General features: G+C 70.8%; 49 protein-coding genes and 4 pseudogenes (1 of these 53 cut by a window edge). 19 read left to right on the plus strand and 34 right to left on the minus strand.

Annotated elements, in window-relative coordinates; all coding sequences use genetic code 11:
- Positions 1–979 precede the first annotated feature (979 nt).
- Together ABT063_RS21195 and ABT063_RS21200 are read right to left on the minus strand one after the other, a co-directional pair.
- Positions 980–2299, minus strand: a complete 1320-nt coding sequence (locus ABT063_RS21195) for a cytochrome P450 (RefSeq protein ID WP_351058909.1) — start codon at positions 2297–2299, stop codon at positions 980–982.
- Between the two features lie 68 nt (positions 2300–2367).
- Positions 2368–3717 carry a glutamine synthetase family protein gene (locus ABT063_RS21200; RefSeq protein WP_351058910.1) on the minus strand — a complete coding sequence of 450 codons (1350 nt, stop codon included), beginning with the start codon at positions 3715–3717 and terminating at the stop codon, positions 2368–2370.
- Positions 3718–4043: 326 nt separating this feature from the next.
- Here ABT063_RS21200 and ABT063_RS21205 point away from each other — a divergent pair, with 326 nt between their 5' ends.
- From ABT063_RS21205 to ABT063_RS21240, 8 genes are all read left to right on the plus strand, one after another.
- Complete coding sequence (locus ABT063_RS21205) at positions 4044–4232, plus strand: ferredoxin (RefSeq protein WP_351058911.1); 189 nt, start codon at positions 4044–4046, stop codon at positions 4230–4232.
- 5 nt (positions 4233–4237) lie between these two features.
- Positions 4238–5446, plus strand: a complete 1209-nt coding sequence (locus tag ABT063_RS21210; protein WP_351058912.1) for an NAD(P)/FAD-dependent oxidoreductase — start codon at positions 4238–4240, stop codon at positions 5444–5446.
- A 12-nt stretch (positions 5447–5458) separates the two neighbouring features.
- On the plus strand, positions 5459–6271 hold the full coding sequence (locus tag ABT063_RS21215; protein ID WP_351058913.1) for an acetoacetate decarboxylase family protein: 813 nt from the start codon (positions 5459–5461) through the stop codon (positions 6269–6271).
- 122 nt (positions 6272–6393) lie between these two features.
- Positions 6394–7878 (plus strand): aldehyde dehydrogenase, encoded by a 1485-nt coding sequence (locus ABT063_RS21220; RefSeq protein ID WP_351058914.1) that lies wholly within the window; start codon positions 6394–6396, stop codon positions 7876–7878.
- Positions 7871–8815, plus strand: coding sequence for a 3,4-dihydroxyphenylacetate 2,3-dioxygenase (locus tag ABT063_RS21225; RefSeq protein WP_351058915.1), 945 nt, complete (start codon positions 7871–7873; stop codon positions 8813–8815). The genes ABT063_RS21220 and ABT063_RS21225 overlap by 8 nt, the downstream gene beginning before the upstream one ends.
- A 21-nt stretch (positions 8816–8836) precedes the next feature.
- Positions 8837–9682 (plus strand): fumarylacetoacetate hydrolase family protein, encoded by an 846-nt coding sequence (locus ABT063_RS21230; protein WP_351058916.1) that lies wholly within the window; start codon positions 8837–8839, stop codon positions 9680–9682.
- A gap of 98 nt (positions 9683–9780) precedes the next feature.
- Positions 9781–10419: a TetR/AcrR family transcriptional regulator gene (locus tag ABT063_RS21235; RefSeq protein WP_351058917.1), complete on the plus strand. Its 639-nt coding sequence runs from the start codon at positions 9781–9783 to the stop codon at positions 10417–10419.
- 162 nt (positions 10420–10581) lie between these two features.
- Positions 10582–12039, plus strand: a complete 1458-nt coding sequence (locus ABT063_RS21240) for an APC family permease (RefSeq protein ID WP_351058918.1) — start codon at positions 10582–10584, stop codon at positions 12037–12039.
- 135 nt (positions 12040–12174) lie between these two features.
- Here the strand turns inward: ABT063_RS21240 and ABT063_RS21245 are convergent, their stop codons facing one another.
- Positions 12175–12879 (minus strand): type 1 glutamine amidotransferase, encoded by a 705-nt coding sequence (locus ABT063_RS21245; RefSeq protein WP_351058919.1) that lies wholly within the window; start codon positions 12877–12879, stop codon positions 12175–12177.
- Positions 12880–12993: 114 nt separating this feature from the next.
- Here ABT063_RS21245 and ABT063_RS21250 point away from each other — a divergent pair, with 114 nt between their 5' ends.
- Together ABT063_RS21250 and ABT063_RS21255 are read left to right on the plus strand one after the other, a co-directional pair.
- Entirely contained in the window at positions 12994–14484 is a 1491-nt protein-coding gene (locus tag ABT063_RS21250) for an aldehyde dehydrogenase (protein ID WP_351058920.1), read from the plus strand.
- Positions 14481–15194 (plus strand): gamma-glutamyl-gamma-aminobutyrate hydrolase family protein, encoded by a 714-nt coding sequence (locus ABT063_RS21255; RefSeq protein ID WP_351058921.1) that lies wholly within the window; start codon positions 14481–14483, stop codon positions 15192–15194. Before ABT063_RS21250 ends, ABT063_RS21255 begins: the two co-directional genes overlap by 4 nt.
- A gap of 131 nt (positions 15195–15325) precedes the next feature.
- Here the strand turns inward: ABT063_RS21255 and ABT063_RS21260 are convergent, their stop codons facing one another.
- From ABT063_RS21260 to ABT063_RS21285, 6 genes are all read right to left on the minus strand, one after another.
- Positions 15326–15898, minus strand: a complete 573-nt coding sequence (locus ABT063_RS21260) for a MarR family winged helix-turn-helix transcriptional regulator (protein WP_351058922.1) — start codon at positions 15896–15898, stop codon at positions 15326–15328.
- Positions 15899–16072: 174 nt separating this feature from the next.
- Positions 16073–17014, minus strand: a complete 942-nt coding sequence (locus ABT063_RS21265) for an LLM class flavin-dependent oxidoreductase (protein ID WP_351058923.1) — start codon at positions 17012–17014, stop codon at positions 16073–16075.
- Between the two features lie 133 nt (positions 17015–17147).
- Positions 17148–18872, minus strand: a complete 1725-nt coding sequence (locus ABT063_RS21270; RefSeq protein WP_502990855.1) for an amidohydrolase — start codon at positions 18870–18872, stop codon at positions 17148–17150.
- Entirely contained in the window at positions 18869–19867 is a 999-nt protein-coding gene (locus ABT063_RS21275; RefSeq protein WP_351058925.1) for an ABC transporter permease, read from the minus strand. Before ABT063_RS21275 ends, ABT063_RS21270 begins: the two co-directional genes overlap by 4 nt.
- Positions 19864–21549, minus strand: a complete 1686-nt coding sequence (locus ABT063_RS21280) for a sugar ABC transporter ATP-binding protein (RefSeq protein ID WP_351058926.1) — start codon at positions 21547–21549, stop codon at positions 19864–19866. Before ABT063_RS21280 ends, ABT063_RS21275 begins: the two co-directional genes overlap by 4 nt.
- A gap of 9 nt (positions 21550–21558) precedes the next feature.
- Positions 21559–22593 carry a sugar ABC transporter substrate-binding protein gene (locus tag ABT063_RS21285; RefSeq protein WP_351058927.1) on the minus strand — a complete coding sequence of 345 codons (1035 nt, stop codon included), beginning with the start codon at positions 22591–22593 and terminating at the stop codon, positions 21559–21561.
- 239 nt (positions 22594–22832) lie between these two features.
- On the opposite strand from ABT063_RS21285, the gene ABT063_RS21290 reads away from it, so the two are divergent.
- Positions 22833–23966: a helix-turn-helix transcriptional regulator gene (locus tag ABT063_RS21290; protein WP_351058928.1), complete on the plus strand. Its 1134-nt coding sequence runs from the start codon at positions 22833–22835 to the stop codon at positions 23964–23966.
- Positions 23967–23975: 9 nt separating this feature from the next.
- On the opposite strand, the pseudogene ABT063_RS52225 reads toward ABT063_RS21290, so the two are convergent.
- The 13 genes and pseudogenes from ABT063_RS52225 to ABT063_RS21355 all read right to left on the minus strand — a co-directional run.
- A pseudogene (locus tag ABT063_RS52225) lies at positions 23976–24101 on the minus strand (acyl-CoA dehydrogenase family protein); the annotation flags it as partial.
- 66 nt (positions 24102–24167) lie between these two features.
- Positions 24168–24326, minus strand: a pseudogene (locus tag ABT063_RS21295) (short-chain dehydrogenase); the annotation flags it as partial.
- A gap of 298 nt (positions 24327–24624) precedes the next feature.
- Positions 24625–25743 (minus strand): Mrp/NBP35 family ATP-binding protein, encoded by a 1119-nt coding sequence (locus tag ABT063_RS21300; protein WP_351059049.1) that lies wholly within the window; start codon positions 25741–25743, stop codon positions 24625–24627.
- A gap of 95 nt (positions 25744–25838) precedes the next feature.
- The gene (locus ABT063_RS21305) at positions 25839–26906 is read right to left on the minus strand and encodes a 2-oxoacid:ferredoxin oxidoreductase subunit beta (protein WP_351058929.1); all 1068 of its coding nucleotides are present in this window, start codon (positions 26904–26906) and stop codon (positions 25839–25841) included.
- Positions 26903–28798: a 2-oxoacid:acceptor oxidoreductase subunit alpha gene (locus tag ABT063_RS21310; protein ID WP_351058931.1), complete on the minus strand. Its 1896-nt coding sequence runs from the start codon at positions 28796–28798 to the stop codon at positions 26903–26905. Before ABT063_RS21310 ends, ABT063_RS21305 begins: the two co-directional genes overlap by 4 nt.
- On the minus strand, positions 28795–29133 hold the full coding sequence (gene fdxA, locus ABT063_RS21315; protein ID WP_351058933.1) for a ferredoxin: 339 nt from the start codon (positions 29131–29133) through the stop codon (positions 28795–28797). The genes ABT063_RS21310 and fdxA overlap by 4 nt, the downstream gene beginning before the upstream one ends.
- 60 nt (positions 29134–29193) lie before the next feature.
- Entirely contained in the window at positions 29194–29967 is a 774-nt protein-coding gene (locus tag ABT063_RS21320; RefSeq protein ID WP_351058934.1) for an ABC transporter ATP-binding protein, read from the minus strand.
- Positions 29964–30863, minus strand: a complete 900-nt coding sequence (locus ABT063_RS21325; RefSeq protein WP_351058935.1) for an ABC transporter permease — start codon at positions 30861–30863, stop codon at positions 29964–29966. Before ABT063_RS21325 ends, ABT063_RS21320 begins: the two co-directional genes overlap by 4 nt.
- 95 nt (positions 30864–30958) lie before the next feature.
- The gene (locus ABT063_RS21330) at positions 30959–32425 is read right to left on the minus strand and encodes an ABC transporter substrate-binding protein (RefSeq protein WP_351058936.1); all 1467 of its coding nucleotides are present in this window, start codon (positions 32423–32425) and stop codon (positions 30959–30961) included.
- Between the two features lie 12 nt (positions 32426–32437).
- Positions 32438–32665 (minus strand): 4Fe-4S dicluster domain-containing protein, encoded by a 228-nt coding sequence (locus tag ABT063_RS21335; protein ID WP_053748154.1) that lies wholly within the window; start codon positions 32663–32665, stop codon positions 32438–32440.
- 12 nt (positions 32666–32677) lie between these two features.
- Positions 32678–35424: pseudogene (locus ABT063_RS52230) on the minus strand (fumarate reductase/succinate dehydrogenase flavoprotein subunit).
- A 5-nt stretch (positions 35425–35429) separates the two neighbouring features.
- A complete protein-coding gene (locus ABT063_RS21350; protein WP_351058939.1) occupies positions 35430–36215 on the minus strand; it encodes a GntR family transcriptional regulator in 786 nt (261 codons plus the stop codon).
- 213 nt (positions 36216–36428) lie between these two features.
- Entirely contained in the window at positions 36429–37460 is a 1032-nt protein-coding gene (locus tag ABT063_RS21355) for a LysR family transcriptional regulator (RefSeq protein WP_351058940.1), read from the minus strand.
- Positions 37461–37566: 106 nt separating this feature from the next.
- Between ABT063_RS21355 and ABT063_RS21360 the strand changes: the two genes are divergently transcribed.
- Complete coding sequence (locus ABT063_RS21360; protein ID WP_351058941.1) at positions 37567–38661, plus strand: YeiH family protein; 1095 nt, start codon at positions 37567–37569, stop codon at positions 38659–38661.
- A gap of 378 nt (positions 38662–39039) precedes the next feature.
- Here ABT063_RS21360 and ABT063_RS21365 read toward each other — a convergent pair whose 3' ends face one another.
- The 5 genes and pseudogenes from ABT063_RS21365 to ABT063_RS21385 all read right to left on the minus strand — a co-directional run.
- A complete protein-coding gene (locus tag ABT063_RS21365; protein WP_351059059.1) occupies positions 39040–39387 on the minus strand; it encodes a hypothetical protein in 348 nt (115 codons plus the stop codon).
- Positions 39288–39578: an AMP-binding protein gene (locus tag ABT063_RS21370; RefSeq protein WP_351058942.1), complete on the minus strand. Its 291-nt coding sequence runs from the start codon at positions 39576–39578 to the stop codon at positions 39288–39290. Before ABT063_RS21370 ends, ABT063_RS21365 begins: the two co-directional genes overlap by 100 nt.
- A gap of 21 nt (positions 39579–39599) precedes the next feature.
- Complete coding sequence (locus tag ABT063_RS21375; protein ID WP_351058943.1) at positions 39600–41273, minus strand: CocE/NonD family hydrolase; 1674 nt, start codon at positions 41271–41273, stop codon at positions 39600–39602.
- Between the two features lie 523 nt (positions 41274–41796).
- Positions 41797–42675, minus strand: a complete 879-nt coding sequence (locus ABT063_RS21380) for an alpha/beta fold hydrolase (RefSeq protein ID WP_351058944.1) — start codon at positions 42673–42675, stop codon at positions 41797–41799.
- A gap of 106 nt (positions 42676–42781) precedes the next feature.
- Positions 42782–43006: pseudogene (locus ABT063_RS21385) on the minus strand (short-chain dehydrogenase); the annotation flags it as partial.
- A gap of 137 nt (positions 43007–43143) precedes the next feature.
- On the opposite strand from ABT063_RS21385, the gene ABT063_RS21390 reads away from it, so the two are divergent.
- Entirely contained in the window at positions 43144–44532 is a 1389-nt protein-coding gene (locus ABT063_RS21390) for an MFS transporter (protein WP_351058945.1), read from the plus strand.
- Positions 44533–44571: 39 nt separating this feature from the next.
- Here the strand turns inward: ABT063_RS21390 and ABT063_RS21395 are convergent, their stop codons facing one another.
- From ABT063_RS21395 to lnt, 4 genes are all read right to left on the minus strand, one after another.
- On the minus strand, positions 44572–46551 hold the full coding sequence (locus ABT063_RS21395; RefSeq protein ID WP_351058946.1) for a helix-turn-helix domain-containing protein: 1980 nt from the start codon (positions 46549–46551) through the stop codon (positions 44572–44574).
- A 76-nt stretch (positions 46552–46627) separates the two neighbouring features.
- A complete protein-coding gene (locus ABT063_RS21400; RefSeq protein WP_351058947.1) occupies positions 46628–47428 on the minus strand; it encodes a 3-hydroxybutyrate dehydrogenase in 801 nt (266 codons plus the stop codon).
- Between the two features lie 55 nt (positions 47429–47483).
- Complete coding sequence (locus tag ABT063_RS21405; RefSeq protein WP_351058948.1) at positions 47484–47963, minus strand: NUDIX hydrolase; 480 nt, start codon at positions 47961–47963, stop codon at positions 47484–47486.
- Positions 47964–48030: 67 nt separating this feature from the next.
- On the minus strand, positions 48031–49641 hold the full coding sequence (gene lnt, locus ABT063_RS21410; RefSeq protein ID WP_351058949.1) for an apolipoprotein N-acyltransferase: 1611 nt from the start codon (positions 49639–49641) through the stop codon (positions 48031–48033).
- A 243-nt stretch (positions 49642–49884) separates the two neighbouring features.
- Here lnt and ABT063_RS21415 point away from each other — a divergent pair, with 243 nt between their 5' ends.
- On the plus strand, positions 49885–50952 hold the full coding sequence (locus ABT063_RS21415; protein WP_351058950.1) for an O-antigen ligase family protein: 1068 nt from the start codon (positions 49885–49887) through the stop codon (positions 50950–50952).
- Positions 50953–50963: 11 nt separating this feature from the next.
- On the opposite strand, the gene ABT063_RS21420 is transcribed toward ABT063_RS21415, so the two are convergent.
- Together ABT063_RS21420 and ABT063_RS21425 are read right to left on the minus strand one after the other, a co-directional pair.
- Complete coding sequence (locus ABT063_RS21420; RefSeq protein ID WP_351058951.1) at positions 50964–51500, minus strand: hypothetical protein; 537 nt, start codon at positions 51498–51500, stop codon at positions 50964–50966.
- A gap of 140 nt (positions 51501–51640) precedes the next feature.
- Entirely contained in the window at positions 51641–52426 is a 786-nt protein-coding gene (locus ABT063_RS21425; RefSeq protein ID WP_351058952.1) for a glutamate racemase, read from the minus strand.
- A 57-nt stretch (positions 52427–52483) separates the two neighbouring features.
- On the opposite strand from ABT063_RS21425, the gene ABT063_RS21430 reads away from it, so the two are divergent.
- Entirely contained in the window at positions 52484–53662 is a 1179-nt protein-coding gene (locus ABT063_RS21430; protein WP_351058953.1) for a glycosyltransferase, read from the plus strand.
- Between the two features lie 4 nt (positions 53663–53666).
- On the opposite strand, the gene ABT063_RS21435 is transcribed toward ABT063_RS21430, so the two are convergent.
- Positions 53667–54887 (minus strand): TerD family protein, encoded by a 1221-nt coding sequence (locus ABT063_RS21435; RefSeq protein WP_351058954.1) that lies wholly within the window; start codon positions 54885–54887, stop codon positions 53667–53669.
- 299 nt (positions 54888–55186) lie between these two features.
- Here ABT063_RS21435 and ABT063_RS21440 point away from each other — a divergent pair, with 299 nt between their 5' ends.
- The 4 genes from ABT063_RS21440 to ABT063_RS21455 form a co-directional block, all read left to right on the plus strand.
- Positions 55187–55624 (plus strand): DUF6643 family protein, encoded by a 438-nt coding sequence (locus tag ABT063_RS21440; RefSeq protein WP_351058955.1) that lies wholly within the window; start codon positions 55187–55189, stop codon positions 55622–55624.
- Positions 55625–55667: 43 nt separating this feature from the next.
- Positions 55668–56567 carry an MOSC domain-containing protein gene (locus tag ABT063_RS21445; protein ID WP_351058956.1) on the plus strand — a complete coding sequence of 300 codons (900 nt, stop codon included), beginning with the start codon at positions 55668–55670 and terminating at the stop codon, positions 56565–56567.
- Positions 56568–56680: 113 nt separating this feature from the next.
- Positions 56681–57286 (plus strand): Rv1733c family protein, encoded by a 606-nt coding sequence (locus tag ABT063_RS21450; RefSeq protein WP_351058957.1) that lies wholly within the window; start codon positions 56681–56683, stop codon positions 57284–57286.
- A 153-nt stretch (positions 57287–57439) separates the two neighbouring features.
- Positions 57440–57481, plus strand: partial view of a right-handed parallel beta-helix repeat-containing protein gene (locus tag ABT063_RS21455; RefSeq protein ID WP_351059050.1) — the 5' end (the start) only. The gene runs 2397 nt beyond the window's last position; 42 of the gene's 2439 nt are visible here — the first part of the coding sequence; the start codon lies at positions 57440–57442; its stop codon lies beyond the right edge, outside the window.

The raw sequence follows: 57481 nt of genomic DNA on the forward strand, positions 1-57481 counted from the left end.
GCATCGGCCCAGCACCGTCGCCAGAGAAGATCTCCTCGTGGTGGGACAGGTTCACCAAGATCTGCTCCCACGCGTCGAATACGGCGGCCCCACTGTAACGGCCCGGCCCAACACCCAGACGTGACCCGGCCGTTTGACTGTCGCCACCCTGTCCGCCGATGTCTCCGACGGCCACCTCGTGCCAGGGAACGCACACCCGGACGCCGCCTGACTGCCATAGTCAAATAACAGTTGCATGCCCGACCGGGAGACCGAGTGAAGCATGTTCCCGAGCCGCAGATGGATCCCGCCCGCCCTGACTGCGAGGGCCACGGACGGGCTCGCAGTCCCCGCACCAACGGGGCGGCGGCCGGCTGGGCCGGGGAGTAGCCGGCGATACCCAGGCCGCCCCCAAAGCGCAGCGCATGGTCAGGACGCCATCGGCCTCAGTCATCAGAGGTCCGCCTGCGCGGGAAGCGGAACCTGGTGGCATTGCGGGCGCGCGCCTCTCGCCTCTTACAGGACTTGGCGAAGGACAGCCTCATCCACGCGGTGGAGGAACGAATCCGCAGCCATCCAGCGACGCTCTCAGCCGGTGTCAGCCCTCAGTGGCCCTGCATACGCGGTCAGGTCATCGACGACGCCTACCTGGCCGCGTCCTAGGTATGAAACTGCCGGATGTTGCCAGCAGGACCGCCAAGCCCAGCGACGCCTGGAGATAGGCGCAGACCGTGTCCCCGCTGGTCGGGCAGTACCCGGCGATGGAATCAGCCGCAGAACCTGCTCCCGCTCGGATCCACGACCATCAGGCGTCGCGGGCCGTGCTCTTCCTCAACGATGCCTGCGATCTCTACGAGTGGGGCCGCGCGATCTCGGCCTCGATCTGTTCGACACGCTCGCCATGGCACGCGATGGGCGAGCCAGAGCTTCAGCAGCTTGGCCTGACGGTCACAGAAAACCGAACACATCCTCTGGCTCAGCGCTCCCGACGGGCACCCGCTCAGGCGAGGGTGACCTCGACGGGCAGTTTCTTGATGCCGTTGACGAAGTTCGAGCGCACGCGCGGCACGTCGCCGGCCAGACGGATACTTGCCAGACGCGGGATGAGTTCCTCGAACATGATCCGGATCTCGGTGCGGGCGAGCAGGTTGCCCAGGCACAGGTGCGGGCCGCCCTTGCCGAAGGTGACGTGGTCGTTGTGCTGCCGGGCGACGTCGAAGTCGTACGGGTTGCCGAAGACCTCCTCGTCGCGGTTGCCGGAGGCGAACCACATCACGACCTTGTCGCCCTCCTTGACCCGCTTACCGCAGAGTTCGACGTCGCGGGTCGCGGTGCGGCGGAAGTGGTAGACGGGCGAGGCCCAGCGCAGGAACTCCTCGACCGCGGTGGGGATCAGGGAGGGGTCCTCCTGGAGGCGGGCGAGCTGCTCGGGGTGCTGGAGGAGGGCCAGCATCGAGTGGGTGATGGTGTGCCGGGTGGTCTCGTTGCCCGCCACGACCAGGAGCAGGAAGTAGTTGTCGAAGTCCTGGTCGGAGAGCGGGACCCCGTCTCGTGGGGTGGTGTTGACGAGCTTGGAGACGAGGTCGTTCCCCCCGCCGCCTCGTCGCTGCCGGGCCAGTTCCCGCCCGTACTCGAAGACCTCGAGGGAGGCGGGCGAGCGGAACGGCAGGTCGCGGTACTTCTCGCTCTCCTCGCTGTGCAGCAGCACGTCGGCGTAGTCGGGATCGGTGTTGCCGATGATCCGGTTGCCCCAGTCGATGAGCCGCTGGTTGTCCTCGTGCGGTACGTCGAGGAGGCGGGCGAGGACGTTGATGGGGAAGTCGGCGGAGACCTCCTCGACGAAGTCGAAGCTGCCCTTGGTGAGGGCCGCGTCCAGGGTCTTCGCCGTCAGACCGCGCAGAAAGTCGCCGTAGCTGTTGATGACAGCCGCCCCGAACTGCCGCTGGATCACGCTGCGCAGCGCACGGTGGCGGACGCCGTCCAGCTCCAGGATGGAGGCCCGCTTCTTGATCTGGTCGTCGTCGACCTCTTCGAGGTTGACGAACCTGGTGGAGGTGAAGGTCTCGGCGTCGCGGTCGACACGGGCGATGTCCGCGTGCCGGGTCACGGCCCAGAACCCGGAGTTGGGGGCCTCCTCGGGCTGCCAGTGGACGGGGTCTTCGTGGCGCAGGGTGTGGAACATGCGCCAGGGCGTGACGCCGTCCGCGAAGTGGTCGAGGTCGGCGAGGTTCACCTGGTCGAGCGGGAGGGGCTCGGCGAGGGCGGCGCGCAGCTCGGCGCCCGTGGCGGGAGTGGTGGCGGGAGTGGCGGGGCTGGTCATGGCTGGGGAACTCCTGGGCGGACTCGGGCCTTGAGAGACTGGCTGGGCGGTCGAAAGGGGCGTCCGGCCTACAGGTGGTGGGCGTACTCGGTGAACTCCCAGTCGGTGACGTGTCGCCCGAAGCGTTCGACCTCGTCCCGCTTGTAGGTGAGGAAGGACGTGGTGAAGGCCTTGCCGAGGAGGTCGGTCAGGGCGGTGTCCGCCTCCAGCGCGTCGAGCGCGGCGGACAGGCTCATGGGCAGCACGGCCGACTTGCCGGTGTCGTAGCCGTAGCCCTCCAGCGGCGCCGGCGGCTCCTCGCCCGCCTCGATGCCGAGCAGCGCCGCGGCGAGGGTCCCGGCGATCAGCAGGTAGGGGTTGGCGCTGGCGTCACCCAGCCTGAGTTCCAGCCGGGCGCCGGAGCCGCGCTCGGGCGGGATGCGGACCATGGCGCTGCGGTTGTCCAGGCCCCAGTCGATCAGCCAGGGGGCGAGGGTGTCGGGGCCGAAGCGTTTGTAGGAGTTGACCGTCGGGTTGGCCAGCGCGGCGAAGGCGGGCGCGTGCGCGAGGATGCCGGCAGCGGCGTGCCGGGCCTCGGCCGACAGTCCGTGGGCGCCTGCGGGGTCGTCGAAGGCGTTGCGGCCTTCGGCGTCCTCGCACGAGAGGTGGAGGTGGAAGCCGGAGCCGCCGGCGTCGTTGAAGGGCTTGGCCATGAAGGTGGCGAGACGGCCTTCCCTGCGGGCCAGCTCCTTGATGGCGGCCTTGAAGCGGAAGGCCCGGTCGGCGGCCGACAACGCCTCCGAGTGCAGCAGGTTGATCTCGAACTGTCCGCCGTCGAACTCGTGGTTTCCGCTGAGCACGCCGATGTTCAGGTCCCGGACGTGCCGCAGCGTGCGCAGGAGGTGGTTGTCGGGGTCGGCGCGCAGCCCTGCCGTGTAGACGACACCGGTCTCCCGTCCGTACCGGCGCCAGCCTCCGGCGGGGTCCGGCTCGCACAGGAAGTACTCCAGCTCGGGTCCGACGACCGGCCGCAGGTTCAGCTCCTGGCATCGGGCGAGGACGCCCCGCAACAGGTCGCGCGGCGACTCGGGCGCCGCCGATCCGGTGGCCGGGTCGACGACGTCCGCGAGACACGTGGCGACACCCGGCTCCCACGGCAGCGCGGCCAACGTGTCGAGATCCGGTCGCACGGTGATGTCCGGCAGGCCGGCGTCCAGACCGCCGCCGACCGGCACGACATCGCCCTGCGGGCTGGTGTGGTAGACGGCCCGGCAGAAGGCGAGCCCGTGGTCCATGGCGCGGGGCAGCTCCTCGAGCAGCACGTCACGGGCACGCTCGGTGCCGAGGAGGTCGGGGTAGGTCACCCGGACCACGTCGATACCGTCGGCGGCGAGCCGCTCCATGTGCCGACGGATGTCTGGGGTGTCGTGAGCGCTCACCGATTCTCCTCGGGCGGATGGGGTGGGTGGCGGGAGGACGACGCGAGCCGGAGTGCGGGGCGGAACAGGGGGCTCGGCCCAGTCGTTTGACTCCGAACGGTATGGAGGGTGTTCACCGTCACGCAAGGGGCCGTCCCAAAAATTTATCCATCTGGACAGGTATTGACCAGGGCCGAGCCACTTCCTATGTTGTTTGAAGCCAAACGAGCTAGGGAGGTGCAGCTCCTTCGCACCCCTGTGACCGAGGGGCCTGGTCGCACTGTGGTCGGGCCCCTCCCCACCCCCTTCACCCTGCTCCGACGCCCTCACCCTCTGGAGGAACGGCCATGAAGGTCGTCGTCGACATGAACAAGTGCCAGGACCACGGCCAGTGCGTCTTCGCGGCCCCGGACGTCTTCTCGATGGACGACGACGGTCACCTCGCGTACTTGCCCGACCCGGACGCCGCTCAGCGCGACGAGGTCGAGGAGGCCGCCGACGTGTGCCCGCTCCAGGCCATCCGGATCGAGGACTGAGCACCGTGACCGGACGCATCCTCGTCACCGGGGCCTCCCTGGGCGGCCTGCGGGCCGCCGAACAGCTGCGCGCGGCGGGCTGGACCGGCGCCGTCACGGTTGTCGGGGACGAGCCCCACATGCCGTACAACCGGCCACCGCTGTCCAAGGAAGTACTCGCCGGCAAGGCGCCGTTCGCGTCCGTGGCCTTCACCCCCAAGGCGGCCGCGGCCGACGTGGAGTGGCGCCTGGGCACGAGGGTCGTCGCGGCCCGGCTCGCCGAGCGGACGGTCGAACTCGACGACGGCTCGACGATCCCGTACGACGGACTGGTGGCCGCCACCGGTATGCGGCCCCGACGGCTGCGCTGCCCGGGACCCCTCGCCGGCCGCCACACGGTCCGTACGCTCGCCGACGCCCAAGGGCTGCGCGAGGCGCTGACCCGACCGGGTACGCGGGTGGTCGTGGTCGGTGCCGGTTTCATCGGCTGCGAGGTCGCCGCCACGGCTGCCGGGCTCGGTGTCGCCGAGGTGACCGTCGTCGACCCCCTGCCGTTGCCCATGGTCGGGCCGCTCGGCGCGCTCCTCGCCCGTGCGCTGGTGAGGCGGCACGAGGAGCGCGGGGTGCGATTCGCGCTCGGCGTCGGCGTGACCGGCTTCGAGGGCGAGGACCGGGTCACCGGCGTGCGCCTGGCCGACAAAACCGTGCTGCCCGCCGACGTCGTGGTCGAGTCCGTCGGCTCGGTCGCCAACGTCGAGTGGCTGGAGGGCAACGGGCTCGACCTGTCCGACGGCGTGCTCACCGACGAGCAGCTGCGGGTCGGAGGGCGGCCGGAGGTGATCGCGGTCGGTGACGTGGCGCGTTTCCCCAACGCCCGCTACGACGGCGTACCGCGCCGGGTCGAACACTGGTCGATCCCGACCGACACCGCCAAGCACGCCGCCAAGGCCCTTGTCACCCATCTCAGCGGCGGCGGCAAGGAGTTGGCTCCCTTCGCCCCCCTGCCCACGTTCTGGAGCGACCAGCACGAGTTCCGGCTGCAGTCCTTCGGGGCGCCCGTCCTCGGTCTGGACGACGTCCGTGTCCTCGACGGTGATCCGGAGGGTGACGTCCTGGTCGGCTACCACGTCGACGGACAGCTGACCGGAGTCGTCGCGCTCGGCGGCCACGCCGTCGCCACGAGCGCAGCCCGTTACCGCGCCCAGCTGTTGAAGCAGCCCGCCCTCACCTCGTAAGGAATCCTGGCCATGACCACCGTCCGCGGTTACTTCCACCCCAGGACGGCGACGGGCACCTCGTCGCTGATTCCCTCGCCGCCCTGGCACTACTCCGGAGACCTGCTCACCGTCGAGTACCGCACGGATCCCGCGCGGGTGCGTGAACTGCTGCCGGAGCCACTGGAGTTGGCCGAGGAGGACCCCGGCGCGGTGGCGCTGATCTGGGCCGACTGGCAGTCCTGCTCGGGGTCCGGGGAGGAGCTGCTGGATCCGGTGCGCTCCCAGTACAAGGAGGCCTTCGCCGTCGTGCGCTGCTCGTTCCGCGGGCAGACCTACTCGCGCTGTGTGTACATCTGGGTCGACAAGGACTTCGCGATCGCGCGCGGTCTGCACCAGGGCTATCCGAAGAAGCTCGGGTCGATCCATCAGACACGTCCGCATCCGTACGGGCCCGCTCCGCGGATCACGACGGGGGCGCGTTTCGGGGCCACACTGGCCGCGGCTGACCGGCGTCTCGCCCACGCCGTGGTGACGCTGCGGGAGCCGTCGGAGACGAACGGGTTCGTCAACGGGCATCCCATGGCCCACCACCGGTGGCTGCCGTCCATCGAGAAGGGCAAGGGGCCGGCTCTGGACGAGCTGATCGAGACGGGGGCGGCGTCCTTCGAGGCCGGGCAGCCGTGGGCCGGTGATGCCGAGCTGGAGCTCTTCGAGGCGCCCACCGAGGAGTTGGCCCGGCTGGAGATCCGGGAACCGATCGCCGCGTACTACCGGCAGGTCGGGGTCGTGTGGGACGGGGGGCGCTTGCTGGAGTCCGGTACGTCGCAAGCGTCTGCCGGGTGAGCCCGGTGGCCGGCTGCGGGCCCGTCGTGGCCGGTCGCGCCCGCGCGGCGGAGCCGCATACCTGATACAGCCCCGCGCCCCTGGTGGGCGCACCTGTCCCTCGTTCGATTGGAGCCCTTCTCATGTCTGACAAGATCACTGTCGCCGGCGTCTCCGTCGACACCAGGCACTGGATCGGCGGTGAGCGCGTCGCCTCCACAGAGACGTTCACCGATGTCTCGCCGATCGACGGAAGCGTCCTCGGGGAGATCTCTCGCGGTAGGGCTATGGAGGCTGCCGCGGCCGTGGCCTCCGCCAAGGCCGCCTTCCCCGCCTGGGCCGTCACCCCCCGTGCCGAACGCGCCCGCATCCTGCACGCCGTCGCCGACGGCGTCGAGAAGCGCCTCGAAGAGCTCGCCGTCGTCGAGACCACCGACAACGGCGCCCTGCTCCGCTCCCACCGCCGCGGCGTGATGCCCCGCGTCGCCCACAACTTCCGCTTCTTCGCCGACTGGTTGCTGCGACTGGACCACGAGGACTTCACGACGTACACGAGCGGCTCCGCCGCGGGGCGCGGCCACACCAACCACGTCAGCTGGGACCCGGCGGGCCCGTCCGTACTGATCACCCCGTGGAACGCCCCGCTGATGCTGGCCACCTGGAAGGTCGCGCCCGCCCTCGCCGCCGGCAACACCGTGGTCCTCAAGCCCGCCGAGTGGTCACCGCTCACCGCGTCACTCCTCGCCGACATCGCGGCGGCGGCCGGACTGCCGGCCGGTGTCCTCAACGTCGTGCAGGGCCACGGCTCGGAGATCGGCGACGCTCTCACCTCCCACCCGGACGTACGCCGGATCAGCTTCACCGGTTCCGTGCCGACAGCGCGGCGGATCGCCGCGTCGGCTGCCGCCAACCTCACCCCGCTGAGCCTCGAACTCGGCGGCAAGTCACCCCTGTTGGTCTTCGCCGACGCGGATCTCGACCTGGCCGTCGATCTCGCCGTCGAGCAGTACGACAACGCCGGGCAGGTCTGCCTCGCCGGGACCCGCCTCCTGGTCCAGGAGACGATCGCCGAGGAGTTCACCCGCCGCTTCGTCGAAAAGGCGGCCCGGCTCACGCAGGGGGACCCACGCGACGAGGTCACCGACATCGGCCCCACCATCCACCCTCGCCAGCTGGAGAAGATCGACGGCTTCGTACGGCGGGCGACCGCGGCCGGAGCCCGCGCGGTCATCGGCGGCCACCGCGGGGACGGCCAGTACTACGCGCCGACACTCCTCACCGATGTCGCCCAGGACAGCGAGATCGTGCAGGAGGAGGTCTTCGGACCAGTGCTCACCCTCCAGACCTTCGCCACCGAGGAGGAGGGCGTCCGGCTCGCCAACGACACCCGCTTCGGCCTGGCCGCCACCGTCGCCACCGGCGACCCCGACCGCGCCGACCGCGTCACCGCCCAGCTCGTCGCCGGCACCGTCTGGGTCAACTGCTTCTTCGTACGCGACCTCCAGGCACCCTTCGGCGGCTCCCGCCTCTCCGGCGTCGGCCGCGAGGGCGGTACCTGGAGCTTCGACTTCTACTGCGACCTGAAGAACACCGTCACCGCCCCGGAGGGATGGCAGGACCATGGGTGAAATCGTCGGGGCGGGCCTGCTCGCCCACGTCCCCACCATCGTGCTGCCCGAGGCGGACCGCCTGGAGCTCAACGAGGGCAAGGAGATCACCCTCGTCACCGGCCTCCACCAGCTCCGCAGGGAGGTCTTCGAACGCGATGCCGCCAACGACTACGACACCGTCGTCGTCCTCGACTCCCACTGGGCCACCACCGTCGAGTTCGTCGTCACCGCGCAGGCCCGCCGCGCCGGTCTGTTCACCTCCGAGGAGCTGCCGCGCGGCATGTGCCGCATGCCGTACGACTTTCCCGGCGACCCCGAACTCGCCCACAGCATCGCCTCGTTCGCCGACCGGCACGGCACCTGGATCACCCCGATCGAGGACGACTACCTGCCGATCTACTACGCCACCGTCAACCTCTGGAAGTTCCTCGGCGAGGGCCTGCCCGACAAGCGGTGGGTCACCATCGGGGTCTGTCAGACCGGCGACATGGAGGACCACCTGCGCCTCGGCCGCGCGCTGGCCGACGGTATCGCCGCCACCCCCGGCCGCCGCGTGCTGGTGATCGCCTCCGGCGCGCTCTCGCACACCTTCTGGCCCCTGCGCGAAATCCGCGACCACGAGGCCAGCGACCCGGTCCACATCCGCACGCCTCAGGCCCGTGAGGCCGACTACGAGCGCATCGCCTGGTTCAAGGAGGGGCGTCACGACAAGGTGCTCGCCACCATGGACGAGTTCTGGAAGTACAAGCCCGAGGCGAAGTTCTTCCACTACCTGATGATGGCCGGCGCTCTCGGCGAGCAGGCGTGCACCGCGAAGGCCCGGCAGTACGGCGAGTACGAGAACTCCGTGGGCACCGGCCAGGTGCACCTCTGGTTCGACCGCCCCACGGACGGGTGGACCGGTGCCGGTCTCCCGACGCCCCCGTCGCCCCGCACCCCGAACAGCCGCGACTAGACGCCCCCTGAGAGGCCTGCCATGCCCGAGTACCGCCGCATCCTCCTGGACGGCGCCGCCGTCCAGGTCACCGTCGAGGGCGAAGAGCTCGTCGCCGGGGACGGCCGCCGCGTGAAGATCGAGGAGGCGCACCATCTGCCCCCGGTCGTCCCTTCCAAGGTGATCGCCGTCCACCTCAACCACCGCAGCCGCGTCGACGAGTTCCGCATCGACCTCCCCGACACACCCACCTACTTCCACAAGCCGACCTCCGCCCTCAACTCGCACACGGGCGCCGTCGTCCGCCCCGAAGGTTGCAAGTGGCTCAACTACGAAGGCGAGGTCGCCATCGTCATCGGGAAGACCGCCCGCAACATCTCCCCGGCCGAGGCAGGCGAGTACATCGCGGGCTACACCGTCGCCAACGACTACGGCTTGCACGACTTCCGGGACACCGACGCCGGCTCCATGCTCCGCGTCAAGGGCTCCGACACCCTCTGCCCGCTCGGCCCCGGCCTGGTCACCGACTGGGACTTCCACGGCAAGCGGCTGCGGACCTACGTCAACGGCGAGGTCGTCCAGGACGGCTCGACCGACGAGATGAAGTGGGACATGCACTACCTCGTCGCCGACATCGCCCGCACCATCACCCTGTATCCCGGCGACGTCCTGCTCTCCGGGACGCCGGCCAACTCCCGGCCCGTACAGCCCGGGGACGTCGTCGAGGTCGAGGTCGAGGGCCTCGGCCGGCTCACCAACCACGTCGTCACCGGCCCCGCCCCTGTCCGTACCGATGTCGGCGCCCAGCCCACCGAGTCCGAGGAGGTGCTGTCCACGGCGCTCGGCGGCGACTGGGAGTTCCGTGGCATCCGCCCGCCCCGGCGATGAGCGGCTGCGGCGTGGCGCCGGGGCGCGTCGAGGAGGCAGGCCGGTGCGGTACCGCGGCACCGCCCTCGGTGCGCGGACGGCCAGGTAGGGTCGCAGCCATGACCGAGTCCGCGCCGCTCCCCGAAGGGCGAGAGCCACGCCGGCGCATGAGCTACGGGGAGGGCCGGGAAGCCCTGCTCAACGCCGCCGTGCGGGTCGTGGCCCGCGGCGGGCTGCGCAAGCTCACCTACCGGGCTGTCGCGCAGGAGGCGGGGGCCACGCACGGGCTGGTGGTCCACCACTTCGGCTCGCGGGACGCGCTGATCGAGGAGGCGCTCGCCCACGCGATCCGCACCTCGCTGAACACCAGTGCACTCGAACCCGAAACCGGCGAGGTCGCCGACTTCTCGGTCGGACTGTCCGAGATGGTCACGGCCGATCCGGACATCCAGGCCTTCCAGTACGAGCTCCTGCTGGAGTCCCGACGCCGGCCCGAACTGCTGCCGCAGGTCCGGGCGTTGTACGACGGCTACTTCAACGCCACGGAGCGCGAGCTGTCCCGGATCCTCCCCCGCGACGCCGGTCACCCCCTGACCCGACTGGTCTTCGCCGCCCTGGACGGGCTCGTGCTGCACCAGCTCGTCTTCGGCGAGCCCGAGGTCACGGACGCGGCCGTCGAGGAGCTGCGCCGTCTGCTCCGGCTGCTTCAAGCACCCGAGCCCACCGGTCGGGAAACCGGCTCGCAGACCGACGGCTGACCCCTGGACCTGGTCTTGCCGAGGCCCTGGACGTCGTTGGTCCAGGGCCTCTTGCGTGCCGAATCCTCACCCGCCCCCTTGCCAAACGGATAGTTCCTGCCCACCATAAGGCAACTCGTTTGACCCGAAACGAACTCTTTCCCTCCCTGGCAGGTGATCCGAGTGGACAGTCAGACAGCGGTCGACAGCCAGACCGCGGCCGGCGCCTCCACCGCAGGCAAGCTCAAGCCCAACTCCCTCGGCGTTCTGGGCATCCTCTTCTTCGTCCTCTCCGCCCAAGCGCCGCTCACCGGCATCGCGGGCTCCGTCCCCATATCCGTCGCCATCGGCAACGGCCCCGGCGCCCCTGCCGCCTACACGGCGGCCGGCGTGATCACCCTGCTGTTCTCGGTCGGCTTCGTGGCCATGGGCCGCCACGTGGTGAACGCCGGCGCCTTCTACACGTACATCGGCAAGGGCCTCGGCCGTCCTCTCGGCACCGGGAGCGCCGGGATCGCGCTGTTCGCCTACTGTGCGATCCAGGCCGCCATGTACGGCCTGTACGGGGCGACCGTGAGCGGCCTGCTGGCGGACCACACGGGGGCGGACGTGCCCTGGTGGGTGTGCGCGGTGGTGACGATGGCGGTCGTCCAGGCCCTGGGGGCTTCGGGGATCGAGATGGGCGCCAGGGTGCTGGCGGTCCTCGTGCTGGCCGAGTTCAGCATCCTGGCCGTCTTCGCACTGGTCACCTTCTTCAAGGGCGGCGGACCCGAGGGGCTCGGATTCACTCAGTCGTTCTCACCGGGAGCAGCCCTGAGGGGGGCACCGGGCGTGGCACTGATGTTCGCCGTGGCGTCGATGGTCGGCTTCGAGGCCACCGCGATCTACGGCGAGGAGGCGCGCGAGCCGCGCAGGACGGTGCCGCGTGCCACATACCTGGCCGTTGCACTCGTCACCGGCTTCTTCGCCTTCACCTCCTGGATGCTGATCTCCGCTCACGGCGCCTCGAACGCGACCGCGGCGGCCGGCCAGGCACTGGAGAGCGGCGACTCGACAGGCTTCGTCTTCGCACCGATCGCGGACCAGTTCGGCACCTGGGTGAACGACGTCCTGCCCTTCCTGCTGGCCACCTCCCTCTTCGCCGGCATCCTCGCCTTCCACAACTCCGCCAACCGCTACCTGTTCTCCCTCAGCCGCGACGGACTGCTGCCCCGCCGACTGACGTCGATCAACCGCCACCACTCCCCCGGCGTGGCGGGTTGGGTCCAGACGGCCGTCGCTGTTCTCCTTGTCGTCCCTTTCGCGCTGGCCGGCCAGGATCCGGTACTGACCCTGTTCTCCTGGGGCAGTGGAGTGGCCGTCCTGGGGATCATGCTGCTGTACTTCCTGACCTCGGTCTCCGTGCTCGTCTTCTTCCGCCGGGAACGCCTGGACACCCGGCCCTGGAACACCCTGATCGCCCCCGCCCTGGGCGCCCTCGGCATCGTCGGCGCGATCTGGCTCATCGTCGAGAACTTCACGACACTCATCGGCGGGGAACGGAGCACGGCCATCTGGCTGGAACTGACCGTCCCGGCGGTCCTGCTCGCGGGAGTGGTCGCGGCCCGGCTCACCCGCGACAGGGCGACCGCCGACGGCTGACGGGCATCGTCCGGCCGGGCGGGGACCGGTCACGACGGACGAGGTCACGGCGGACGAGGTCACGGCGAGGCGCGCGTTCCGGCGCGGAGGGGCGGCAGCAGCCCGGCGGGGGGCGGCGCCGGCCCCCGCGAGCCTTCAGTCGGCCGCGTAGGCAACCCGATCGAGGAAGCCGTCGACGAGGTGGCGGGCGTTCGCGCGAGCAGCCGGTTCCATGGCACGGCTGCGGGCGAGCAGCTCGTCGGGGTCCAGGCCCTGCCACACACACTGCTCCGCACCGCCCAGCGCGAGCCAGCCGCTCAGCATCCGCGTGGTGACTTCCGGATGGAACTGCACCCCCAGACTCCGTCCGGCCCGGAACGCCTGCACACACACCTCGTTACGGGCGACCACGTGGGCCTCGGGCGGCGGGACGCAGCGGTCGTAGTGCCATTGGAGCCAGGGCCCGCGGCCCACCAGAGAGGGGTCGTGCGTATCGACCTCCGTCCAGCCGATCTCGGGGCGCGAGGACGCCTCGACCGACCCGGCGGCGGTGAGCGCCTGGGCGCCGAAGCAGACGCCGAGCACGGGGACGGCGAGGTGCTGAGCCTTGCGCAACAGCGCCGGCTCGCCGCCGATCCAGCCACCCACCGCCGTCTCGTCGTAGACCGACCAGGGAGCTCCGAGCGACACGATCAGGTCCCAGTCCCCGGCATCGGGGAAGTCGAAGGTCACATCCGTCGCGTGGCGGCGCTCTTCGGGTACGACCGTCACGGCGGTGAGGTCGTATCCGCGCTCCGTGAGCCGGGCACCGACCAGCCCGGGCTCCGTCACGTGGTCGTGCTGAACGACGAGTGCGCGCACGGCGGGCGCTCCTTCCCGGTCCCGTGGACCTGCCTGAACGGCTCCCATGACCCCTTGTGGCGGCCTCACATCGATCATATCGTTTGACTTCAAATGTCTTTCTGGAGGCCACACATGCTGGACATCGCCCATGACGAGTGGCTGCGCCGGGCCAAGGCCCTGGAAGAGTCCGGCGCCCACCACATCGACGGCGACGACGAATACGGCGGAGGAGCGACCTATCCGGCCGTCTCGCCCCGGGACGGCCGCGTACTGGCGCAGATCGCCGACGGGGGCGCCGATGAGATGGACGCAGCGGTGGCGGCCGCCCGCCGGGCCTTCGACTCAGGGCCGTGGCCACGCCTGGCACCCGCCGAGCGGGGCCGGGTCCTGGTACGGGTCGCCGATCTGCTGGAGGAGCGGCGGGAGGAACTCGCCCTTGCCGTCAGCCTGGAGATGGGCAAGCCCATCACGGACGCGTACGAGATCGAACTGCGCGCGGCCGTCACCACGTTCCGCTGGTACGGGCAGCTGGCCGACAAGCTCACCGACGAGTCCCCGCACACCGCCCCCGACGCCCTCGCACTCGTCACCCGGGAACCGGCCGGCGTGGTCGGCGCGGTGGTGCCCTGGAACTTCCCTTTGACGCTGGCGGGGTGGAAGGTGGCCCCGGCCCTGGCGGCCGGGTGCACCGTCGTCCTGAAACCGTCGGAGAACTCACCGCTGTCCGCGCTGCTGCTGGCGCGGATCGCGACCGAGGCCGGGCTGCCGCCGGGCGTGCTCAACGTGGTCAACGGCAAGGGGCCGGTGGCCGGACGGGCGATCGGCCTGCACCCCGACGTCGATGTGCTGGCCTTCACCGGCTCCACCGCCGTCGGCCGCCACTTCCTGCACTACGCCGCCGACTCCAACCTCAAGCGTGTCTGGCTGGAACTCGGGGGCAAGTCGCCCAACATCGTCCTTCCCGACGCCCCCGACCTGGACCGGGCCGCCGCCACCGCCGCCTGGGGCATCTTCTTCAACCAGGGTGAGATGTGCACGGCTCCCTCCCGGCTGCTGGTGCACTCCTCGATCGCCGAACGCGTCACGGAGGCCGTCGTGACCAGGGCACGCGAACTGCGCGTGGGCGACCCCCTCGACCCCGCCACCGAGATGGGCGCGCTGGTCGGCGAGAGCCACCTCGGCCGCGTCCTGGACCACATCGGCACTGGGCGGGAGGAAGGCGCCCGGCTGCGCACCGGCGGCGAGCGCATCCTCACGGGCACGGGAGGCACGTACCTGGAACCGACCGTCTTCGACGGCGTCGATCCCGGCATGCGACTGGCCCGCGAGGAGATCTTCGGTCCCGTCCTGTCCGTGCTCGCCTTCGACGACCTGGACGAGGCGGTACGGCTCGCCAACGCCACCGAGTACGGCCTCGCCGCCGGCCTGTGGACCTCCGACCTCTCCACCGCGCACAAGGTCTCCCGGGCGTTGAAGGCGGGCACGGTCTGGGTCAACTGCTACGAGGAGGGCGACCTGACCGTCCCCTTCGGCGGCATGAAGCAGTCCGGAAACGGCCGCGACAAGTCCGTCCACGCCCTGGAGAAGTACACCGAGCTCAAGGCCACCTGGATTCAGCTGTGACCCGCACCGCTCTCCGTCCCCTGATCGCGATCCCCGCCCGCTTCTCCGCCACGACCTCCGCCCTGCGATACGCCGCCGAGGTCAACGCCCGCGCCCTGATCGAGGCCGTGTGGCGGGCTGGCGGCGAACCGACGACCATCCACCCGGCGGACAGCGAGGTCGCCGCCAGGCTCGCCCGCTTCGACGGGGTCTTGCTCCCCGGCGGCGGAGACCTCGCCCCCCACCGGTACGGCGCTGCCGACACCCACGACAGCGTCTACGACGTCGACGACCTTCAGGACGCCTTCGACCTCGAAGTCGCCCGCCAGGCGCTGAACTCGGGCCTGCCGCTGCTGGCGGTCTGCCGTGGCCTGCAGGTCGTGAACGTCGCCCTCGGCGGCACCCTGGAACAGGACATGGGCGGCCCCGAGCGGGAACACCGGCACGTCCTGCACCCGGTGGCGATCCGACGCGGCACCCTGCTGGAACAGGCCACCGGCGTGGAGAAGACGGAGGCCTCCTGCTACCACCACCAGCGGGTCGACCGCCCCGGCACGAGACTGGAGGTCACCGCGCGCGCCGCCGACGGCACGGTGGAAGGCCTCGAACTCCCTGGGGGCCGCGGGTGGTTCACGGCCGTGCAGTGGCACCCCGAGGACACCGCCCATGAGGACCCCGCTCAGCAGGGGCTCTTCGACGCCCTCGTACAGGCCGCCCGCGGCAGACGCTGACCGCGGTGGGGGGCTTCGGGTGCCGGCAACCGGCGCCCGACGACACCGCGTTCGGGCGGGCGCCCGGGGCCACCTCCTCGGCAGCCGGATTGGTTCTTCGGGCCGGCGGGCCGACGCGGACCCGCCGGGTTTCAGGCCTTCGCGCGGCGTCCGCTGCGGCGTGGTGCGGGCTCGGCGCCGTCGAGAAGAGCGACACGGCGCTCCTCACCCTCTTCCTCGACCTGACGCACGACCCTGCGCAGCCCCTCCGCGACGCTGCGGCACTCCTCGTCGCTGAGCCGGCCCGCGACGAAGGCCTCCTCCTCATTGAAGGCCGGGAACAGCCGCCGCATCAGCGCCTCGCCCTCTTCGGTCAGGCTGAGCAGCACCAGCCTGCCGTCGGACGGGTGGCCGGCCCGCCGCACGAGCCCCCGCCGCTCCAGCGTCCGCGAGACCCCGGTGAGCGTGCCCTTGGAGATCCCGGCCTCCTCCGCGACATGCCGGGTCTCCGACTCGCCCCACACCCAGACCACCCAGAGCACGACGAACGCCGTCCAGGTCAGGTCCGCCCCGCGCAGCACGGAGTTCTCCAGATGCTGCCGGACCGCCGAGGCGGCGCGGTAGATGTTGGCGACGACGGCCATCTGCTCCCGGCGCAGCGGGATGCCGCCGAGCTTGGCCTCGGCCAGCTTCTCGGCTTCGGCGATGGATCGCTGGCCCGGCATGGGCACACTCCTTCGGCCACGGGGTGCGTGGATCGCGAATGTTGTTCGGACTCAAATTGTACGAAAGGACAGATCCGACCAAGAGTCCGCTACCCGGAGAGCATGACGGCCCCACATGTCATGCCGGTGGGGCGTCACCGCGCAACCCACCGGCCGACCGGGTCACCCGCTCCGTCAAGCAGTGAGCGCTTCCACGCGGCGCATCACGTCACGGCAGAACGCGCCGATCGCGTCCGGGTCGTCGATGAACTGGTTCGGCTTGACGCAGAACGTGGTGAAGCCCTGCTCCAGTTGTTCCGGGATACCCGCGAGCGCCGCGCCGAGGTCCGCCGTGGAGTGGTCGTCGGGGAACGTGGCCTGAGTACCGCCGATCATCTCCAGCTCGGCGATGTCCCGGCCGGCCGCGGCCATGGCGTCCTTGAGCACCCGCATGTCCTGCGGTGTCGGCCGGCCCAGCGGGTGGAAGCCGTGGCCGTACTGCACGAGCCTGCGCAGCACGGGGCCGTGCAGGCGCTGACCGCCGAACCACAGCCTCGGACCCTCGGGACGGAAGGCCTTGGGCTCGAAGTAGACGTCGCGGAACGGGTAGTGCTCGCTGTCGTGCGAGATCGGGGACGGCCCCCAGGCCTTCGCCCAGACCTCCAGGTGCTCGTCGAGCAGTCGACCCCGCTTCCCGAAGGGCACTCCCAGGGCGTCGTACTCGTCCTTGCTCCAGCTGACCGTGGGCTGCACCAGCAGCCGCCCCTCGTTGATCAGGTCCAGGGTGCCCAATTCCCGCGCCATGAGCAGCGGATGACGCAGGGGTGCCAGTACCGCGGCGGCGGCCAGGCGCAGGCGCTCGGTGACGGAGGCGATGGCGGCGAGCAGCAGCAGCGAGTTGGGCCAGGGGGTGTACGGGTCCTGGTTGCCCGGGAGGGCGTAGTCGCGGGGGTTGCCCATGATGCCGTCGGCGGACGCGTCCGGGCCCAGCACGATGTGTTCGCTGACCATGACGGAGTCGAATCCGGCGTCCTCGGCCTCGCGGGCCCACCGCACGGCGGCGGGCAGGTCGGCCCGGCCGCCGGTCAGGGTCCAGTTCTCGCTGAGGACAAGCAGCATGCGGGGCGTGTCGGCCAATGTGGGCATCCTTCGCTTGCGGCGGCCGTGAGGGCGCCGATACGTCATGTGACCCCCAACGTGTGGGGTGGGATCGGGCGGTGGGGCCGGGGCATCCGACGGCGAACAGGCCGCGGCTGCACCGGCCGCATCCTCAGCGCTCGTGGACGACTCGCCCATCGAACACCGTCAGATCCACCTGGGCGTCCGTGATCGCGTGCGGGTCCAGGTCCAGCAGCGGGCGGTCCAGCACGCACAGGTCCGCAACCTTGCCGACCTCGATGGACCCCTTCCAGTGCTCGGCGAAGTCCTGATGGGCCGGATTGACCGTGTAGGCGCGCAGGGCCTCGGCGAGCGACACGCACTGTTCGGGCCCGCTCGGCCGACCGCTGGCCTTCGACTCGCGCAGCAACATCGCGGCCACGCCCTGCCGCCAGTCGGGCTCGGTGATCGGCGCGTCGGAGCTGGCGCAGACCGTGACCCCGGCCTCGACGGCAGACCGTACGGGCCACTGGTACGCGGAGCGCTCGGTGCCGACCACCTCGTCCATCAGGTCGGAGATGGTCCACTTGATGGCCGGGTTCATGTTGACGCCGTAGCCGTGCGAGGCCAGCTTGGCGAGGCTGTCCGCGCCGACGAAGTCGCCGTGGATGACGTAGTGCCGGGCATCCGGGCGCGGCACGGCCGCGTCCGCCGCGAGGAAGGCGTCAACCACCGTGTCGATGGCCAGGTCACCGGTGACGTGCACGCCGAGCTGGAAGCCCGCCTCGTGGGCGACACGGATCATCTCGGACAGTTCGTCGACCTGCAGCGCGGGGCTCTCGCCGTGCACGCACAGCGCGCCGTGGCCGCCGTCGGCGTACGGTTCGCTCATCCAGGCCGTTCGGTTGGGCGGCACCCCGTCGGCGAAGATCTTGACGCCGATGGCGTTCAGGAGGCGTGGGTCGGCGGAGGGGGGACGGCGCAGCTCGGCCAGGCCCTTGCGCACGTCGTCGGCCGAGCCACCCATCGGCGCGGGCAGGAGGAGGACGCTGACCCGGGCCTGGAGGTCGCCGCTCGCGGCGAGGTCGGCGTAGGCGGTCCAGTTGTCGGTGCTCAGCCCGCCGAAGAAGGACGTGGCGCCGCCCGGGCCGAGACCGGGCTCGGTGTAGCTGGTGATCCCGCGGGAGTGGAGTTCACGTACCACGCCCTGGATGGCTTGACGGCGTTGATCGATGGTGGGCGAGGGCAGTTCCGCCTGGACGAGTTCCTGGGCCGCCTCACGGAGGATGCCCGTGGGCTCCCCGTCGGGGTCGGTGTCGATGACGCCGCCGGGTGGTGGCGCGCCGGCCGGGCCGATGCCGCACCGGCGCAGCGCGACGCTGTTGACCCACACGAGGTGCGAGGAGAAGTGGGTCAGACAGACCGGGTTCTCCGGCGCCACCGCGTCCAGGTCGAGGCGGTGCGGGAAACGCCGGGGGTCGGCCAGGCACTCCGCCAGATAGCCGGCGTCCCAGCCCAGCCCGACGATCCACTCGCCGGGCCGGGCCGCGCGAACCGCCCGCTCCACGGCGGTGGCGATGTCGGCGATCGAACCGACCGCCGGATGGCCGACGTCCAGAGCGAAGGGCGGCTTCGTCATGCCGTACGCCGCCCCGTGCAGATGCGAGTCGTTGATGCCCGGCAGGACGGTCCGGCCGGCGAGTTCGACGACCCGGGTGCCCGTCCCGGCCAGGGCGCGCATCTCGGCGTCGCTGCCGACCGCGACGATGTCCCTGCCGTGCACGGCCACGCCTTCGGCCACGGTGAAGTCACCGTCGACGGTCAGGACCTGACCGCCGGTCAGGATGAGGGAGGGGGCGCTGTCGTTCACGGGGATCCTCTCGGAGTGGGGGGTCATCGCGTCAGCCGCGGGCCGAAGTAGGCGAGTGCCGCGCCCGCCACCAGGGCGGTGCCCTGGGCCATCTGCTGCCAGAACGTCGGCACGCTCAGCAGTGTCAGCCCGTTCTGCAGACAGCCCAGGAAGAGCACGCCGAGCAGCACTCCGAGGATCGAACCGGAGCCGCCGGTGAGCGCGACCCCGCCCAGGAGTACGGCGGTGAGCACGGTCAGTTCGAATCCGGCCCCCGAGGTCCCGGCGACCACGCTGTCCAGCACCGACGCCTTGATCGCCCCGGCCAGCGCCGCCGCGACGCCCGTGACGACGAACAGCGCGAGGGGCGTCCGGCGGATGTTGATGCCGGAGAGGTAGGCGGCCTCCCGGTTGACGCCGATGGCGAAGACGTGCCGCCCGGACGGGGTGAGCGCAAGGAACAGCGCGCCCGCCACGAGAAGGAGTGCGGCGATGACGACCGGCGCATCGATCCCGGCGATCCGCGAGCCTCCGAGCCAGGCGAACCCGGACCCGAAGCTGCTCAGCGGCAGGGGGAAGAGCTGCTGTGCCAGTCCGCGCACCGCCGTCAGCATGCCCAGCGTCACGATGAAGGCGGACAGCCCGAGGTAGCAGCACAGGACGCCGTTCACAGCGCCCACCGCCGCACCCACGGCCAGCGCGCCCAGCACGGCGACGACCGGCGACTGGTGCTGTTGCCCGGCGAGCCAGCCGGCCACCAGCCCGCCCAGCGCCAGCGTGGAGCCGACCGAGAGGTCGAGGTAGCCGCTGATGACGAGCAGGGCCAGCGGCACGGCCACGATGGCGAGGGTGGCCGCGTCGGTGGCGATCCCGCGCAGGTTGCCAGGGTCGAGGAAACTGCCGGTGGTCAGCTGGAAGACCAGCACCATGAGGGCGAGGACGACGAGCAAGGGGTGTCGTCGCAGGGTGTTCAGTCCACCTCCCGCCAGGGCGCGGGGGCTCGGTGTCAGGCGGCCGGCGGGGGCGGTGGTCGCGGTGGTCATGCCGCTCCTTCCGAGGTCAGGGTGGCGGAGGTCAGGGTGGCGGTGTCGTCGGCGTCGTGGACGGCCGACAGCAAGGCGGCTTCGGTGAGTTCGGCGCCGCTCAGTTCGCCGGCGATCCGGCCCCGGGAGACGATCAGGCAGCGATGCGCGAGCGCGACGACCTCCTCCGGGTCACTGGAGGCGAACAGCACGGCCGTCCCCCGCTGGGAGGCGAGTGAGGAGACGACCTGGTAGATCTCCTGCCGGGCGCCCACGTCGACACCCTGGGTGGGCTCGTCGAGGAGCAGGACGTCGACACCGCGAGCCTCGTTGATCCACCGGCCCAGGACGAGTTTCTGCTGGTTGCCGCCGGAGAAGGCGGCCGCCGCCAGTCGGGGCCGGGCGGGCCGCAGCCCGACCGCCCGGGACAGCGCGTCGAAGACCCGCCGCTCGGCGACCAGCGCCCGCACGCCGTGCCGGGCGAGCGGACGGATGGTCGGCAGCAGTGCGTTGTCCTGGGCGCTCAGCACCGGGAACAATCCCTGTCTGCGCCGGTCCGCCGGGACGAGGGCGATCCCCGCGGCCAGTGCGTCGGAGGGCCGGGCCGCCGTGACGGCCCGCTCCCCCACCCGCACCGTTCCGCCCGAGGCACGGCGCCTGCCGAAGAGGGTCTCCAGGATGCGCGTGCGGCCTGAGCCGATCAACCCGTACAGTCCGACGATCTCGCCCTCGGCGACGCTGATCTCCACGGGACCGAACCCGGGGCCGCGGAACCCGTTCACCGCGAGACGGGGGGTGCGCGGGACGGCGGAGGTACCGCCCCGCGCGATGGCGGTCGCGGAGGCGGCGGTGTGCGCGGTGGCGTGGACGTCGGACGGGCGGCCCCGAGGGATTCCCTCCACCGCGCCATCGGCCGTCCCGGGTCCGTCGGCCGTACCGTCGGTTGTCCCGCCCGCTGCCGTGCCGTGCGGTACGGGTTCCGGTCGGCCGACGATGGCGTCGACCAATTCACGCCGCGTGTGCCCCGCCACCGTCGAGTGGTGGGCGACCCGGCCGTCGCGCAACACCGTCACCGCGTCCGCCAGCCGCTCCACCTCGGCCAGCAGATGGGTGACGTACACGATGGCCAGCCCCTGGGTGCGCAGGTCCTCGACGCGTTCGGCCAGGGCGTCGCTCTCGGCCCCGGACAGAGCGGCGGTGGGTTCGTCCAGGACCAGCACCGAGGCGCTGCGGCTGAGAGCCTTGGCGATCTCCACCAACTGCCGCTGTCCCATGGGAAGTTCGCCCACCCGGTCACGTGGCGAGCAGTTCGCCGCGACCCGCTCCAGCAGGCCGGCCGCCACTTCCTCCTGGGCGCGGCGGTGAACGGTGCCGTACCGGGTCCGCTCCTGGCCGAGGAAGATGTTCTCGGCCACCGTCAGGGAGTCGACGACGCTGAGCGTCTGGAAGATGATCGCCACACCCGCGGCGATCGACTCGCGCGGACTCAGGCGGGTGTGGGACCTCCCGCCCACCTCGATCGTGCCCGCGTCCGGCGGAAAGGCGCCGCCGAGGCACTTGATCAGGGTGGACTTGCCGGCGCCGTTGTGGCCGAGGAGAGCGTGCACCTGACCCGCCGGGACGGTGAGATCCACACCCTCCAGAGCCCTGACGCCGCCGAAGGACTTGCTCAGCCCGCGTATACGGAGATTCGGATCCGTCATGGCGGCCGCCTAGGCGTTCTGCGCGAGCAGGTCGTCGATCCTCGCGGTGTCGCCGCGCCCGACGAGCGTGATCGGCACCTGGACGCTGGGGTTCGGCTTCCCCGTGGCAACCGCGAGGGGCACGCCGACGACGGCGTTCGCGATGTCCTGCGGGGCCAGGGCGGCCGAGACACGGTAGAAGGTGCCCTGCTTGATGGCGAGGAGGGAGGGGGCGGCTCCGTCCTGCCCGCCGACGAAGGTCTTCGCGTCGGTCGCCTTCCGGCCCGTCTGCTGCAGCGCCTTGAACCCGCCGTACGCGGCGGCATCCGTGACGCCGAGGATGAGGTTGAGGTCGGGGTGCTTGGCAAGGACGGCACGGGACTTCGACAGTCCGGTGTCGGGGTCGATGGCCTGCTCCTGGGCGACCACGTCGACGCCGGGCGCGCGCTTCGTGAAGGCGTCGATCATGCCCTTGGTCCGCTCGCGGCCGAGCTGGATCGTGCTGTCGGTGAGGAAGGCGACCTTGCCCTTTCCGCCGAGCTCCTCGTTGGCCCACTTCGCGGCGGCCTCCCCGAGCAACGTGCCGCCCTTGAGGAAGCTGAACTGGATGTCCGCGCTCTGGTGCTCCAGCGAGCCGCCGTACGTCACCCAGATCAGCCCCGCGTCCAGCGCCCTCTTGGCGATCGCCTCGGTGGCCTCGAAAACCATGGGGAACGACACGATGGCCGGGACCTTCTGGGTGACCCACGCGGTGAGGTTGGTGGCTTGGGTGTCGGCGCTGCTCGCGTCGCTCGTGGTCAGCAGGGAGACGCCGCGCTTCTTCGCGGCGGCCGTGGAGAGCTTCACGAGCGTGGCGTAGAGCGGGAGCTGGGTGAAGGGATAGTCCAGGCCGATCTTCGTGAGGGTTCGCGACTTTTCCGACGCGCCGGCGGCCTCAGCCGTGCTCGCGCCGTCGCCCGGCGCGGAGCAGCCCGCGGCAACCAGCGCGGTGGTGGCGGCGACGCCAGCGGAGAGAGCCAGGAACTGTCGACGTGAGGCCGAGGAAGGGTGCGGGGATCTGGTCATGGCGGGGCTCTCCGTTGGGATGCGGCCCGATACGGCTGCGTCGGGCATCCGGCTGTGCCGAACAGGAAAGACCCGGGCGTCCCGCCCCGCCATCCGTAGAAATACCGACTGCCCGAGAGGCCCGACAGCGACCAGCAGGAACCCGGTCACGAAACGGTGAACGGCTTGTCCGGGCCGCTCGGGCCCCATATCGTTAGGAGTCAAACGACATCCGTGATCGTGGGTTTCCGGAGGCCCGCATGGTCAGCCACCATCAGCTCGCGGCAGCGACCCGCATCGGCATGCTCACCCGCGAACGCGACACCGCTTCCGCCTGTACCCAGGCGCTGCACGAACTCGGCCGCGCCCTGCCCCTCGACGCGGCCACCCTGCTCACGATCGATCCGATCACCGGAGCGCACCTGCAGGTCGCGGGCATCGGCTACTCCGCCATGACGTCCGAGTCGCTGGCCGCCGAGTTCGTCTCGACCCCCTGGTACGCCAACGTCGTACGGCAGACGCTTCCGCCGTCCATCACCGAGGACGCCGAGGACACGGCGTCCGTCGGGCAGCGCTTCCGCAACGGCTGGTTCTACGCCGAGCGCGTCCGGCCGGCCGGGTTCCGTGACGCGCTGACCGGTGCCCTGCGCCACCACGGCCGTCTGGTCGGTCTGGTCAACCTGTCCATCGAGGGATCGGGCACGTACGACACGGAGGCACGCTGCCTGCTCGCCTCGGTCCTGCCGGCGCTGGGTGCGCTCGCCGAACCGACGGCCCACACCGGTGACCTGCACGATCTTCCGGCGAACGCGGGAGCGAACCTCGTCACGGCCGAGGGCGTCATCGGCCTCCCGGGCCGAAACCCTGCCGAAGTCGTGGGCGACGACGCATTCGGACGTCTGGTGGAGGCGTTCGCCGGCTCGGGCGGCCTGCGGTTGCGGGTCCTGTGGCCGGTCGGCCAGGGCTGGAACCGTGTGGTGCTGCGCCGGTGCACGGCTGGATCGCCCATCGCGCGAAGGGCGGTCCTGGTGTCCGATGAGCCCACGCAACTGCCGTACGGCCTGAGTCCCCGCGAGCTGGAAGTGCTCACCCGGGCCGCCAGGGGCCAGACCAACCAGGCCATCGCCCAGGCGCTGTTCCTGTCCCCGCGGACGGTGCACAGCCATATCGAGCACGTGCTCCGCAAGACCGGCTGCGCCTCACGCGCCGAGGCCACGGCCCTCGCCGTACGCGACGGTGTACTGAGGCCCAGCCCCGAAGACATCGAACACTTCGTCGAACGGATGCCCGTCACCCGAGAAGGCGGAGGGCAGGCACCAGCTGTCGGCACGCATGTCACCGTCGACCGCGTCCTTTCCGATCGCGTCCGGAAACTGAGCCGTCCTGCACGGTGACAACGGTCCTCAGCCGTCCAGGCCTCCGCGCTTGACGAGCTGGCACGCGATGACGTCGCGCTGGATCTCGTTGGCGCCCTCTCCGACGATCATCAACGGGGCGTCACGGAAGTAGACGCAGACGTGGCCCTCCGTTCTACGGCGCGATCCGCACCGCGACGCTTCCCGGCCACCTCCGGGCGGCCGACCACAGTGAACTTGGGTCGGACCGTCCGTGTCGAGCGTTGCGAGACGCACGACGACCCTGGCGCTCTCCTCCGGCGTCCTTCCGATTCCGAATGCCGCGGTCAGGTCGGTCGCGGTGGTGCCGGGCTCGACTGCGTTGAACTTGATGCCCGGCTGGGACTTGGCGTACTGGACGACACGCCGTGCGGTGATCTCGGGTCGGCGGCCGCGCTCAGGGCCAGTTCACCAGTACGGCCACGGCCCAAGGTCCGGGCCATGCCCGGACCAGTGCACCGCTGTTTGTGTTAATCGCAGCCAATTTCGCTGGTCAACCGCTTGTCAGCCGTGTACCACCAGCAGACGAAGACCTCCTGGTGACTCGCCGAAGAAGCTGGGCTTCCAGGCGCTCGGAAAAGGCGCCTGACCTGCCCGCGGACTCGGGCAACGGCTACTTCCGCGGTCGGCGAGGGACGGTCGGCTGCCGGAGGCCCGCTCATGACGGGCTGACCGGGAGCCGGCAACCGGCCAGGCCACGTCGGCGTACGGACAGCCGCTCCGCGATTCCGCGGAGCGCCACCGCCGCGGGAGCCTCGGGGGCGCTCAGCACCAAGGGCGTACCGGCGTCGCCCGCCTCGCCCAGGAGGGGGTCCATCGGCACCTGACCCAGCAGAGGGACTTCCGTGCCCAGCGCGAGGGACAGCGAGTCGGCGACCGTCCGGCCGCCGCCGGAGCCGAAGAGCCGCGTCATCGAACCGTCCGGCAGCCGCAGCCAGGACATGTTCTCGACCACCCCGGCCACACGCTGACCGGTCTGCAGGCTGACGGCCCCGGCCCGCTCGGCCACCTCGGCCGCGGCCGCCTGTGGTGTGGTCACCACGAGGATCTCGGAGTCGGGAAGCAACTGGGCTATGGAGATGGGGATGTCGCCGGTGCCGGGCGGCAGGTCGAGCAGCAGCACGTCGAGATCCCCCCAGTACACCTCACCGAGGAACTGCTGCAGCGCGCGGTGCAGCAGTGGGCCGCGCCACATCACCGGCGCGTTGCCCGAGGTGAACATGCCGACGGAGATCACCTTCACACCGTTCGCTCGGGGCGGCATGATCATCTTTTCGACGCGGGTGGGGCCGGCCGTCACTCCCAGCATCCGCGGAACCGAGTGGCCGTAGATGTCGGCGTCCAGCACGCCGACCGACAGCCCGCGGGAGCCCATCGCGGCGGCCAGGTTGACCGTGACACTCGATTTCCCGACTCCGCCCTTGCCGGAGGCGACGCAGTAGACCCGGGTCAGAGAGCCGGGCCGGGCGAAGGGGATCTCCGGCTCGTCCGTGTCGCCCCGCAGACTCCTGCGCAGTTCGGTCCGTTGCTCGTCGCTCATCACGTCCAGCTCGATGCGCACCTCGCGCACGCCGGGCAGCGCGGACACCGCGGCGGTGGCGTCCGCGGTGATCTTCTCGCGCAACGGGCAGCCGGAGACGGTCAGATAGATGCCGATCAGCACCGCGCCGTCGGCGCCCACCGTGATCTCCTTGACCATCCCGAGGTCGGTGATGGGCCGCTGGATCTCCGGGTCGAGGACCTCGGACAGGGCCCTGCCGACTGTCTCCGTGGCCAGGGCGGCGTGCGCGTGTGTCTGTGCGGTTGTCACAGGCGGGGCTCCGAATCCGTGGGGCGCTGGGTGTTGGGGGCGAGGCGAGAAGTGGCGCGGCGTCAGCCGACGACCGTCCAGGTGTCCTTGCCGGCGAGCAGGGACTGGAGGTCGGCGGGTGTGGTGCTCCTGGCCTGCTCGATCTGGGCGCGGACCTGGTCGTCGTAGACCGGGCAGCTGACGGAGCGGAAGACGCCGGTGACGGTGTGGGCGAGATTCTGGGAGCACAGCCGCGACAGGGCGAAGGCGTAGGAAGGGTCCTCCAGGGTGACGTCGTGCACCACCAGCGCCTCCTCCCCCACTTCCGAGACCTTCGCCGTCTCCAGCCCTCCGGAACCGGTACGGACCACGCCGAACTCTCCTTCGGCGCCGAAGCGCAGCGGTTCCCCGTGGCGCAGCGGGATGAGGCGCCGCTCCTTCTCGCCGGGTTGCCGGAGCACCTCGAAGGCTCCGTCGTTGAAGATCGGGCAGTTCTGGTAGATCTCCACGAGCGCGGTGCCCCGGTGTTCGGCGGCCGCGGTGAGCACTTCGGTCAGCCCCGCACGGTCCGAGTCGAGGACGCGTGCGACGAAGGTGGCACCGGCGCCCAGTGCCAGCGACACCGGGTCGAAGGGGGCGTCGACCGAGCCCATGGGGGTGGATTTGGTGACCTTGCCGGTCTCCGAGGTCGGCGAGTACTGGCCCTTGGTGAGTCCGTAGATGCGGTTGTTGAACAGCAGGATGTTGAGGTTCACGTTGCGCCGCAGGGTGTGGATCAGGTGATTGCCGCCGATCGACAGGGCGTCCCCGTCACCGGTGACCACCCACACCGACAGATCGGGACGGGCGACAGCCAGGCCGGTGGCGATGGCCGGGGCGCGGCCGTGGATGGAGTGCATCCCGTAGGTGTTCATGTAGTACGGGAAGCGGGAGGAGCAACCGATGCCGGAGATGAACACGGTGTTCTCCCGCTTCAGCCCGAGCCGGGGCATGAAGCCCTGCACAGCGGCCAGGACGGCGTAGTCACCGCAGCCGGGGCACCAGCGCACCTCCTGGTCGGACTTGAAGTCCTTCGGCGACAGCTGCGTCTCGGACTCGGGAACCAGTGCCTGCCCGCCGATGCCAGGCAGGCCGAGGTCGGTGGTGGTCATGTCCGGGCTCCTTCGATCACATCGGTGAACACGCCCTGGAGTTCCTCCGCCCCGAACGGCAGACCGGCGACCTTTGTGTACGAGACGGCGTCGACCAGGTACTTGGCGCGCAGCAGCAGCGCGAGCTGGCCGAGGTTCAGCTCCGGGACCACGACGCGCTCGTAGCGGGAGAGCACCTCGCCGAGGTTGGCGGGAAGGGGGTTGAGGTGCCGCAGATGCAGATGTGCGACGGGGTGTCCGGCCCGGCGGACCCGTCGTGCCGCGGCGCCGATCGGCCCGTACGACGAGCCCCAGCCCACCACCAGGACCTCGGCCCGGCCGGACGGGTCGTCCGGCACGGCGTCGGGCACGGTGATCCCGTCGATCTTGGCCTGCCGCAGCCGCACCATGCGGTCGTGGTTGTCCGCGTCGTACGAGATGTCGCCCGTGCCGTCGGCCTTCTCCAGGCCGCCGATGCGGTGTTCGAGTCCTGGGGTGCCGGGCACCGCCCAGGGCCGGGCGAGGGTGCGCGGGTCGCGCAGATAGCCCCAGAACGCGCCCGATCCGTCGGGGGCGTTGGGCTCGGTGGTGAACTCGACGCTCAGGTCGGGCAGCTCGGAGGCGTCCGGGACGAGCCAGGGCTCGGAGCCGTTGGCGATATGGCCGTCGGACAGCAGCAGCACCGGTGTCCGGTAGGTGAGGGCGATGCGGGCCGCGTCGAGCATCGTGTCGAAGCAGTCCGCCGGGGTGGCCGGCGCGAGGACCGGCACCGGGGATTCGCCGTTGCGCCCGAACATGGCCTGCAGTAGGTCCGCCTGCTCCGTCTTGGTGGGCAGGCCGGTGGACGGCCCGCCGCGCTGCACGTCGATCACCAGCAGCGGCAGCTCCGTCATCACGGCCAGGCCGATCGTCTCGCTCTTGAGGGCGAGGCCGGGACCGGACGTGGTGGTCACGCCCAGGGCCCCGCCGTACGAGGCCCCCAGCGCGGCCCCGACGGCTGCGATCTCGTCCTCCGCCTGCACCGTGGTCACGCCGAAGTTCTTGTGCCGGGACAGCTCGTGAAGGATGTCGCTGGCCGGGGTGATCGGGTAGCTGCCGAGGAGCACCGGCAGCCCTGACCTGGCCCCGGCCGCGACGATTCCGTACGCGAGGGCGGTGTTGCCGGTGATCTGCCGGTACGTGCCCGGGGTGAGGGCCGTCGCGGGGGCGACCTCGAACGTCACGGCGAACGACTCGGTGGTCTCGCCGTAGTTCCAGCCGGCCCGGAAGGCCAGGATGTTCGCCTCGGCGATCTCGGGCTTGCGTGCGAACTTCTGCCGCAGGAACCGCTCGGTCCCGCCGGTAGGACGGTGGTACATCCAGGACAGCAGGCCCAGGGCGAACATGTTCTTCGCCCGCTCCGCTTCCTTCTTGCTCAGACCGGTGTCCGCCAATGCGCCCCGGGTCAGCGTGGTCATGGCCACCGGGTGGACCTGGAAGGCGGTCAGTGTGCCGTCCTCCAGCGGATCGGCTGCACAGCCCGCCCTGGTGAGATTGCGTGGGGTGAACTCGTCGGTGTTCACGATCATCGTGCCGCCCGGCGGCAGGTCGGCGAGGTTGGCCTTCAACGCGGCCGGGTTCATCGCCACCAGCACATCGGGCCGGTCTCCGGCCGTGAGGATGTCGTAGTCGGCGAAGTGCACCTGGAAGGACGAGACTCCGGCGATGCTGCCCTGGGGGGCGCGGATCTCGGCGGGGAAGCTGGGCAGCGTGGCCAGGTCGTTGCCGAAGGCCGCGGCCGCCGAGGTGAACCGGTCGCCGGTGAGCTGCATACCGTCTCCGGAGTCACCGGCGAACCGGACGACCACCCGCTCGAGCCGTTCGGTCTGTTCGGTGCGCTCGGTGCCTGCGAGGCCGGCGTCGGTGCCGCTCATGGCGCCACGTAACTCTGGACGAAAGGCGTGTCGACACCGATCGTGCCGAGGTCCGCGGCACCGCCCGGCGAGCCCAGCGGCTCGGTACGCCCGGGCAGCGGTTCGGAGAAGAAGCGCGCGTTCTCGGTGACGAACGGCGCGTCCTCGGGTGCGAGTTCCTCGACCGTGGCGATGGCCTCGACCGGACAGACGGGTTCGCAGGCGCTGCAGTCGATGCACTCGTCGGGGTTGATGTAGGCCATGCGCTCCCCGATGTAGATGCAGTCCACCGGGCACTCGTCGACACAGGCGCGGTCCATGACGTCGACGCACGCGGCCCCGATGACGAAGGTCATGATGAGGTGGCTCCTTTGGTGTGGGATCGAACGACCTGCGGTGGTTCGGGCGACAGGACTTCAGGCGCCTTCGGGGGAAAGCTCGGCGGGCGGAGCGTCGCCGAGCGAGGCGAGGATCTCGTAGCGGCGGCGGGCGAATTCGGGTTCGAACTGGGATCCCGGGCGCCGCGGCCCGGGGATGTCGACGATCTCGCGTACTACGGCGGGGCGGGCACTGAGCAGGACGACCCGGTCGCCCAGCAGCAGGGCCTCGTCGACGTCATGGGTGACGAAGAGGATGGTGGTCCCGTACTGTCGCCAGACCGAGATCAGCAGTTGCTGCATCTCCGAGCGGGTCTGGGCGTCCAGTGCGCCGAACGGCTCGTCCATCAGCATCACCCGGGGGCGGGTGGCCAGCGTCCGGGCGAGCTGCACGCGTTGCCGCATACCGCCCGACAACTGGCCCGGCAGGTGGTCGAAGAAGCCCTCCAGGCCGACCTGGGCCAGGAGTTCCTCGGCTTCCTGACGCCGTTGCCGCCGGGGCACGCCGCGCAGTTTGAGGGCGTACTCGACGTTGCGCGCGGCCGAACGCCAGGGCAGCAGAGCATCTTCCTGGAAGACCATCGCACAGGCCGTGTCGGCCCCACCTGCCGGTTTGCCGTCGACCTCCGCGCGCCCGGCGGTGGGTGTGAGCAGTCCCGCCAGGGCACGCAGAATGGTGGACTTCCCGCACCCGGACGGCCCGAGCAGAATGACGATCTCTCCGGGCCGCACCTCGAGGTCGACCTCGGCGGTCGGCATGTCGCCGAAGGCGAGCTTGAGTCCTTCCAGCCGGACCCGCGCTCCGGCGCTCATCGGGCGTTCCTCGGCAGCCAGCGGTTGACGCGGGACCCGAGCCGCTCCACCAACCAGGCCGTGCCCCAGCCCAGGATGCCGATGGACAGCATTCCGACGACCACACCGGAGTAGTCGAGCAGGCCGTACGACTGCCAGGTGTAGTAGCCGATGCCGAACTGACCGGAGATCATTTCAGCGCTGATCACGCAGATCCAGGCCACCCCCACGGAGACGGACAGCCCCGAGAAGATGCCGGGCATCGCGCCGGGGAGCACCACGTGCGCCAGTACGGAGAGCCGGCGGGCGCCCATCGTCCGGGCGGCCTCCTCCCAGACCTTGGGCAGGGTCTTCATCGCGTGGATGGTGCTCACCACCACCGGGAAGAACGCGGCGAAGAAGGTGATGAAGACGATGCCCTGCTCGCCGGTCGGGAACATGAGGATCGCCAGCGGGACCAGGGCGATCGCCGGGATCGGCCGAGCCACCTCGATGAGCGGCCGGACCAGCGCCTGGACGACCCGTGAACGCCCGATCGCCATGCCGATGGCCACCCCGCTCACCGCGGCGAGCCCGAAACCGAGCATGATGCGGCGCAGACTGGCGAACAGGTCCTGATAGTAACTGCCGGACCTCAGTTGCCCCTTGAGGGTGTCGTACACGTCGGCCGGGCCGGGCACCTTGTCGAAGCGCAGCCACAGGATGACGTCGTTGGCCGTGAGCAGGTGCCAGATCAGCAGCGCAGCGGCCAGGGGCAGCGCTGCCCGCGCTCCGGCGGCCAGTCGGCGCGGCCACGCTCCGAGCGCCGTGAGCGGGCGGAGGCCGGCGGCACGCAGACCGGGGCGTGGTCGCGGGTTGACGGAGATCGATTCACCGGTGGGTGTCAGGGACTGCTGGGAGACGGGAGTCGTTGTCATGCGTCCTCTTTCCTGCGATGCCTGCGATGCCTGCGATGCCTACTCAGCTCTGTGAGGGGTGGTGCCGTGGTGCGGGTCCTGCGACCGCCGCCGGCTCACGAAGCAGCCTCCAGCGCCGCCTCGTAGCCGACTTTGCGGGCGTCGGAGTGGTCCGCCAGATAGGAGTCCGCGTCCGCGGCCACCGCGAACGGCAGCAGCCGGGAGTTCGCGGACCGGTCGGAGTCGAGCACCCAGGTCGCGGCGGACGCGAACATCCGGATCCCGTCCTTCGCGTCGGGTACGTAGGCGGCTCGCACTCCCCCGTCGTGGGCGGCGATCTGCCTCAGCAGGCAGGTGGGAGTCGAGGCCACCCCGGTCGGCTTCTGACCGCTGAACCACACTTCCGAGGCGGTGCGCGGATCTTTGACGGGCTCGTGGCAGACCGGGTCCTGGCCGCTGAGCGTGCTCGGGGACGCGGTGCTCTTGCTGGCGGCGTCGTACGAGGAGCCGTAGATCTTGCGGAGGTAGCTGTCGTTGACGAACTTGCCCAGGTCCAGGTTCTTGACCGAGCCGAGGTCCTTGAGGAAGGGCAGGTCCTTGGAGAGCGCGTCGACCAGCTGGGGCTTGATGGTCGGGTCGAAGGTCACCAGGCCGTTCGGTCCGTTGTAGAGGTAGACCACCTCGGGTTCGATTCCCGTGACCTTGGCGACCTGCTCGGCGCCGGCCAGCGGGTTCTTGTTCAGGTAGTCCGCCGTGTCGCGGACCGACTCCAGGAAGGCCCGCATCACGTCGGGGTGATCGTCGGCGTACGCCTTGCGGGAGACGACGGCGTGGAACGTCGGGACGCCGTTGGACCCGCCGTCGTAGAGCAGCCTGCCCTGCTTGCGGAACACCATCAGCTGCGGCCAGGGCACGAACTGGGACAGCGCGGCGACCTGTTCGCCCTCAAGCGCCGAGGCGCCGACCGCCGGTTCCTGGTTGAGCAGCTTGACGTCGTCCGGGCTCAGCCCGTTCTTCCGCAGGGCGTTCACGAGCATTCCGTGTGCGGCCGACCCGACACTGGTGGACACCACCTTGCCGCGCAGATCGGTCAGCTTCTGTGCCGGGGAGTCCTTCGGCACGACGACCTGATTGAGCGATCCGCGCAGGTTGTAGCCGGTGATCGCGACCAGTTCCGACCGGGCGTCGGGGAACTCGGCGGTCTTGGAACCGTTGACCAGGACCGGATAGTCGCCCATGGAGCCGATGTCCACCTTGCCTGCGATCATCTGGGCGGTCAGCGGCGGCCCCGAGGGGAAGTCCTGCCAGACGACCTTGTAGTGAATCCCCTTGGCCTTGCCGATGGCGTTCAGCTTGCGCTCGAAGGTGCCCCGGTCGCGCAGCAGGGTGCCCGCGGTGACGGTGTTGATGGTCTTGGACTGGTAGCCGACGTTGACCACGACGGTCGAGGAACCGCCGGCCGAGGTGTCGGTACCGCAGGCACTGGCACCGAGCCCCAGTACGGCGAGTACGGCGAGCAACGGCCGGCGGCGGGACCGCTGCGGGAGCGAGGGCCGTGGGACGGGGTGCGGAAAGGGATACATGTCAGGCTCCAGTCACCGCAGCAGGAAGGGGATGTCGACCGTGACCGCGTCGACCGGGCAGCGGGCCGCGCAGGGACCGCAGTACCAGCACTCGTCGACGTGCATGTACGCCTTGCCGGTCTCGGGGTGGATGGCCAGTGAGTCCAGCGGGCACATGTCCACGCAGAGGGTGCAGCCGTCGATGCACTTCGATTCGTCGATGGTGACCGGTACGTCGACCCGGTTGGATGCGTGCGCCATGAGTGGTCTCCTTCAGCCTGTCGCGGTGTCGGTGGTCGGGGATTCGGTGAGATCCGACTGGGCGTCGGTCAAGCCCATGCGGGCGAAGGCGCGGACGTCGGCGTCCACGTCGGCAACGGCTGCTTCGAGCGCCGCCTGCACGTCAGGGCGGCCTGCCGCAAGGCCCCCGAGGGCACGCACTGCGGCCTTGCGTACGTCGAGATTGGTGTCCCTCGTCGCGGCGATCAGCGGGGCGACCGCCTGCTGGGGATCCGCCACCGCCAGCGCGGCCGCCGCCCCCTGCCGGATCTGCCATGCCGGGTCGGCCAGCGCCGTACGGGCCAGGTCCGCCGCCTGCTCGGTGCAGCCGGTGTGCGCCATGGCGGACAGGGCCGCGGCTCGGACCAGGACATCGGAGTCCTCGGCGAGACGTATCAGGGTGGCGGCGCCGCGCGGGTCTCCGACGGCGGCCAGCCCCCGGGCCACGGCGAGACGCACCGAGGCGGCCGGATCGCCGGCGGCTTTCGCCAGCGCGTCCAATGCGTCCAGGGAGACGAGCCCCAGCACGGTCCCGCAGCGCACAACCTCGTCCGGGTCGTTCAGCAACGAGGTCAACTCATCGACGCGGCACAGCCGGTGACGCCACAGGGCGACCACGGCGGCAGCCCGGACGTCGGTGTCCGGATGCCCGCACGCCTCGCGCAGGGACCGCGAGAAACGCTCACCGGAAACCAGCACCTCGCGCAGTTCGCTCAGTAGCTCTATGGCGACGCGGCGGACCGTCGCGGCCGGGTCCAGCAGGGCCGCGGCGAAGACCGCCGACGGCTCCTCCCAGGATTCGGCGGCCTCACTGAGGACGGTCAGCGCGGTGCGGCGTACGTCGGGGTCGGTGTCGGTGAGGAATTCCGCGAGTTCCTCGGTGGTCGGTGCCTCGTCCGCGAGTTCGAGGAGCGCCAGGATGCGGTGGGGGCCGCCCTGTCCGGGCCTGGTGTCACTCATCCCCACACCGCCGCAAGGTCGGCACCAGTCGGGGCGGGCACGTCCGGTACCCCGTCCGGGCGGGTGAATCCGGGCACCGGCACGATGTACGGCGCTATCGGCCGGGTCAGGGTTTCCATCTTCCCGCTCCCGCCGGCCTCTCCCGCTCCGCTCTTGCGCAGGTTCAGATGACGGAACCAGTTCGCGTCGTCCTGTTCCGGCCAGTCGGCCCGCTGGTGATACAGGCCCCAGCGGCTCTCCGTACGGGCCAGTGAGGCGCGCGCCGCCATCTCGGCGCAGTCCCGGATGAAGGTGACCTCGGCGCAGCGCATGAGCTCGTGGGGAGTGCGGGCTCCCATGCCGGCGATCTCGCGGCTCATCCGGCCGAACGCCTCCAGGCCGAGGGTCAGATAGCGGTCGGTCTTGGGCGGCTGGAGGTAGTCGTTGACGAAGCGACGGAGCTTGTACTCCACCTGCGGCTGGGGGGGTCCGTCCGGGTGGGACAGCGGGCGGTAGATCAGTTCGTGCGCCGCCGCGATCTGGTCCTCGGGCAGCGCGGGGCGGCCGGCGGAGGCGGCGAAGCCGCTGGCGTGTTCGCCGGCGATGTCTCCGTAGACGAAGGCGCCGATCATGTAGTTGTGCGGTACGCAGGCCATGTCTCCGGCGGCGTACAGGCCCGGCACGGTGGTGGCGGCGTGCTCGTCGACCCAGACACCCGAGGCGGAGTGGCCGCTGCACAGGCCGATCTCCGAGACGTGCATCTCGATGTCACGGGTGCGGTAGTCGTGGCCGCGGCCTTCGTGGAAGGTGCCGCGGGTGGGCCGCTCGGTGGTGTGCAGGATGCCCTCGATCTGGTTGATCGTGGCGTCCGGCAGATGGCTGAGCTTGAGGTAGATCGGGCCCCGGGCGCTGTCCAGTTCGCGCTTGACCTCGGCCATCATCTGGCCGGACCAGTAGTCGCAGTCGACGAACCGGTTACCGTCGGCGTTGACCGTGTAGCCCCCGAAGGGGTTGGCGACGTAGGCGCAGGCCGGCCCGTTGTAGTCCTTGATGAGCGGGTTGACCTGGAAGCACTCGATACCGGACAGTTCCGCGCCCGCGTGGTACGCCATCGCGTAGCCGTCGCCCGCGTTGGTGGGGTTCTCGTACGTGCCGTACAGATAGCCGCTGGCCGGAAGGCCCAGGCGGCCGCAGGCCCCTGCGGCCAGGATCACCGCGCCGGCCGAGATGGTGACGAACTCCCCGGACCGGGTGTCGAATCCGACCGCTCCGACCGCCCGGCCGTCCACGGTGAGGACCCGTACCGGCATGATCCGGTTCTCGATCGTGACCCGGGAGCGCACGTGGCGGGCGCGCAGCGTGCGGTACAGGACCTTCTTGACGTCGCGGCCCTCCGGCATCGGCAGCACGTAGCTGCCCGAGCGGTGCACCTTGCGCACGGCGTACTCGTTGTGTTCGTCCTTCTCGAACTTGACGCCGTAGCCCTCCAGCCGCTGCACCATGCCGAAGCCGCGGGTGGCGGTCTCGTAGATGGTGCGCTGGTTGACGATGCCGTCGTTGGCGAGGGTGATGTCGGCGACGTAGTCCTCGGGGGTCGCCTTGCCCGGAACGACGGCGTTGTTCACCCCGTCCATGCCCATGGCCAGGGCACCGGAGTGACGTACGTGTGCCTTTTCCAGCAGGAGTACGTCCGCGCCGTTCGCTGCCGCGGTGAGGGCCGCCATGGTGCCGGCGGTGCCCCCGCCGACGATGAGAACGTCACAGGTGAACTCGCGGCGCTGAGACTGGGGTGGGATCTGCACGGAGGTCAGCCTCTTTCGGTGGAAGGGTGGTTCAGCAGCGGGTCGGGGGTGCGGTGGAGCCAGCCGGCCAGGGACATCCGGTCTCCGCGGAATCGGACGAACTCGAGATCGATCGGCCGGCCCGCGTTGGTGTAGGTGAGCCGTTCGAGGAACAACAGGGGAATGCCGTCCGCCACGCGCAGCAGGTCGGCGACGGTACGGTCGGCGGCGATCGCCTCTATGGACAGGGCGGCGGCGCCCAGTGGCAGGCCCAGTTCGCCTTCGAGCAGCTCGAAGACGTCGTGCCGCGCCAGGTCCATCTCCAGCAGGGGCCTGCCGATGTCCGCGGGAAGGTAACTGGCGTCCAGCGACAGGGGCTCCCCGTCGAGCAGTCGTACCCTTTCCAGGGCGACCACCTCGGTGCCCGGGGCAAGTTCGAGCCGCTCGGCGACGGTGGGTGTGGCGGGCACGGTGTCCGCCAGCAGAACCTGGTTGACCACGCGGTCGCAGCCGGTGTCGAAGCTCTCCGCGAGTCCGCGCAGCCGGTCGAGTCCCTGTACGGCCTTTCCCGCCACGACGAACGTCCCGACGCCGGGAATCCGGTCGACCAGGCCCTCGATGCGCAGCAGCGCGAGGACGTCCCGGACGACGTTGCGGCTGGCCCCCAGTTCCGCGGCCAACTCCGCCTCGGAGGGCAACGGCCGGGTTCCGTATACGCCGGTGAGGATGCGGGTGCGCAGCACGTCCCGAATGCGCCGTACCGGTGCGACACGGCTACCTGAACCTCTGCCACCTGCGACGATCCCTGTCATGGCCGGAATGCTGCGGATGCGGTGTTACACCGACCGGTTGCCGGAATTACGCACTGGTTACGCCAACCTCATCACTGCCAACGCCCTCCTGACCTGGGACAACAGGCATCGGTCGACCGGTAGCGCCAGGGCTGTGGGCGCAAGGAGGGGTTGCGGGCACCCGCTGGGCAGGGGTTCCGGCCCGTGGCGGCCGGTCGCCTGCGGGTCGCCCTTCTACCGGCGGACGGCCAGGGCCAGCAGCGTGGCCGCCGGCCCCACCGGGGGCGTCTCCCGCAGCCAGACGGCCCGGAACCGCCGCCGCAGCAGGGCAGGTTCCTCCAGCGGCACGCTGACCAGCCGTCGGTCGTCGAGTTCGGCCGACACGGCGAGACGGCTCAGCACCGCAGGGGCGTCGCCCGTGGACACTGCCGACTTGATCGCGGTGGTGGAACCCAGTTCCGCCGCGGGCGGCGCGGGTTCCTCGTCGAACCCCGGCTGGACGGGGATCCGTCCGGCGGCAACTCCCGAACCCGTGGCGGGCGGGGTCCGGACGGAAGGCACCGAAGGAGCAGAACCGCCGAGTGCGGGCGGGCGGAGAGCCGTTCCCGTGGAACGGCGAAGGATTTCCCATACGGCGTCGCGCGTCCCCGAGCCCTGTTCGCGAACGATCAAGGGAGTGGCCGCCAGTGTCCGCAGCGGCAGCGGCTGCCTGCGTCTGGCCCACGGGTGCCCCGGAGCGACCACCACGACCAGTTCGTCGTCGGCGATGGTGCGGCTGTGGAGTCCGTCCGGCGCGTGCGGGCCCTCGACAAAACCGAGGTCGGCCTCACGGCCGCGCACCATGTCGGCGACCTGTGAGGAATTGCCGACCCGCAGGGCGACCTTGACCTCGGGGAGCCTGGTGCGCAGGGCCATCAGCCACCCCGGCACCCGGTGATCCGCGATGGTCATCGACGCGGCGATCCGCAGTCGGCCCTGCTGATCCGCGTGAAGCGCCGCGACGCCACTGACCAGCGCCCGGGCCGCGTCGAGCACCGGCAGCGCCCAGTCCACGACGGCGATCCCGGCCGGGGTGAGGCGTGACCCGGTGGGGCCGCGTTCGAGCAGTACCAGCCGCAACTGCCGTTCCAACGCTGTGATGCGCATGCTAGCCGCCGGCTGGCTCATCCCGTGCCGCGCGGCGGCCCGGCCGAGACTGCCGGTCTGGGCGACGGAGACCAGCAGGTCCAGCACTTTCAGTTCCGGTGTCCCCGGTGGAAGGCCCATCAGCACTGCTTATGACCTCCTCTGAAACGGGTCTCTACCGGAGACCGGCGGGACCCGGCGATCGTGCGGATGCAGCTCGCCATCGGGATGCAGGAAGGGAGAGGTCATGGAATCGTCCCATGTCCTGCCGGTCAAGCCACTGCCACGCGTGCTCGCCGGTACGAGGCGCGTCGGGCGCGCGTCGAGTGCCGTAGTGCCGGGACTGGCGGTGGCGGTGGCGGTCGCGCTGCCGGCCGTCTGGCTGGGCCGTCTCGTCCCGACCGTGGGCGGCCCGGTGTTCGGGATCGTGGTGGGTGCTCTTGCCGGAGCCCTGCTGAGACGGATGGCCCCCCACGGAACGGCCGAGCGTCTGCACCCCGGGTTCGCGGTCGTGGGCAGACAGGTCTTGCAGGCTTCCATCATCGTGCTCGGGACCGCGCTTTCGCTGAGTGACGTGTTGCGAGTCGGGGTGGGGTCACTGCCGGTCATGCTGGGCACGCTGGCCGTGGCGCTGCTCGGTGCCTGGGCCGTCGGCGGACTGCTGGGCGTCCACCCTGAGACCAGGCTGCTCATCGGAGTCGGCACGGGCGTCTGCGGAGCCTCGGCGATCGCCGCGGTGACCGCAGCCGTCGGCGCCGCCGAGGCCCGGGTCGCATACGCCCTCGGCACCATCTTCACCTTCAACATCGCCGCCGTCGTCCTGTTCCCTCCGATCGGCCACCTGCTCGGGATGTCGCAGGAGGCGTTCGGCCTGTGGAGCGGCACCGCGATCAACGACACGTCCTCGGTCGTCGCCACCTCGTACAGCTACGGAACCGAGGCCGGGCAGTACGCGGTGGTGGTCAAACTGACGCGCAGTCTCATGATCGTGCCGATCTGTGTGGCCCTGGTGCTGTGGCGGTCCTTCGGGCGGCGAGCCCGGGACGCCCGGCAGGACGAGAGTGCGGGCAGGCGGATCTGGCGCGCGTTCCCCGTGTTCATCATCGGATTCCTGCTCGCGTCAGCCGCCGCCACTTATGACGGCATCCCTGCTTCATGGGAGCCGGCACTGCCCGTGATCAGCACGTTCCTGATCACTCTGGCCCTGTCGGGGATCGGTCTGTCGCTGAAGTTCTCCAAGCTTCGCGAGGCGGGTGCGCGGCCACTCCTGCTGGGTGCGATCCTCTGGGCCGCCGTCGGCGCGACCGGTGTCGGTCTCCAGTCGATCACCGGTCGGCTCTGAGCCCAGCACGGACCGGGGCCGCCTGCTTGCCGGACATCCTCGTCGGCCGCAGACGTGGCCAGGCGACCAAGATCCGGGCCATCCACGGGCCGATCGCCCCAGCGACGGCGGCAACGGTCGTCGTTGCCGCTGGTCAGAGGCGGCGCGGAAGCTGTACCACCAAGAGACGAAGAACCTTCTGGTGTCGTATTCGCCGAAGAAGCTGGGCTTCTTCCAGAGGCACGAAAAAAGGCGCCTGACCTGGGCTCTTGCCCGCCAGGCGCCTTCCTCTCGGCCCGCCCAGAGCAGGGACCGGCTTACGTCATAACTCCCAGTTCCTCCCACCGCTGTCCCGCTCCTGACCAGTACTTCCGGACCAGTCACGGACCAAACCCCGACTCACCCTTCAGACTCCGCGCCCTGGCTGACGCGGTCCCACTCCTGCATGGACTGCTCGATGAGGCGGTTGGCCTGCTCTCGGACGCCGTCCAGGAACTTGGCGTAGTGGCGGAAGAGGACCTCAATGCTCTGGCCCGCGCGACGAGCGCACTCGGCGGGGTCCACACCGGAGTACAGCCAGAACGAGATCCCGGCGTGCCGGAGATCGTAGGGCCGCTTGGCCAGCTTGGAGGCGAGTTCTGTACGGGTCAGGACGTACTCCCGTGCCCACGCCCACGTTGTGCCATATGCAGCTGCGTCCACGTAGTTGCCGGCCTGGTTCCGGAACAGTCGGCCGTCCGGCGCCACGCCGGGGCGTACAACGAGACCGTGCCGCCGGGGCGTACCCCGCGGGCGATCAGCCCCGCCGCGACGCAGTCACTCTCCGCGTCGAGCTCGCGGAAGGTCAGCGTCCGCGTCGAGGTCACCAGGGCGAGTTTGTCCCCGAACTGGGTTGCGACTTGGGGCAGGAGCGCCCCGGGCGAGATGACATCGTCCATATGGATCTCCCCCGCTTCCGGTCAGGCCGGGACCACGGGCAGGACGATGCGGGAGGGCCGGGCGGGGTCGTGGAAGACCTGCTGGCGGGCCACTCGGGCCGTGGTCGCGCTTTCCTCGGGTTCGCCCGTGTTGAGGTTGCGGTCCCAGCGTGGGAAGTTGCTGGAGGTGACCTGGACCCGTATCCGGTGACCCGCCCGGAAGACGACGCTGGTCGACCACAGGTCCACGACGTGCTCGGCCGCCTCGCCCGGTGTCGCCGCGCGCACCCGCACGATGCCGTCGGCCACATTGCGGGAGACGCCGTTCTCATCGACGTCGCACAGGCGGGCCACCCAGTCGGTCGAGACTCCGTCCGTGGCGGCGAAGAGCACCGCCCGGACGCGGCCGGTCACCTCGACGTCCTCGGTGAGCGGTTCGGTGCTGAAGACCAGGACGTCTTCGCGCGCCTCCACGGCCGTCTGCTCCAGCGGCCCGGGACGGAAGTCGTCGGACATTAGAAGCGCGCCACCGGTGGTCGGCACCGGGTTCATGGGGTCGTAGGTGAACTCCTCGGGCTGCTCGGCGGTGGACGGCGGCTCATGCGTCAGGCGTCCGTCCGCGCGCAGGTGGAAGTCCGTGTCCACCGCCCGCGACAGGGGCCATTCCGTCTCCTCGCGCCACTGGTTGATGCCCATCACGAACAGCAGGACTTTGCCCGTGTTCGGTTCCAGATCCTCACCGTCGCCGAGTGTGCGCTCGAACCAGTCAAGCTGCATGTCGTGCACGCGCCCCCGCATGCCCATGAAGTCGGAGTTCGCGCTGAACCCGAAGTTGACGTCACCGACCACGTGCCGCCAGTTCATGTGTGTCCAGGGGCCCATGATCAGCGTGGCGGACCGGCCGGCGCGGCGCATGGCGGTGAAGTTGTCGAGCGTGCCCTGGCTAAAGATGTCGTACCAGCCGCCGAGCTGGAATGTGGGCAGGTCGACCTCGTCATGGCGGCCCGCGACGCGGCAGGACCGCGCCCAGTCGGGCTCCCGCCGCGAACGCTCGTAGCCCAGCTCGGGCACATCATGCCGGGCGAACGCCGGAAACCGCCCGGCGGGCAGCTCCGCGTAACCGCCGTCGGCCAGGCCGTCCAGATCGCGCACGAGCCCGGTGATACCGCTCACGAGCCCGTCGAGGTCGGTGCGGTGACGGCGCATCATGGTGTCGGCGCCCTGCATGAGGGACCACGGCGCGGTGATGCCGAGCTCGATCGCGCCGCCGCGCGTCCACAGCCCGTCGTCCGGATCGGACCACGTGATCAACGGCGCGATCGCCTTCAGCTCCGGCGGCTTCGACAGCGCCGCCATCCACTGGGTGTTACCGAAGTAGCTGCCACCGCACATGCCTACGGAGCCGTTGGAGCCGGGGAGGGCGGCGGCCCACCGTACGGTGTCGTAGCCGTCGCTCTCCTCGTACGTCCACGGCTCCCACTCCCCCTCGGAGGCGAACCGGCCACGGGTGTCCTGTATGACGACGATGAAGCCGCGCTTGGCCGCCGCCAGGGGATCGAGCCCGATGGCCGCGATGAGCGTGTGCTTGCCATAGGGCAGCCGGCTCAGCAGCACCGGCCACGGCCCCATACCGCCGGGCCGGTAGACATCCGCGCGCAGCACCGTGCCGTCACGCATCTCCGCCGCAACATCGAACTCGATCTGGATCTCCGTCATGTGCTGCTCCTTTGCCTGCCACGACGTCATTCGGACGACATGGTGGAGTCGATCGCCTTCACGCACCACCCCCGAATGGGGGTGGTCACAGCGGTCTCGGGGGCGCTTACGCCGCCAACTTGATCAACCGACACGTCGGGCCGCCGGCATGGGCGGTTCGAGAGTCGCGTTCCTGCCCGGCACGGACTGGATCGCTCCAGCAGGGCCGGTAGCCGGAGTCCTTCGGACGATTCCGGCATTTGTCTGCAAGGGCCTTCCGGTCGGTGTCGCCAGCAGGAGTGAGGGCGACACCAGCGGAGGACGATGGCGAGGTGCAGGGCCCTGGCGTTGGCGGGACTGCTCGGAACCCGGCAACGCCGTCATGGGGATCGGCCGCCTTGCCCGGCTCCCCGGCACCCTCCTTCAGATGTCGCGGAGCAGCTTGGTGGCCGATCCCTGTACAAGGATCGAAGTGCTTGGCATTGCGGTTGGCGTGCCCGTAATGCCTGGCTCTTTCGCCACGAGAACTGCTCCGGCCGATGGATCAAGCCACGGAGGCGAGCAGGTCCGCCACTACCTCCGGCCTCTCGAGTGCGATGAAGTGGCCTGCTCCCGGTACATGCGTGAAATCGGCGGCAGGCAGCAGCTGCTTGTTGGCTTCCCGGTCCGATGGCCGGGACCAGTCCTTCTCCCCGTAGACGAGGTGGATGGGGGCCTTGACCTCGGAGTAGCGCGAGCGGGCCGCGATGAGGCCGGGCAGGTTCTGGTAGACAGCCCGGGCGACGGTCGGGTAGCCGGGACGGCTGCCCACCTGGAGGAGCTCGTCCACGTAGTCATCCCGCAAAGCGGACTTGTCACCCAACCCGCCCCGCAGGATCCTGCGAAGGATGGGTTTGGGCTCCTGCTGGGCGACCACCGCGCCCACCCCTGGGGTGAGAACACCGCCGACCACGATGCGGGCGAGGAGGCTGGACCGGGCGATTCCGGCGCGGAAGTCGTACGTGTTCACCGCGACGACGCGCCGTACCCGCTCCGGCAGATCGGCGGCGGCGGTCAGGGCGAGCACCGCCCCCATGGACTCCCCGACCAGCGTCACGTCATGGAGATCGAGCTCGGTCAGGAGCCGTTCGACGCCCGCGCGCATCGCCGGCTCGTCGTACGACGCACCGGGCACGATCTCGGAGTAGCCCATCCCCGGAAGATCGAGGGCATACACGGTGTACTGATCCGAGATCATCGGAATCAGGAAGCGGAAGTGCTCGGCCTGCGTTCGCACCGTGTGCAACAGGACCAGGGGAGCACCCGTGCCCGTCTTGAGGTAGCGCAGCTTTCCCTCACGGCTGCTGCGTCCCCCGCGCGGGGCGATGGTGTGGCTGGTGGTCCCCGGAATGTGAATCGTGGGACGTGACTCTTGGGTGGACATGGCGTCGACTCCTTGTGTGTGAACTGCGGTTGGGTGACTCGGGTACGGGCCTGCAGGAGGGTGGTGACGCCCTCGGTCGGCTGCTGCCCTCGCTCCGTCCTCGGTCTTACTGCGACAGCTGGGGGTACAGCCCTGCAAGGTCCCCGGCCAGACCTGCCTTGACCTGTCGCGAGACGTCGTCGGCGAGCACCTCGTGCGCCCCCGCCTCGACGCCGTCCAGGGCAAGTGCGGCGACGTCACGCGGGTCGGCCTTGGGCGCGTCGACGCCCGCCGCCAGGTCCGTGTCCACGTATCCCACGTGAAGTCCGGTGACAGCGATGCCGCGCGGCTGAAAATGAGTCGGCATGGTGGCCACACGCATAGCCAACCCTCGAACTATGTTGCCCCGCCACATGTGCGCCTGACCTGCGCATTCCTACGGTATGGCGACACGAAACCGTCCCCGCCAACCGCCAGGAAGTGGTGCCGATGCCCTCCCCCGCAACCGCTCCCCCACCCCCCGCCAGCCTCAAGCGCATCGTCGCCGCCAGCCTCATCGGCACCACCATCGAGTGGTACGACTTCTTCCTGTACGGCTCCGCCGCCGCTCTCGTCTTCAACAAGCTGTTCTTCCCGGACTCCGACCCGCTCGTCGGCACGCTGCTGTCGTTCCTGACGTACGCCGTCGGATTCGCCGCGCGTCCGCTCGGTGCCCTCGTCTTCGGGCACTACGGCGACCGGCTGGGGCGCAAGAAGTTGCTGGTGCTGAGCCTGCTGCTGATGGGCGGCGCGACCTTCGCGATCGGACTGCTGCCCACGCACGCGACCATCGGGACCGCCGCTCCCGTGCTGCTGACCGTGCTGCGCCTGGTGCAGGGCTTCGCGCTCGGCGGCGAGTGGGGCGGGGCCGTGCTGCTGGTGTCCGAGCACGGGGACGCGCGGCGGCGCGGGTTCTGGGCCTCGTGGCCGCAGACCGGGGCGCCCGCCGGGCAGCTCCTGGCGACCGGCGTGCTGTCCCTGCTGACCGCCGTGCTGTCGGACAGCGCGTTCGGCAGCTGGGGCTGGCGGATCCCCTTCCTGCTCTCCGGTGTGCTGGTGATCGTCGGTTTGTGGATTCGTCTGTCTGTCGATGAATCTCCGGTCTTCAAACAGGCGTTGGCGCAGGCGGAGGCGCGCAAGGCGGCCCCGGCCGCCGACACCGAGAGGCTGCCGCTCGTCTCCGTGCTGAAGCACCACTGGCGCGACGTGCTGGTGGCCATGGGTGCCCGTATGGCGGAGAACATCAGCTACTACGTCATCACCGCGTTCATCCTCGTCTACGCCACCACCTCGGCCGGCGTCTCCAAGCAGACCGCGCTCAACGCGGTGCTGATCGCCTCGGCCGTGCACTTCGCGGTCATCCCCGCCTGGGGCGCGTTGTCGGACCGGATCGGCCGCCGTCCGGTGTATCTGCTGGGCGCGGTCGGTGTCGGCCTGTGGATGTTCCCGTTCTTCTCGCTCATCGACACCGGCGGTTTCGGCCCTCTGATCCTCGCCGTGACCGTGGGTCTGGTCCTGCACGGCGCGATGTACGCGCCCCAAGCCGCCTTCTTCTCCGAGATGTTCGCGACCCGGATGCGCTACTCCGGCGCCTCCATCGGCGCCCAGTTCGCCTCGGTCGCGGCGGGCGCACCGGCGCCGCTCATCGCCACCGCGCTGCTGGCCGACTACGACAGCTCCACCCCGATCGCCCTGTACGTCGTCGCCGCGGCCGTCCTGACCGTCATCGCCGTGGCAGCGGCCAAGGAGACCCGCCACCGGGATCTGACAGAGATCGAGCCCTGCTCCGCCGACGCGGCGCCCGCGACGGCCCGTGCGGCGGACGCGCACACCGTCTGATGCACCTGGGACCGGCCCCGTACGCCCGCGCGTACGGGGTCAGTCCTGTCCCGGCACCGACAACCGGTGCAGCCGCAGGGCGAGTTGGACCTCCAGGGCGCGGGCGGGGCGCTGCCAGTCGTCGCCGAGGAGACGGCCGACCCGCTCCAGGCGCTGGGCGACCGTGTTCACGTGAACGTGCAGTTCGTCCTTGGTGCGGGCGGGGCTCATTCCGCAGTCGAAGTAGGCGGCGAGGGTGCGCACCAGGTCGGTGCCGCGCCGGTCGTCGTACGCGACGACCGGGCCGATCGTGCGATCCACGAACCCGGCGATGTCCCGGTCCCCGGCGAGCAGCAGGCCGAGGAAGCCGAAGTCCTCGGCGGCGGCTCCGTCACCGGTGCGGCCGAGCAGTCGCAGGGCGTCGAGGCAGCGCCTGCCTTCCGCATAGGCGGCGGCTATGGCGTCCGGATGGGCGGCGAGGTCCTCGACGGGGGGTGAGGCGCCGACGGTGACCGCTTCGTGCACGGCGGTGCCGAGGTGGTGGGCGGTGCGCCGGGCCAGCTCCGTCGCACTGTCGCCGGGCTCCAGGGGCAGCAGGAGGACGGTGCCGCCGTCGCGGGCGGCGGCCAGTCCGTGCCGGGTGGCGGCGAGGTGCGACGCGGCGGACCACAGGCGCCGCCGGGCGTCCGCCTCCTGGTCGGCGTCGGCCGCGGGACCGTCCAGGCGGGCGGCGAGCACGACATGAGTGGCGTCGAGGTCGGCGTGCAGCCGGGCGGCGCGCTCACGCAGCAGGCGAGGATCTCGGTCGCGGGCGTCGAGCAGGTCGTCGAGGAGCTCTCCGCGCACGCGCTGTTCGGCCTCGGCGGCCGAGCGTCTGGCGAGCAGCAGCAGCGAGGTGACCATCGCGGCGCGCTCCAGAGTGCGTTGGTCGACGGGGTCGAGGCCCGGATGACCGCGCAGCACGAGCGCGCCCAGGAGTTCGCCGCCGGCGGCCACGGCGGCGATCCAGTCGTCCTCGTGCCGCACGGCGTGCCCGTCGGCGCGTGACGCCTCCAGGGCCCGGGCCGGTGCTGCGACGGCCTCGGTGAACTCGACCGTGCCGTCGAGGACTTCGGAGACCGCGGCGGCCACGTCGTGGACACCGCCGCCGCGCAGGACGAGTTCGGCGAGCCGGTCGTGGACGTCCGAGGCACGCTCGATGACCCCGCTGCGGTCCCGGATGATCTCGTTGGCCCGCTCCAGGCCGGCGAGGGCCGATCGGGTCTCGGTGAGCAGGTTCGCGGTGTCGATGGCGGCCGCGGCCAGGGCGGCGAAGGACCCCAGCAGCGCGATCTGCTCCCGCTCGAACACCCGGGCGCGCCGGTCCGCGGCGAACAGGACGCCGATGACGTGGTGCCCCAGCATCAGGGGGACGCCGAGGATGGCGACCAGTCCCTCGTCCCGGACGCCCGCGTCGATGGTGACAGTGTGCTGGAAGCGGTCGTCCTTGAAATAGTCGTCGGTGACGTACGGGCGGGCCGTCTGGGCGACGAGGCCGCCCAGCCCCTCCCCCATCCCGAGCCGCAACTGCTGGAAGCAGGCCGCGACCGAGCCCTCGGTGACGCGCATGTAGGTGTCGCCCCTGACCGGGTCGTTCAGGCTGAGGTAGGCCACGTCCGTGCCGAGCAGCGACCGGGCTCGCTGCACGATCGCTTGCAGGACCGCGTCCAGGTCACGCAGCCCGGCCAGGTCATGGGCGGTCTCGAAGAGCGCGGACAGCTCGGCCTCCCGCCGGCGCCGGCCCTCCAGCTCCGAGCGCACACGCAGGGCGAGCGGCTTGGCCTGTTCGAGCGCGGCGATCCACTCGGCCGACCGCCCCTCGGCGCGGGCCAGCAGCACCGGCTGCTCGTAGGCGTCGGCGGACGCACCCCGTGCCAGCAGTTCGAGGAACGGAGCCTCGGCACCGCCGGCCGACGGCGCTCCAGCTCCAGCTCCAGCTCCAGCTCCAGCTCCAGCTCCAGCCACGGAACGCTCGGCGGACTGCACTTGATCGTGGGACATGCTCACAGGATTGCTCATCGCCCGACCGCGCCGTCAGCCCTGTGGAAAACTCCGCGCCTCACCGGCTTCGCCCCGCTCAGTGCGCGGTCCATCCGCCGTCGAGGACGAGCGAGGTGCCGGTCACGAAGGACGCCTGCGGGCTGCACAGATACGCCACGGCTTCGGCGACCTCCTCCGGTTCGATCAGCCGCTTGACTGCGCTGTCCTGGAGCAGCACGTCGGCCAGCACGCGCTCCTCGGGGATGCCGTGCGCCCGGGCCTGGTCGGCGAGCTGCTGCTCGACCAGGGGCGTGCGCACATAGGCGGGGTTCACACAATTGGAGGTGACACCGTGGGGCGCGCCTTCGAGGGCGGCCGTCTTGGACAGCCCCTCCAGTCCGTGTTTGGCGGCCACATAGGCCGACTTGTAGGCGGAGGCCCGCAGCCCGTGGACGGAGGACACGTTCACGATGCGGCCCCACCCCTGCCCGTACATGTGGGGCAGGGCGCCACGGATGAGCCGGAAGGGCGCCTCCAGCATCACGGTGAGCACGGTGTGGAAGACGTCGGGCGGGAACTCCTCGATGGGGCGCACCAGCTGCAGCCCGGCGTTGTTGACCAGGACGTCGGTGCCCGCGGCGGCGAGCTCGGCGGCGTCCAGGTCCGTGAGGTCGAGGACGTGCGGTTCGAGGCTGCCCGCCAGCTCCCGCGTCTGCTCGGCCAGCGTCTCCAGACCGGCGGCGTCCCGGTCGACCGCTCTCACCTTGGCCCCGGCGGCCGCGAGCCGCAGCACGCAGGCGCGGCCGATGCCGCCGGCGGCGCCGGTGACGAGGGCGGTGCGGCCGCCGAGGTCGAGAGTGGAGGCGTGGGGAGAAGGAAGAGAACTGCGAGCGGTCATGCCCCCGACCCTAGGCAGCACCCGTCTCCCGCCCCATGTGGTCACCACCCATACTTCACTCGTAACTCATGGGCTCGAACCATGTGGGTGTGTCCGACAGCGCCTGCTTGATCCGGAAGAGCCCGAACTCGTTCAGCCCCGGCAGGGCATCCACGGCGAACCACCCCACCTCCAGCGACTCGTCGTCGTTGACCCGGGCGTCCCCGCCGACGGCCCGGCAGCGGAACGAGATGTCCATGTACTGGCAGACGTCGCCGTTGTCGTACGTCACGGGGTTCAGCGCCTGCACGATGAGGACCCGCTCCACCACGCAGTGCACGCCCGTCTCCTCCTGCACCTCCCGTACGGCGCAGGCCGCCGGCTGCTCCCCCGGCTCCGGGATGCCGCCGATCAGCGACCATGTGCGGGTGTCGGTGCGGCGGTTGAGCAGTACTCTGCCCTCGTCGTCGAAGACGACGGCGCTGACTCCGGGCAGCCACAGCAACTCGTGTCCCACGGATGCCCGGATGGTACGGATGAAGTCAGGAGTAGCCATGGCCCCGACCCTAACGGGCGGGATCAGGTGCTCCGGGGCACTTCAGAGGGCGTGTGACGGCGTACGGCTACACGTCACCGGCGCGTCGCCCGCGCACACCGGCACCGATGGCCCAGCCGAGCCCGCCCGCTGCGACCAGCACGAGGGCGATCTCCGGCAGGATGCCCAACTGCGTGGCGGGCGTCTGCGAGGAGCGCAGGGGCACCTTCTGCACCAGCGAGTCGGCGACGAACATGCCGGTCTTCTGCGTGATCCTGCCGTCCGGCATGATGATCGCGCTGACGCCGCTGGTCACCGGGACGGTGACGGTCCGGCTGTGCTCGACGGCACGGACACGGGACATGGCGAGTTGCTGATAGGTCATCTCGCTGCGGTCGAAGGTCGCGTTGTTGCTGGGCACGGAGATCATCTGAGCGCCGTCGGTGACCTCGGAGCGCACGGCCCAGTCGAAGGCGGCCTCGTAGCAGGTGACGAGGCCGACCTTGGCGCCGTCCATGTCGAACACGCCCGGCTCGCTGCCCCGGCTGAAGTCCTGGCGGACCATGGAGGTCCAGTCGCTGTTGATCGCACCGATGAGCGAGCGCAGCGGGAGGTACTCGCCGAACGGCTGGATCTGCCGCTTGTCATAGGTGTCGACGGGTCCCTTGACCGGGTCCCACAGGATCTGCTCGTTGAGGAGCTTGCCGTCGCGTTCCACGACACCGCCGACCGAGATCGGCACGCCGATCGCCCTGGCCGCCCGGTCGATGACGGCGCGCGCGTCTGCGTTGGCGAACGGGTCGATGTCGGAGGAGTTCTCCGGCCAGAGCACGAAGTCGGGCTTGGCGACCTTGCCCGCCTTGACCTCGGCGGCCAGCCGCTCGGTCTCACGCGCGTGGTAGTCGAGGACGGCCCGGCGCTGGGCGTTGAACTCCAGCCCGGCACGGGGCACGTTGCCCTGGACGACGCCGACGGTCACGGTGCCGTCCTCGGCCTTGTCGCTGACCAGCGGCCGGGCGGCCACCGCGCCCACCACCGGCACCGCCACGCTCAGCAGGGCGACGGCCGCGGCCGACCGTTGTACGGCCCGCGTGCGGCGCATCAGCACGGCCAGGCGTACGACCTCGTACAGGCCGAAGCCGCACAGGGCGACGGCGAAGCCGAGGACCGGGGTGCCGCCCACCGCGGCGAGCGGCAGGAAGACGCCGTCCGCCTGGCCGAACGCGATCTTGCCCCAGGGGAAGCCGTGGAAAGGCACGCGCGCGCGTGCCGCCTCTCCGGCGATCCACAGCGCGGCCGCCCAGACCGGCCAGCCCGGCAGCTTCGACACCGCGGCGACGCCCGCACCGACCAGCGCCACGAAGATCGCCTCGATCGCGACCAGGGCCAGCCAGGGCCCGGGGCCGACCTCCACGCCGGTCCACACCAGCAGCGGCAGCAGGAAGCCGAGGCCGAAGAGGTAGCCGAGACCGAGGCCCGCCTTCCAGCCGCGGCCGCGCAGCACCCAGCCGAACACGGCGAAGGCCGGCAGGGCCAGCCACCACAGGGTGCGCGGCGGGAAACTGACGTAGAGCAGCACTCCGGAGAGCGCCGCGGCGGCGGCCGGGACGAGGCGCAGGAGCCGCGCCCCGCGCGAAGCGGGCGCGGACTCGGGCCGTGTCCGGCCCGACTCGCCCACGGAGGTTGCGGTGACGGTCACTGTGGGAGTGTACGGCGGTTGACCTTGGCGCCGACAGCGCGGTCCGCCGGGCCCCGGTCGGCGCTTGCCCCGCCGGACTGGCACAACGTTCCTGCGCAACTCGGTCCAACTCGTCCACAAACCGTCCATCAGCCGTTACGGTGTGCCGGAGTCTTTGTCGTACGGGCCGGTAACGCCCGCGACGACCGGGACCGTCACAGGTCGGGGGCGACCGGTTCGGGGGGCGGGGTGGGTTCCACGGGGATGACGTCTGTGGCCGGTCCGGAGGAGGACGGCGACAGACGAAACGTTTCTGACGCGGCGGGCGTCGTGATCCTCGGGGCGTGTGCCACGTGGTCCCTGATCACGGCGGGCGCGCACGGCGGCCGCCCCGAGGGCGTGCTGCTCGCGGTGCTGGCCGTGGCCGCCGGCTATGCCGCGGGTCGGATCTGCGGAGCGCTCCTCCCGGTCGCCACGCCCTGCGCCGGGGCACTGGCCGGACTGGGCCTGACGGTGGCCATGCCACGCGTCGCACCCGGGCCCGAGATCGTCACGCCGCTCGGACACGCCGGCGCCACGGCCGCCCTGCTGACCCTGTCCGCGGGTGCCGCGTGCTGCGCCGCCTGGTCCGCCGAAGCCCCGGCCCTGCGGCTCGCCCTGCGCGCGTTGGCCGCCGGGATCGCGGTGACCGCGGCCGCCCTCGGCTCGGTAGGCGGTTTCGTCTCCTGTGTCGTGGTACTGCTGTGCTCGCTCGCCGCGGGCCGGATGCGCCAGCGCGGCCCGGGCCTCGCCGGGCTGGCCCTGGCCGCGGCCCTGGTGACCGGCCTGACCTGGGCGGTCGCCGGCAACGCGGTGCCGGACGGGCTCACCGCGTCCGTGGAGGGCCAGCTGACCCAGCACCGGGTGGAGCTGTGGCACGACGCGCTGCACATGGCGCAGCGGGAGGCGGCCCTGGGCGTCGGCCCCGGCCGTTTCGGGGAGCACAGCACGACGGCGACGCAGACACTGGTGTCCGACGGCAAGCCGCATTCGGCGCCGTTGCAGCAGGCGGCCGAGCAGGGAGTCGTCGGCGTGGCCCTGCTGGCGGCGGCCTTCGGCTGGGTGCTGTACGCGCTGTGGCGCACCCGGCGTCCCACGCCGGTCGCCCTGACCGCGGGCGCGGCCCTGACGGCGCTGGCGGCGATCGCCTGCGTCGGCAACGCGCTCAGCTTCACGACGGTGTCGGTGGGCACGGGACTGCTGGCGGGACTGGCCACGGCACACCCCCTCGCCGAGGAGCCGGCGCAGCACGAGACGGACGTACGCCGCCATGGTGACCGCCTGGCTCCGTGACCTCGGTGCGCTCAGCGCGCCGCGCCGGAGCGCAGCCGGGCCCGGATGACGCGTACGGCCGCCTCCGCGTCGTCCACGGTGATGGTGAACGTGTGGCCGTCCCACAGGCGCAGCACCACGCCCTCGCCGCGTCGTACGACGACCGCGGTGCCCTTCTCGGGACGCCAGCGGTAACCCCAGCCGCCCCAGTGGCGCGGGGTGACGTGCGGGTCGACCTCGGCGCCGGCGACGTGCGACAGCGGGATGCGGCGGCGCGGCAGGCCCATGTGGCCGCAGCGCACTTCCAGGCACTCCTTGTCGACCTTGAGGGCCACGTGCACGAACGCGAGGGTGCCGAAGAGGACGAGCAGCCCGGCCGCGATGCAGCCGACCACCGCCATCACCAGCGGGGCGATGCCGGACGTCCACGGCGAGTCGACGGCCAGCTCGATGCCGAGGGCCAGGCAGGCGGCGCCGACGAGCGCCAGCAGCCACTGGAACCGGTTCGAGGCTCGGCCGGTCCAGACGTCGGGGTGGTGGGTGTTCTCGCCGTGGGGATGGTCCCTCATGCCTATGAGACTACTCAGGTTTCGCTGCGCGGGTAGCTCGTCGCGGAGGGTGACTGAGCCGGGCGGAGGCACAGTGGACGCGAGACGTCCGCATTATCCGCATCCGTCAGGTGTGCGCCAGACCGAGAAGTGCCTCTCGGTCACCGGGCGGGGATGACCGCCTGGAGGAGCCTGCCCTCCTCATAGGCCAGGGCGGGCTCGGGCAGGGTGCCCTCGCGTCCGCTCAGCAGCACGGTCAGGGTCCCGTCGGCGGTGGCCCGGGGAGCGGGCTGCTCGCCGAGCCGGCGCAGCGCCTGAGCGGCGACCGCGCCCGCCGAGCCGTGCAGGACGAGCGGCGGGAAGCCGGGGCGCTGCACCGCGGTGCGGATGCGGTCGGAGACGAGTTCGTAGTGGGTGCAGCCAAGGACCACGGTCGTCACCTCGTCGGGGGTCAGCGCCGCCGCGGCGGCGACGGCGGCCTCGATGGACGTCTCGTCCGCGTGCTCCACCGCCTCGGCGAGCCCGTAGCAGGGCACCTCGGTGACCGCCACTCCGTCGGCGAACTCCTCGATGAGACCGCGCTGGTAGGGGCTGCCCGTGGTGGCGGGCGTCGCCCAGATCGCGACGGGCCCGCCGCCGGCCGCGGCCGGCTTGATCGCCGGGACCGTGCCGATGACCGGGATGCCGGGTTCGAGGCGGGCGCGCAGGGTGGGCAGGGCGTGCACAGTGGCGGTGTTGCAGCCGATGATCAGGGCGTCGGGCCGGTGCGCGGCGGCGGCCTCGGCGACGGCCAGGGCCCGCCGGGTGAGGTCCTCGGGGGTCCTGGGGCCCCAGGGCATGCCGTCGGGGTCCAGGGAGAGTACGAGATCGGCGTCGGGGCGCAGACGCCGTACCGCGGCTGTGGCCGCCAGCAGACCGATTCCGGAGTCCATGAGCGCGATCTTCACCCGGTCACGATAGACGATGGGCCCTTGGAGACGGGCCCGGTGGGGCAGACTGCGCGCGTGAGCGCCATCGTGTGGACTGCCGCCGGATCACTCGTCGCCTGGCTGTGGCTGCTGCTCGGCCAGGGCTTCTTCTGGCGCACGGACGTCGGACTGCCGCCACGGCGGGAACCGGACGACTGGCCTGCCGTCTGCGTCGTCGTACCGGCACGCGACGAGGCCGCGGTGCTGTCGGCGAGCCTGCCGTCGCTGCTCGCCCAGGACTATCCGGGACGGGCGGAGGTCTTCCTCGTCGACGACGGCAGTTCGGACGGCACCGGGGAGCTCGCGCGGGAACTGGCACGGCGGCACGGCGGGCTGGCGCTGACGGTGTCCACGCCCGGCGAGCCGCCCGCGGGCTGGACGGGAAAGCTCTGGGCGGTGCGCCACGGCATCGGCCTGGCACGCGCGCATGGCCCCGAATATCTGCTGCTGACCGACGCCGACATCGCCCATGCGCCGGACAGTCTGCGGCAGTTGGTCGCGGCGGCGCGCACGGGAGGCTTCGACGTCGTCTCCCAGATGGCCCGGCTGCGGGTGGAGAGCATGTGGGAGCGGCTCGTCGTACCCGCCTTCGTGTACTTCTTCGCGCAGCTCTATCCGTTCCGCCGGATCGGCCGGAGGACGGCGCGCACGGCGGCCGCGGCGGGCGGCTGTGTGCTGCTGCGCACCGAGGCGGCCGAGCGGGCGCGGATCCCGGACGTCATCCGGCAGGCCGTCATCGACGACGTGGCGCTCGCGCGGGCGGTCAAGGGCGGGGGCGGCCACATCTGGCTGGGGCTGGCGGAGCGGGTGGACAGTGTGCGCCCGTATCCGCGACTGCACGACCTGTGGCGGATGGTGTCGCGCAGCGCGTACGCGCAGTTGCGGCACAACCCTGTGCTGCTGGCCGCCACGGTGGCCGGGCTCGCGTTGGTCTACCTGGTGCCACCGGTGGCCGTGCTCGTGGGTGCGGCCGTGGGGAGTACGGCGGCCGCGGTCGTCGGTGGTCTCGCGTGGCTGGTGATGACGGGGACGTACGTCCCGATGCTCCGCTACTACCGCCAGCCCCCGTGGCTCGCTCCCCTGCTGCCGTTCACCGCTTTCCTGTACCTCCTCATGACGGTCGATTCCGCCGTGCTGCACTACAGGGGACGCGGTGCGGCCTGGAAGGGCCGTACCTACGCGCGTCCGGACGCCGTCGTCGGGGACGAGACCTGAGGGTTCACTTCCGGCCGGGGGTCCAGTTCATGCCCCACCCGTACGCGTGGTCCACGGTCCTCTGAGGGCTCACGCCCCGTTCGGGCACCAGGTAGCGGGCCTCGCGCTGGACGACCAGGTCGCTGCCGGTGTGGATGATCAGGGCGAGCGCGCAGACCGTGGAGGGGACGGTGCACTCGTCGAGGGAGAAGTCGATCGGGGCGCCGTACTGCGGCCGGAGAGTGACCGTGGCGTGCAGGTCGGCGAAGGAACGCGCCCCTTCGTAGATGGTCACGAAGACGAGGATGCGGCGGAAGGCCTGCCTGTGGTCGAGGTTGACGGTGAGGTTCTCGCCGCTCTCGACGGCGCCCGTGCGGTCGTCGCCGTCGAGGTGGATGTACGGGGGCCGGTGCAGGGCGCCGAAGGCGTTGCCGAGGGACTGGACGACTCCCTTGCTGCCATCGGTGAGTTCGTACAGGGCGCACAGGTCGAGGTCGAGGTCCGCGTGCGTGGCCACGGAGCGGCCCCTCTTGCCGGCCCACCCGGAGAACTGCTTGCGCACCTGCCAGTTGAGGTTCACCCGCATGGCGCCCGAGGTGCCGCCCTGCTTGGTCAGCGAGACGGACGGGGCCGCCTTGGTGAGCGTCACCTTGGTCAGCCGCACCGGCGCCGAGGCGGGCGGCGGGGGCGCGACCGGCGCCGGGGCGGTCACGGGGGCGGCCTGCTGCGGCTCGTCCACGGTGATCCCGAAGTCGGTGGCGAGGCCCTCCAGCCCGCTGCCGTAGCCCTGGCCCACGGCACGGAACTTCCAGGCGCCCTGACGGCGATAGAACTCGCCGAGCACGAAAGCGGTTTCGACGGTGGCTCCCGCGCTGTCGAAACGGGCGGCCACCGTGCCCTGGGAAGCGTCCCTGACCTCGATGTAGAGGTCCGGCACGGCCGCGAACGTACCGCCGTCCGCGGAGGCGGCGAGTACGACGGTCTCTACGGCCGGCTCCACGCGCGCGAGGTCGACGACGAGGGTGTCGGTCACCCTGCCGCCCTCCTCCCGTTTGCCCTCGTGCCGGACAGCACCGGAGGAGTGCGCGGGCTGGTTGTAGAAGACGAAGTCGGCGTCGGAACGGACCTTTCCGCCCACCAGCAGCAGCGCCGACGCGTCCACGTCGGGCACGCCCGGTCCGGAACGCCGGCCCAATTCGACGCGCAGTGCCGTCGTCGGCACCGGAACATTCGATCCTTTCGGCATTGACATGTCCGCCCCCATCACGACTCACGGCGCCAGGCCGCACCCCGGCAGTCCCGTCCGATTGTCTGAACTCTCAACATAATCCCCGAGTCGACGAAGTCCCATGAAGTGCGCGGGAACACCGGCGGTCAACCACCGGTAACCTGCCGAGAACTCGGCCTTTACATGAAAAACGCCCTGCCCGCCGCCCCTTTTTGCCGAGTTCGCTCGCATTGGGGATCCCGCGTCACTGCCGACACGAAAAACAACCCTCTTATCGGTCTCCCCAACCAGCACATCGTGGGCTTAACTTATGTGCCATGACCTCCCCCCGCTCCACTTATGGCGGCGGCTACTACTCCGCCTCCTTCCCGGACACTCCGATCTACGACTCACTCGTGGCCGAGCGGGGCGCCCCGCAGATCGCCCCGATCCGGGTCCCCGCCGCATACGACACGCCGGGCAGCCACCTGCCCGCGCTGCCGTCGGCACTGCCCGCCCTGCCGGCGGGCCCGTCCCAGCCCTCGTACGGCTATCCGCAGGCCCAGCAGCCCGCCCCGTTGCAGCAGGCGCCCGCTGCGTACATCCCGCAACAGGCCGCCGCGCCGCGTGGTTACCCCGGTGCGCAACCGCAGCAGCCCCGGCCTGCCGGCCCCGGCATGGGCACGGGCTACGAGGCGATGCGCCCCGCGGCTCCCCGGCCCCCGCAGGCTCCGTACCAGGAGCCCTACAACAACCAGCAGTACCGCGGGTACTGATTTCATCCCCAGGGCTGTCGGTGCCGCCTGGCACGATGACCGCATGGGGAACCCGCAACTGCAGTCCATTCACGTCCATCCGGTCAAGGCGTTCCGGGACCTGGCGCCCCGGCAGGCCGTCGTGGAGCCCTGGGGGCTGACCGGAGACCGGCGCTGGGTGCTGATCGACGACGGGGGAAAGGTCGTCACACAACGCGAGCACCCGCGCCTCGCTCTTGCCGCCGCCGAGCTCCTGCCCGGCGGCGGTGTTCGGCTGTCCGCGCCCGGAATGGACCCGTTGACGGTGCCCGTGCCGCGGCCGGCGGGCACCGTGCCGGTGAACGTCTTCCGCGACAAGGTCGAAGGCGTTCCGGCCGAGGGCGACGCCGCGCACGCCTGGTGCAGTGCGTATCTGGGCGTCGGCACACGCCTGGTCCACATGGACGACCCGGCCACGCGTCGGTCCGTCGACCCGGAGTTCGCGCTGCCGGGCGAGACCGTCTCGTTCGCCGACGGCTACCCGCTGCTGCTCACCACGGCGTCCTCGCTCGACGCCCTCAACTCCCTGATCGCCCAGGGCGGTCACGCGCAGGAGGGCCCCCTGCCCATGAACCGTTTCCGGCCGAACGTGGTGGTGGCGGGCACCGCCGCCTGGGCCGAGGACGACTGGTCGCGCGTGGCCATCGGCGAGGTCACCTTCCGCGTCGCCAAGATGTGCGGTCGGTGCGTGGTGACCACCACCGACCAGGGCACCGCCAAGCGCGGCAAGGAACCCCTGCACACCCTCGGACGGCATCGCCGCATCGGCGGCAAGCTCGTCTTCGGACAGAACCTGGTGCCCGAGTCCGGCGGCACGATCCGGGTCGGTGATCCGGTCACCGTCCTGGACTTGCTCGAACAGGACGGTCCGCCCGCTCGGGGGCCTGGGAATCCGCCCCGGGGGCCCGGGCGTTGGGTTCCGTGAGAAGTTCATGAGAGGACCCGGTCACAGGTGATTTCGCTCTCTCTTTGACCGGGCCCGCGCGTGAAGAACGGCTCCGCCGGGGGTTATCACGGAGCGGGAAGGGGTGCGGGACGGTGCGAGCGATCAGCGGACTCTGGCGCTGGCGGCACAACCCGTTGCGCCGCACGACCGATCTGGTCGAGGCCTGGGTGGCCCTGGTGGCCCTGCTGCTGATCCTGGTCGTCGGGCCCGTGAGCGGCGCGCTCGTCGGCGGCGTCGCCCAGGACGCCCTGCAGCGCTCCGTCCGGGAGCAGCGCGAGTCCCGTCACCTGGTGACGGCCACCGTGGTCCGCGAGCTGGACCGCTCCCCGCTGGACGCCGACCCCGAGACCGCCACCGGCCGGGACCTGCGCAGCCGGGTGCTCGCCGACTGGACCGCCCCGGACGGCACCGCGCACCACGGCACGCTCATCGCGAGCCTTCAGAAACCGTACCCCGGCGACCACTTCACGATATGGACGGACCAGCACGGGCGCATGGTGGCCCGGCCACTGGACTCCGCCACGGCGGCGACCCATGCCGTCCTCGCCGGCTTCGGCGCGGCCCTGCTGACCGCGGGCCTCGTCGAGGGCGGCAGAAGGCTGATGGTGTGGCGCATGGTCCGCCGCCGGTACGCCCGTTGGGACCAGGCCTGGGACCGGGCGGGTCCGGACTGGGGCAGGACCGGCACCGGCAGCTGACGGCCTTCCGGCTCTGGTCAACCCACCGCCTGCGCGCACGCTACGGTGGACCGGCCGAACTCTTCGGATCAACCCGCGCGCGAGGGAGTCGCAAAGGCGCGCCCCGAAGGCAAGCGAACCATGAGAACCACGAGGTGGGGGCACAGCAACGCCATGGCACAGGGCACGGTCCAGGTGACGCACACCGGCACATCG

Origin of the sequence: Streptomyces sp. NPDC002838 (assembly GCF_040295365.1) — a bacterium.
Classification (GTDB): domain Bacteria; phylum Actinomycetota; class Actinomycetes; order Streptomycetales; family Streptomycetaceae; genus Streptomyces.

Coding starts and splice junctions, on each gene's coding strand:
- ABT063_RS21195 (WP_351058909.1), bottom strand. CDS start 2,299: ATGACCAGCCCCGCCACTCCCGCCACCACTCCCGCCACGGGCGCCGAG.
- ABT063_RS21205 (WP_351058911.1), top strand. CDS start 4,044: ATGAAGGTCGTCGTCGACATGAACAAGTGCCAGGACCACGGCCAGTGC.
- ABT063_RS21215 (WP_351058913.1), top strand. CDS start 5,459: ATGACCACCGTCCGCGGTTACTTCCACCCCAGGACGGCGACGGGCACC.
- ABT063_RS21220 (WP_351058914.1), top strand. CDS start 6,394: ATGTCTGACAAGATCACTGTCGCCGGCGTCTCCGTCGACACCAGGCAC.
- ABT063_RS21225 (WP_351058915.1), top strand. CDS start 7,871: ATGGGTGAAATCGTCGGGGCGGGCCTGCTCGCCCACGTCCCCACCATC.
- ABT063_RS21230 (WP_351058916.1), top strand. CDS start 8,837: ATGCCCGAGTACCGCCGCATCCTCCTGGACGGCGCCGCCGTCCAGGTC.
- ABT063_RS21235 (WP_351058917.1), top strand. CDS start 9,781: ATGACCGAGTCCGCGCCGCTCCCCGAAGGGCGAGAGCCACGCCGGCGC.
- ABT063_RS21250 (WP_351058920.1), top strand. CDS start 12,994: ATGCTGGACATCGCCCATGACGAGTGGCTGCGCCGGGCCAAGGCCCTG.
- ABT063_RS21260 (WP_351058922.1), bottom strand. CDS start 15,898: ATGCCGGGCCAGCGATCCATCGCCGAAGCCGAGAAGCTGGCCGAGGCC.
- ABT063_RS21270 (WP_502990855.1), bottom strand. CDS start 18,872: ATGACCCCCCACTCCGAGAGGATCCCCGTGAACGACAGCGCCCCCTCC.
- ABT063_RS21275 (WP_351058925.1), bottom strand. CDS start 19,867: ATGACCACCGCGACCACCGCCCCCGCCGGCCGCCTGACACCGAGCCCC.
- ABT063_RS21280 (WP_351058926.1), bottom strand. CDS start 21,549: ATGACGGATCCGAATCTCCGTATACGCGGGCTGAGCAAGTCCTTCGGC.
- ABT063_RS21285 (WP_351058927.1), bottom strand. CDS start 22,593: ATGACCAGATCCCCGCACCCTTCCTCGGCCTCACGTCGACAGTTCCTG.
- ABT063_RS21290 (WP_351058928.1), top strand. CDS start 22,833: ATGGTCAGCCACCATCAGCTCGCGGCAGCGACCCGCATCGGCATGCTC.
- ABT063_RS21305 (WP_351058929.1), bottom strand. CDS start 26,906: ATGACCACCACCGACCTCGGCCTGCCTGGCATCGGCGGGCAGGCACTG.
- ABT063_RS21310 (WP_351058931.1), bottom strand. CDS start 28,798: ATGAGCGGCACCGACGCCGGCCTCGCAGGCACCGAGCGCACCGAACAG.
- fdxA (WP_351058933.1), bottom strand. CDS start 29,133: ATGACCTTCGTCATCGGGGCCGCGTGCGTCGACGTCATGGACCGCGCC.
- ABT063_RS21320 (WP_351058934.1), bottom strand. CDS start 29,967: ATGAGCGCCGGAGCGCGGGTCCGGCTGGAAGGACTCAAGCTCGCCTTC.
- ABT063_RS21325 (WP_351058935.1), bottom strand. CDS start 30,863: ATGACAACGACTCCCGTCTCCCAGCAGTCCCTGACACCCACCGGTGAA.
- ABT063_RS21330 (WP_351058936.1), bottom strand. CDS start 32,425: ATGTATCCCTTTCCGCACCCCGTCCCACGGCCCTCGCTCCCGCAGCGG.
- ABT063_RS21335 (WP_053748154.1), bottom strand. CDS start 32,665: ATGGCGCACGCATCCAACCGGGTCGACGTACCGGTCACCATCGACGAA.
- ABT063_RS21350 (WP_351058939.1), bottom strand. CDS start 36,215: ATGACAGGGATCGTCGCAGGTGGCAGAGGTTCAGGTAGCCGTGTCGCA.
- ABT063_RS21355 (WP_351058940.1), bottom strand. CDS start 37,460: ATGGGCCTTCCACCGGGGACACCGGAACTGAAAGTGCTGGACCTGCTG.
- ABT063_RS21360 (WP_351058941.1), top strand. CDS start 37,567: ATGGAATCGTCCCATGTCCTGCCGGTCAAGCCACTGCCACGCGTGCTC.
- ABT063_RS21370 (WP_351058942.1), bottom strand. CDS start 39,578: ATGGACGATGTCATCTCGCCCGGGGCGCTCCTGCCCCAAGTCGCAACC.
- ABT063_RS21375 (WP_351058943.1), bottom strand. CDS start 41,273: ATGACGGAGATCCAGATCGAGTTCGATGTTGCGGCGGAGATGCGTGAC.
- ABT063_RS21380 (WP_351058944.1), bottom strand. CDS start 42,675: ATGTCCACCCAAGAGTCACGTCCCACGATTCACATTCCGGGGACCACC.
- ABT063_RS21390 (WP_351058945.1), top strand. CDS start 43,144: ATGCCCTCCCCCGCAACCGCTCCCCCACCCCCCGCCAGCCTCAAGCGC.
- ABT063_RS21395 (WP_351058946.1), bottom strand. CDS start 46,551: ATGTCCCACGATCAAGTGCAGTCCGCCGAGCGTTCCGTGGCTGGAGCT.
- ABT063_RS21400 (WP_351058947.1), bottom strand. CDS start 47,428: ATGACCGCTCGCAGTTCTCTTCCTTCTCCCCACGCCTCCACTCTCGAC.
- ABT063_RS21405 (WP_351058948.1), bottom strand. CDS start 47,963: ATGGCTACTCCTGACTTCATCCGTACCATCCGGGCATCCGTGGGACAC.
- ABT063_RS21415 (WP_351058950.1), top strand. CDS start 49,885: ATGACGTCTGTGGCCGGTCCGGAGGAGGACGGCGACAGACGAAACGTT.
- ABT063_RS21420 (WP_351058951.1), bottom strand. CDS start 51,500: ATGAGGGACCATCCCCACGGCGAGAACACCCACCACCCCGACGTCTGG.
- ABT063_RS21435 (WP_351058954.1), bottom strand. CDS start 54,887: ATGCCGAAAGGATCGAATGTTCCGGTGCCGACGACGGCACTGCGCGTC.
- ABT063_RS21440 (WP_351058955.1), top strand. CDS start 55,187: ATGACCTCCCCCCGCTCCACTTATGGCGGCGGCTACTACTCCGCCTCC.
- ABT063_RS21445 (WP_351058956.1), top strand. CDS start 55,668: ATGGGGAACCCGCAACTGCAGTCCATTCACGTCCATCCGGTCAAGGCG.